Source organism: Mesorhizobium sp. M0106 (assembly GCF_040322715.1).
Classification (GTDB): Bacteria; Pseudomonadota; Alphaproteobacteria; order Rhizobiales; family Rhizobiaceae; genus Mesorhizobium.
In genome coordinates this window covers 1-55,182 of sequence record NZ_JAMYUA010000015.1, presented here as the reverse complement: position 1 = coordinate 55,182, position 55,182 = coordinate 1, and the positions used below count along the sequence as shown (strand labels likewise).

Here is a 55,182-nt window from a genome sequence, read left to right as displayed (position 1 = left end):
TCCAGCGCGCCATCAACAAGGCGTCGATGGGTGATGCCGAGACCTACGAAGCCGTGCGCTACGAGGGATACGGGCCAGGCGGTGTCGCGCTGATCGTCGAGGCGCTGACCGACAACCGCAACCGCTCGGCGTCGAATGTGCGCGCTGCCTTCACCAAAGCCGGCGGGGCGATGGGCGAGACCGGCTCGGTATCGTTCATGTGGGACCGCGTCGGCGAGATCTACTATCCGGCATCGGCCGGCAGCGCCGAGAAGGTGATGGACGCGGCGATCGAGGCCGGTGCCGACGACGTCCAGTCGGACGAGGAAGGCCACACGATCTACTGCGCTTTCGAGAATCTCGGCGAAGTGTCGAAGGCGCTGGAAGGCGCGCTTGGCGAGGCTGAATCGGTGAAGCCGATCTGGAAGCCTCAGACCAATATCGCGGTCGACGAGGAGCGGGCGCAATCGCTGATGAAGCTAGTTGCGACGCTCGAGGACGACGACGACGTGCAGAGCGTCTACGCCAATTTCGAGGTCGACGAGGAGACCTTGGCGAAGCTCAGCGCGGCATGATCCAAGACACGCTGCCCACCGTCCGCATCACCTATTGCACCCAGTGCCTGTGGCTGCTCAGGGCCGGCTGGATGGCGCAGGAGCTGCTGTCCACCTTCGGTACCGATCTCGGCGAGGTGACGCTGGTGCCCGGCACCGGCGGCATCTTCACCATTTCCTGCAATGACACGCTGGTCTGGGACCGCAAGCGTGACGGCGGTTTTCCCGACGCCGCAAAGCTCAAGCAGCTGGTTCGCGACGTCATCGATCCGGATCGCGATCTCGGCCATGCCGATCGCAAGGGCCATAAGCCAAAAGATCCTGCCTGAAGGCCTTTTACGCTTCCGTCCTGCATTCACCGCCATGCGAAGATGAGGCAGCCCAGCGCCACGATGGCGGAGATGGTGCGGACATGATTCCACATCACCCAGTCCTTGAGATAGGTGGCCCACACGGCGGCGCCGTTGGCGCTTGCCGGATCGACCGCAGCCAGGGCGTTGTTGAGCGGCACGTTGAACATCATCGTCACGATCGGATTGCCGACGACATAGATCAGGGCGCCGGCGAGAAGCCAGAACGAACCCGGTTGGCTCCAGCCGATAAGAGCGCCGGCGGCGAGGACAAGACAGACCAGCCCGGTGCCGAAAAGTGCGGTCATGAATGCCGGCGTGATCACGGTGATGTTGATCGAATTCATGGCGGCGATGCCGCCTGCGGCAGGCAAGCGGGCGAGCGCCGGCACGATAAAGTTGGAGAAGGCGAAGAAAACGCCGCCGACAACGCCTGAGCCAATGGCAGCGACGAAGGTGAGGGTGGGAAGCAGTTTCATGATCATGTCAGTTGCTCCGGTTTCGGGGTTCGAGCAATTTGATTGGCGTGGCGTTTAGAAAATGTGAGCGATCCTCATATTTGCAAAACGTGATAAACCCTCGTATTTTGTCAGTCAAGCCATTTTTCTGGAGACAGTCATGGAAGGCACCGCTGCACCGGGTTCCCGCAATGAGCAGACCGCATCGCCGCGCCGGGCGCCGAGCCAGCAGCGCAGCCGCGAGCGGGTCGAGCGGATGCTGGCCGCCGCCTCGGCGCTGATCGCCGAGCAAGGCAGCGACGCCATGCGCATGGGCGAGGTGGCCGAGAGGGCCGGCGTGTCGATCGGCTCGCTCTACCAGTTCTTCCCCGACAAGCGGGCGCTCATCTGGGCGCTGGCCGAACGCTACACCGCCGAAAGCCAGGCCTGCATTGCCGCGGCACTGGCGGAGGTCAGTGACGCCGACGGCCTGCGCCGGGCATTTTCGGAACTGGTGAATATCTACTACGGAATGTTCCTGGCGGAGCCGGTGATACGCGACATCTGGTCGGGCACGCAGGCCGACAAGGCGCTACGCGAACTCGAGCTTGCCGATAGCCGGGCCAACGCCGAATTCCTTACAGCCGTGCTGAAACGGCTGCGGCCATCCGCCGATCCGGAAGCGCTGGAAACGACGGCGTTTCTCATCTGGCAGATGGGCGAGGCCGCAATGCGGCTGGCGATCTCGGTCGGGCGGCAAGAGGGCGACCGGCTGGTTGCCGCCTACAAGCGGATGGCGCTGCGCGAGCTGGTCGGCGAATAGGGCCGTATTTTCGCAATAAAAAACCCGCCACGAAGGCGGGTTTCTCGATCTGCGAAACGCCAATGCGGCTTAGAGGCCGAAACCTTCGAAACGCTTCTTGAACTTCGACAGGCGGCCACCGCGGTCGAGCAGGGTCTGCTGGCCGCCAGTCCAGGCCGGATGGGTGGTGGGGTCGATATCGAGGTTCATCGTATCGCCTTCCTTGCCCCAGGTCGAACGGGTCATGTATTCGGTGCCGTCGGTCATGACGACCTTGATGGTGTGGTAGTCGGGATGAATATCGTTCTTCATGGGTCTGTTCCTGGCTTGCCGGGTGCTGCCGACGGGCTAAAGCCTGCGTCGATGCGCCCCTTTTTAAAACTCGAAGCCGCAGCTATTGAGGAGCCACGGCTTCTAAAACGGTCGGCGAGCCTATACATCAGCCGGAATTGAATCACAAGGCCGCGGCAAGCGCATATTGATGGCGCAAGCCTCATAGGGCCAAAGGAAACGGTCATGGCGAACATCAGCGGCGATGCAGACGAGCGCAGGCGCTCGCTGAGGCCGCTGCAGCGCCTGTTTCCCTACATTACGCATTACCGCAAAATGGTCATCGGCGCGATCGTCTCGCTGGCCGTCGCGGCGGCGACGACGCTGGCGCTGCCGCTGGCCGTGCGGCGGATGATCGACCACGGTTTTTCCGCTTCCGATTCCAGCTTCATTGCCGAATATTTCGCCATGCTGGTGGTGATGGCCGCCGTTCTGGCGGCGGCGTCGGCCAGCCGCTACTATTTCGTCATCACACTCGGCGAGCGCGTCGTTGCCGATATCCGCCGCGATGTCTTTGCCCACGTCACAACGCTGTCGCCATCCTTTTTCGACACGGCCCAGTCGGGCGAGATCGTCTCGCGGCTCGCCGCCGACACGACACAGGTCAAATCGGCCGTCGGTGCCACCGCCTCGGTGGCTTTGCGCAACGTCATCCTCGGCCTGGGCGCCGTGGCGATGATGGTCTTCACCAGCCCAAAACTGTCCGGCCTGGTCATCGCGGCCATTCCGCTGATCGTGCTGCCGCTGGTCGCCTTCGGCCGCTCGGTGCGGCGCAAGTCACGGCTGGCGCAGGATACTCTGGCCAATGCCACCGCCTACGCCAGCGAGCAGATCGGCGCGGTGCGCACCCTGCAGGCCTTCACCAACGAGAAGCTTGTGACCGGGTATTTTTCGTCCGCCGTGGAAGCAGCGTTCGAAGCGGCGCGGACCTCGATCTTTGCCCGCTCCTTTCTCACCTTCGTCGCCATCTTCATGATCTTTTCCTCGGTCGTGGCGGTGCTGTGGTTCGGTTCGCGCGACGTGCTCGACGGCACGCTGTCGCCGGGCACGCTCGGTCAATTCCTGCTCTATTCGGTGTTCGCCGCCGGCGCGCTCGGCGCCCTGTCGGAGGTCTGGGGCGAACTGTCCCAGGCAGCGGGCGCTGCCGAACGGCTGACCGAGATCCTGGCCGAGAAACCCGCGATCCAGGCGCCCGCCGATCCGAAGCCGCTGCCGGCAAAGGCGAGAGGCGCGATCAGCTTCGACGATGTCTCCTTCTCCTATCCGGCCCGGCCCGACCGCGCCGCCGTTCATGGCCTGAGCTTTCAGGTCAAACCCGGTGAGACGGTGGCGATCGTCGGGCCATCCGGCGCCGGCAAGAGCACGGTGTTTTCGCTGCTTCTGCGCTTCTACGATCCGGAGGCCGGCAGGATCGTCATCGACGGGGTCGATCTGCGCGAGGCCGATCCGGCGGCGATCCGCGCGCGCATCGCCATCGTGCCGCAGGACGTCACCATCTTTGCCGCAAGCGCGCGCGACAATATCGGCTTTGGCCGGCCTGGCGCCAGCCAGGCCGAGATCGAGGCGGCGGCGAAGGACGCGCTTGCCGACGAGTTCATCCTGAAACTCGAAAAGGGCTATGACAGCCAGGTCGGCGAGCGCGGCGTGACGCTGTCGGGCGGCCAGCGCCAGCGCGTGGCGATCGCCCGCGCCATTTTGCGCGATGCGCCCATCCTGCTGCTCGACGAGGCGACCTCGGCGCTAGATGCCGAAAGCGAGACGCTGGTGCAAACGGCGCTGGACCGGCTGATGAAGGGCCGCACCACGATCGTCATCGCCCATCGGCTGGCAACCGTGCTGAAGGCCGATCGCATCCTGGTCATGGATGGCGGCCGCATCGTCGAGGAAGGCACGCATCAGAGCCTGGTCGCCAAGGGCGGCATCTATGCGCGGCTGGCCAAGCTGCAGTTCGATACCGGGGCGAATGCTTTCAGGGGTGCGGCCGAGTAGCATTGCTCCATCCCGATGAAATCGGGATGAGGCTCCATCTTCTTGTTTGGCCATGATCTTTTCCGAAAACCGGCATCCACTTTTCGGGATCATGGTGCCCAGCGGCGGCCGAGATTCTTCAGCTACCGAAAGCTCGGCGTTTGCCGCGTCGATAGGCGATGAACAGGGGAACGCCGACAAGCAACGACAACAAAAGCATGCTGGCGACGGTCTGTCGCTGCTCCTTTGCCGGATCGCTGAGCTGCACATCGGCAGGCGGCTCTTCATAGGTAAAATCGTACTGCCAGCGAATTTGGTCTGCGAGGTCATCGACGGTTTTCAGATAATCGGCAATCGCCTTGGCCGGTACTTCAGTCGCCAGCGTCTGAAAGTTCCATTCAACTTGCAATTCGGTGGGCGTGTTGGACCAGGATGCCTTGAGAGACAGATAGGGCGTCACGACGTTTTTCATCGACTCGCCGGAAAACCTCGCCTTGAGGTTGCGCACGGTCACCTTGTGGCGGCGGTAGAACTGGGGGCCGAGGGAGACGGGCCCGGTTCGGTCGACGATTGTCGGGGTTGGAAGAGAGTTGTTGCCGAGATCGGCCGCGCGGATCGGGAAATTCTTTGCCAGATCGTTGGCCGCCAGCGCCTCCGCCGGCAAGCGATAACTTTCCTTCACGCTCACTATGTTGCCGTCGCGGCGATCCACGATTTCCGGCTTGGCGATGGTTTGGACGCCCGGATATTGCTTGTTGTAGTATTTCAGGTAGGCGTCCGACACCTCGCTCAGCGACCGGCTGGCGAAATTGCCGCGCATCCAATCGGCATCGGCGTCCTCATATGTCGAGAAGACCGTCAGCACGAGGGGATCGCCCGGTTTCCGCGGAAAGTCGAATTCCTCGGCGATCTGGATCGATGGGCTGCTAAGCACAGGGCTCGGCATCTTCTCCAACCCGCCGGTGCTGGAAAGCGGCAGCGCGAAGCCGTAGTCCGGCTGTGCGAGATTGTGCGCCCTGCCGCCCTGAAGATAGTTCGTGGCGTCCAGCCAATATGTCTTTGCTCCGATCCTTGCCTTGACGATGGCATGGTCGAAATCGCGGAGCGCCGGCAGATGCTGGTCCAGGGCCCGTCCCTCGTCGAGATCGGCCAAGGCGACCTCGGCAGCAATGCCAAGCCGCACAAGCGACGAAACCAGCAGCAGGGCCTTGTCCTTGCAGTCACCGAACCCGCTCAGGATAACCGTCGCGGGATCACGCGGAACGTAGGAACCGGCACCCATCGACAGGCTTACATAGCGGATCTGGTCCTGCACCAACCGCATTGCCTCGACCATCCGGTCTTCGGGCACCGGATGCCGCAGAGCGATGTCGTCGAGCTTTGCGGCAAAAGCCGGGGGAAAAACGGTCGCTGGCTTGTAATAGGGCGCAACGGCATCGACCACACTTTGCCAATTCGCGGTAGACGCGACATCGATGGAGCCCCAGCCTGGATAGGTCACGGGCAGGTTGTCCTCGACATTGACCGGTTTCGGGTTTGGAACTTCCCATAGATAGGTGGTGTCCGGCCCAGTCGGGGAGATTGACGGCTTAAGTCGGGTTCCCCTTGTCTTGATCTGGAGCGGCTGGCCCGAAGGCCAAATGATGCTTGTGCGGATAAGCGCTACCGGCTCTTCCCATTCGGTGGAGAAATTCTTGAAGAAAAGGTCCTTGCCGACCAGCGGCGTTATCTCATAGGTCGACCCGTAGTCGACGATGTCGCCGGCACGCACGTCATCGATGTTGACATGTGCTGTCAGCCAGCCGTCGAAGACGCCTTTCTCGGCGTCTCTTTCCCTGCGGAAGATGTCGAATTCGACGCCTTCCAGCCGGTCCAAAACGGCACCATAGCGGATGATGTGAAGATGGTTGAGCGTGACCTTGTGCCGGGACGGATCGAACTGCAGATCGATACTCGCGCCACGATCCAGGCCGGGACGGTCGACGATTTTATAGACGGTGCGCGAGTACTCGACATAACCGCCGGCGCGATGCTTGATCTGGTCGTCCGAGAGCAGCCATGAAACGCCATTCTTGATTTGATCCGATCGGGTGGGATCGGCAGCCGGAATATCAAGCTGCTTTACCCAGCTTTCTGCCGGACCCTTGAGAACCATGTCGTCGGACATGGCCGGAGAACTCAGGCCGATCAATAAGATGAAAAATACCAAGCGGAGCCAGAAAGACTTCATCCTATGAAAACTGTAACAGACAGACATCTACGCTCGCCCAACTTGGAAGAACTCCTTTTTCAGAGGCTTTCCCACCAAAGTAAAGGCCAGTTTCGCGGATTTCTGCAGTCACCGCGGCAAGAACCTGGAATAGACGAAGCGGCTCAGTTCCCGTACCGCTTCTTCAGATGGTCAGTGAAATGTGCGGCATCGAGCTTTTCGCCGGTAGCGCGTTCGAGCAGTTCCGGTGTCGACCAGCGCGAGCCTTGCGACCAGATCCTTTTGCGGCGCCAGTCGTTGATCGCCGCGAAATCTCCCTTGGCGAGGTCTTCGTCGGCTGAAGGATGATCCCTGGTCAGCGCCGCCCATTGCTGCGCCGCCATCATGGCGCCGAGCGTGTAGGAGGGGAAATAGCCGAAGGCGGCACCCGGCCAGTGGACGTCCTGCATCGGACCGTCAGCCGGATTGTCTGATGTCGACAGGCCGAGATAATCGCGCATCTTGGCATCCCAGGCTTCGGGCAGGTCGGCTGCTTCCAGCCGTCCCGAGACAAGCTCCTGCTCCAGCTCGTAGCGCAGGATGACGTGCAGCGGATAGGTGACCTCGTCGGCATCGACGCGGATCAGGCCGCGCTCGACCCGGTGCACATGCGGCAGGATGTCGTCGATCGCCCAGCGCTCGCCGAGGTGTCTTTCGACCACCGGCAGCGCCCAGCGCCAGAATTCTGGATTGCGGCCGATCTGCTTTTCGACGAACAGGCTCTGGCTTTCATGCACCGCCATGCCGCGCGCTCTGCCCAGAGGCCAGTGCGCCCACACCTTCGGCAGGTTCTGCTCGTACAGCGCATGGCCGGTCTCGTGCAGCACGCCCATCAGCGCCGACAGGAAATCCGAAGTCTTGTAGCGGGTGGTGATGCGCACGTCGCTCGGCACGCCGCCGCAGAAGGGATGGTGCGAAACCGACAGCGAGCCGTGGGTGAGGTCGAAGCCGACCGCCGCCATCATGGCGAGGCCAAGCTCGCGCTGCTTGTCCAAGGGGTATCTGCCGGAAAGCGGCTTCAGCGGATGTTTCGCCAGCCGCTCTTCCTGCACGGCCAGTGCCTCCGGCACGAAGCCTTTCAGGAAGGTCTTCAACTCGACAAACACAGGCGTGATGTCGGCGGCGCGATTGCCCGGGTCATATTGCTCCATCAGCGCGTCGTAAGGCTCGAGCCCGAGCACCTCGGCGCGAAGGGCCGCCTCCTCGCGGACCAGCGCCACGACGCCTTCGAGCGCCGGTAGGAAACCCGCCCAGTCGTTCTTGGCGCGCAGGTCGCGCCAGAGCTGCTCGGAGCGCATGCGCGCGGTCGTCTGGCGCTCGACGAACTCGACCGGCAGGCAGGTCAGGTTGGTGTATTGCCGGCGGAATTCCCCGACCGCGGCCTGCTGCTCTTCGTTCAGCGCCTCCTGCTCGGCCGCCGCGATCCAGTCGGCAATCTCCGGCGCAGTCGCCCGGGCATGGTGCATGCCGGCAAGCGCCGACATTGCCTCTGCGCGCTTCTCGCCGCCGCCGACCGCCATATGGGTCGCCTCGTCGGCGCCGAGGATGGCGAGGGCGTGTTCCAGCGCTTCGAGCTTGTGGCCGAGGTCGTCGAGTTTTTGAAAGGACATTGTGGGTTCCGCTGATTTGACGGCGGGAAAAGATACCAATGCAAAAGCGTTGGCAACCCCGAAGCCGTCCGCGATCGACGCATTGACTGCCGGCTGCAACGGCCGAAAAGCATCTTGTGAAAGCGGTGGCGTGCGTGATCAATGTCGTCCGGCGGCGGCAGACCGCGATGGGGGAGACGAAAAATGATCGCCAACGTGCTGGTCGGGCTGGTGGCCGTGATCCACCTCTGCATCGTCTACCTGGAGATGGTGCTGTAGGACACGCCGCGCGGCCATATGGTATTCAGGCTGACGCCGGAATTCGCCAGGGCCTCGAAAGTGCTTGCTGCCAATCAGGGGCTTTACAACGGCTTTCTCGCAGCCGGCCTGACCTGGGGGCTTTACCTCGGCGAAGCCGGTTTTCAGTAGTCTTCTTCTTGCTCTGCGTCGCCGTCGCCGGCCTTTACGGCGGCAACGGCGGGCCGCAAAATCCTGTTCATCGAGACAGTGCCGGCAGTGCTGGCGCTGATTGCACTGGCGTTGGCTAGCCGCATGATCCCCGAACCGAAAGCTGGAAAAGGATCATGCGCAAAATCCATTGCCACACTGCCGGGCACTGCGGCCGATTTCAGCCGCCTGGATAAGTTGGGCCGTAGCCGTTGGGATAGTATCCGCCATCGGCGCCGTTGCCGATGAGGAAGGCACTGCCGGTGTCAGCGCGCAGCTTTTGGCTGACATCGTCGAGCTGCGCCAGCAACTGCTGATATTGCGTGCTCGGCATGGTTCCATCGCGTGCGGCCCTCTGGGCGGCCCGATCGAGTTGAGCGACCTGCGTGCGCAAGTCACGTGCCTCGCCCGACTCGAGCTTGTTCGCCCGGATGGCGCCCTGGATACCCGTCTCCACACTCTGGATCTGATTGATCAAGGCCGTCGCACGCGGGCCGGCGTAAGCGCCAGCAAACGGAACGGCGAGGAGCAGTGTGGCGAGCGTAGCAGTCCTGAGATTCGTGGGAGCGAAGAAGCGCATGGTTGCGTCTCCTTTACTGGGGAAGGCGGTGGTTGGGAGGGTCCTGCCTTCCGGCCGCGGGGCCGTCAGGTTCCGTCGCGTCGCGATGAGCGGTTCCACCGCCGGCGGTTCTCGGCCCATGACCAAGGCTAAAAGGCCATGGCGGCAAAGTGTAATTAAAAAAAGGTAATTTTTTCAGCTCTTGCCGCTGCCGCACCAATGCCCTAAATGCCGCCGACTTGAGCCGGCTCGAGCCGGCTCGACCTGGCCCGACCTGGCGCATGATACAAGCCAAAGGCCTGCAGATCACCGCTCGGTCAGCTTCAACTCGATGCGGCGGTTCTTGTTGCGCGCCTCTTCGGTATCGGCGGGGTCGAGCGGCTGGAATTCGCCGAAGCCGGCCGCGACCAGCCGGTTGGCCGGCACGCCGTTCTCGATCAGGAACTTGACCACCGATGTCGAGCGCGCCGTCGACAATTCCCAATTGTCGCGGTAGCGGCCGGTGCCGGAGAGCGGCTTGTTGTCGGTGTGGCCATCGACGCGCAGCACCCAGTTGATCTCCGGCGGGATTTCCTTTTGCAATTCGATGATGGCATCGGCGAGCTTCTTCATCTCGACCTTGCCGGCATCGTTGATCACCTCGGAGCCGGTCGGGAAAAGCACTTCCGACTGGAAGACGAAGCGGTCGCCGACGATGCGGATGTTCTCGCGGTCGGCAAGAATTTCACGTAAGCGGCCGAAGAAATCGGAGCGGTAGCGGTTTAGCTCCTGCACGCGTTGCGCCAGTGCGACGTTGAGGCGGCGGCCGAGATCGGCGATCTTGGTGTTGGATTCGCGGTCGCGCGTTTCGGACACGTCGAGCGCTTGTTCGAGCGCTGCGATCTGCCTGCGCAGCGCCGAAATCTGCTGGTTGAGGATCTCGACCTGGCTCAGCGCCTGCTGGCTGATCTGGCGCTGGCTGTCGAGCTCGCCGGAAAGTGCCGTCGCGCGCTGGTTGGCGGCATCGCCGGCACCGGCGCCTTGCGCCAGCAATTGCTCGAGCCGGCTCTTCTCCGCCTCCGATGCAGACAGCGATGCCTGCAAATTGGCAAGGGTGTCCTCCTTGTCCTGCGTCGTCGAGCGTTCCAGCGCCAGAAGCTGGGTCAACTCGTTGATCTGCGAATTGAGGCGGTTGAGCACCGTGTCCTTGCCGGAGATCTCGCGGCCGAGCAGGAACTGCGCCAGCACGAAAACAGTCAGCAGGAACATGATCGCCAGCAGCAGCGTCGACAGCGCATCGACGAAGCCCGGCCAGTAATCGATGCGGCGGTCGGAGCGCCGGCCTCGTGCCAACGCCACGTCAATGCACTCCAGGCTTCTTCAAGGCGTCGGCGATCTTCTCCAGGGTGTTGCGCATCGCCTTCTGCTCGTCCGACTGGGCCTCGACCCAGTCGCGCATGATCTGCTGTTCCGAACGCATGTTCTTGACCAGGCCGGAAATGCCGTCGGCGAGATTGGCCATGGCGGTGGCGACGCGCGGATTGGAGCCGCCGCCATTCTCCTGCAGAGTGCGCAGCTTTTCCGACAACAGCCGGATTTCCTCGGAGGGTTCGGTCTTGGCCGCGTCGGCAACGACGATGTCGGAGGACAGGTCGGTGACCGAGGACAGCCAGTTTTCGAGTTCGGTATAGAAGCGCGTCTGGGCGCGGCCGGCCTGCAGGTCGAGGAAGCCGAGCACCAGCGAGCCGGAGAGGCCGAACAGCGAGGACGAGAAGGCGGTGCCCATGCCGGCCAACGGAGCGGAAAGCCCCTGCTTCAGGGATTCGAGCACGGCCGCGGCATCGCCGGTGCCGGGATCGAGCGACTCGATGGTTTCGCGGATCGAGCCGATCGTGTTGAGCAGGCCCCAGAAGGTGCCGAGCAGGCCGAGGAACACCAGCAGTCCGACAAGGTAGCGCGACGTGTCGCGGCTTTCGTCGAGCCGGGTGGCGATCGAATCCAGCATGGTGCGCATCGAACTGGTCGAGAAGGCAATCGTCGAGGAGCGGCCGATCATCGCCTTCATCGGCGCCAGCAGCACCGGTTCGGTGGTTTCGGAACCGGCGCGGAACGAGTTGACCCAGCGCACCTCGCGGAACAGCCGGCCGACCTGGACGAAGGCCAGCAGGATGCCGACCGCCAGCACGCCGATGATCAGGCCGTTGAGACCGGGATTGGTGACGAAGGCGGTCGAGATCTGGCGCGTCAGGATGGCGGCGATAAAGGCCACGATGAACAGAAAGATCACCATGGTCAGCAGAAACACCTGCGGGCTCGACAATTTGTGCGGATCGTAGATCAGAACGTCGGAGCGCCTGCCCATGCCGAAGGATCTGAGAAGAGTCATCCGTGCCCCGTTTCCGATGCCGTCGCCGCCGATCAATTTGTGTTTGCGACTCTAAACGGAATTGTGACGAAATTGAATGGCGCTTGGCAATATTGCCACTGTCCGCGACCGGAGGTCAAAGCCGGTTGATGACCAGGCAGTCGACCATGGCGGCCAGATGCAGGCCGGCGCCGGTGACGACAAAGCCATGCCACAGCGCATTGTGGAAGCGCAGGCCCTTCCAGGCGAAGAAGATCACGCCACAGGAGTAGACGATGCCGCCGGCAACGATGAGCGCGATCGATGTCGCCGGCAGCGTCCGCACGAGCGGCTCCACCAGAACGATACCGCTCCAGCCGATGGCTAGGTAGAAGACGATCGCCAGCCGGTCGAAACGGCCGGGAAGAAAGACCTTGATGGCGATGCCGACCGCCGCGGCGGTCCAGACCAGGACGATCATGGAAACGGCCAGCGGCGAGCCGCCGAGCTGGGCCAGGAAAGGCGTGTAGGTGGCAGCGATCAGCAGATAGATCGCGGCATGGTCGAAGCGCCGCAATATCCATTTTGCCGGCGACGACACCGGCCAGACATTGTAGGCCAGCGAAACCGACAGCACGGTGAGCAGCGAGACTACATAGAAGGCGGCGGCGACGTATTCGCCGGGGCCGGTTCGATAGGCGGCCAGTGCCAGCAGCGTCGAGCCGGCAGCGATCGCTAGCACGATGCCCACGGCGTGGACAATGCCGTCGGCGATGATCTCGGCGCGCGAGTAATGCCAGCGCCCCATAAAGGGAATATCGAGCTGGGAGAGTTCGCTCTGGGGTTGGGGCCGGCTGTTCGTCATCGATGATCCTGCGCCACCTTATCTGGGCGGCCGCGGGACAGTATTTCAAGCTTTGGTTGCGGTTTTGCGACTGCGGCGGTTCAGCGCGGCGTGCCTCTATCAGCCGGCTGAGAGTGGCCTTTTGATAGTCTTCAACAGCGCGCGCTGGATGAGTTCGTTGCCGGCGACCAGTGAACCGGCGTTCAGCACATCCTGTCCCCCGGCGAAATCGGAGACGAAACCGCCCGCCTCGCGGATCAGCAAAATGCCGGCGGCGACATCCCAGGCCGACAGGCCGGTTTCCCAGAACCCGTCCATGCGGCCGGCGGCGACGTAGGCGAGATCGAGCGAGGCGGAGCCGAGACGGCGGACGCCAGAGACCTCGGCCATGACATTGCGCAACTCGATGAGGAAATTGCCGTGCTGGCCACGCCCGAGATGCGGCATGCCGCAGCCGATCACCGCATCGACCAGCTTGGTGCGGCCGGCGACGCGCAGCCGGCGGTCGTTCATGAAAGCGCCGCCGCCGCGCTCGGCGGTATAGAGCTCATCCATCGCCGGATTGTAGACGACGCCGGCGACGATCTGGCCCTGGCGCTCCAGCGCGATCGAAACGGCAAAGAGCGGAATGCCGTGCAGGAAATTGGTGGTGCCGTCGAGCGGGTCGACGATCCAGCGGTGCTGGCCGTCGTCGCCCTCGATCACGCCGCGTTCCTCCATCAGGAAGGCGTAGCCGGGCCGCGCCTTGGAGAGTTCGGCAAAGACGATGTCTTCGGCCTTGCGGTCGGCCTGGCTGACATAGTCGCCCGGCCCCTTCATCGAGACCTGCAGGTTCTGCACTTCGCCGAAGTCACGCGACAGCGAGCGGCCGGCCTTCATTGCGGCCTGGACCATGACATTGAGGATCGCGGAACGCGCCATTGCTGTTCTTCCTGTCGCTGCGCCTATCTGCCTTGACGCATGATCTTATCCAAAAAGTCTGCAACTCTTTGGGATCACGCCTTAGTCGGCGCGGCGCACGTAAGTGATTTCGTTGGTATCGACGATGATGCGCTCGCCCGAGCCGATGAACGGCGGCACCAGCACGCGGATGCCGTTTTCGAGTATCGCCGGCTTGTAGGACGAGGCTGCCGTCTGGCCCCTCACCACCGGGTCGGCCTCGGTGATGGTCAGCGTCACCTGGTCGGGCAGCGAAATGCCGATCGGCCTTTCGTCATAGAGCTGGACCGTCACCATCATGCCGTCCTGCAGGAAGGCGGCGCGATCGCCGACGAACTCCTTTTGCAGTTCGAGCTGCTCGTAGCTTTCGGTGTCCATGAACACCAGCGCGTCGCCCTGCTCGTAGAGGAAGGAAAAATCCTTCAGATCGAGCCGGATCTGCTCGACCGTCTCGGCCGAGCGGAAGCGCTCGTTGAGCTTGGTGCCGTTGATCAGGTTCTTGAGTTCGACCTGGTTGTAGGCGCCGCCCTTGCCGGGCTTGACGGTGTTGGTCCTGACCGCCACCCAAAGGCCGCCATCATGCTCGATGACGTTGCCGGGACGGATTTCGTTGCCATTGATCTTGGCCATGGTGAGGTGATCCGGAAATGAGACGATCGCCGCAAAGGGCAATTTGGCGCCTCCAAGACCACAAATCGCCAGCAGAGGCAAGGAGCGCCTTCCGATGAAGCGGGAACGAAGCTGGCACGGCAGCGCGGCGTGGCGGCCTCAGTCCGCCCTGACAGTCGCGGTGACGGCCTCGGTCACCGCGTCGGCGACCTCTCTCAAAAGATGCAGGTGCGGCGAACGCAGCACGACAATTCGCAGCGACAGCTCGAGGCCGGGAGCGTCGACCAGGGCAATGCCCTGCGGCAGCTTTTCCCGCAGCAGCCGCCTGGGCAGCAGGCCAAGGCCTTGGCCTCGACGAACCCAGTCGATCTGCAGCGCGCTGTCCTGAATCTCGGCGCCGACCATCAACCTGTGGCCGCCCTCGGCCAGGGCAGCCGCCAGCCGCCGGCGCGCGTCGCAGGGTTCAGGGCTGAGGACCCAGGGCATGGTCTTGACGTCGGCTTGCCGACTGGTGTTTTCGGCAGCGATGATGCCGAGGGGCTCGGTTCCGACAACGCCGTCTCCAGGTTTGGAATTGCTGCCGTCCAGGATGAAGGCGAGGTCGAGCTGTCCGCGCTTGTGCTGGTCGGCCAGCTCAAGACTCCAGCCGCTCTTCAGACGCAGCGAGACCTTCGGAAACCGCGCCACGGCATCACCGATGGCGGCGGCCACGGCTTTGTCGCAAAGTCCATGCGCGAGGCCGAGCCGCAGCAGGCCCTCCGGCTCGTCGCCCTTGGCGAATGATCTCAGCGCGTCGACGGCGGCGAGAATGTCCTTGCCGCGTGCCAGCACTTCTACGCCGGCCGGGGTCAGTCGCGACGGCTTTAGCCGGCGGTCGAGCAATTCCGTGCCGAGCATCTCCTCCAGCCGCTGGATCTGGCGGGTGACGGCCGGCTGCGTCAACGGCAGGCGTTGCGCCACCTTCTGAATCGAACCCTCCTCGGCAAAGAGGGCCAGTGTTTTCAGTTCTTCAAGCACGACACACCCGAACATGTCATAGAAGCATAATTATGCTGAACATTATGAATTTGAAATCCGGTGGATGGCAAGCGATTTTCCTCTGGCAGGACCCAGCTGAAAAGGAACGACGATGAAAGCGATCGAATTGCAGAGCCCGGGCGGCCTCAAGAGCCTCAGAATGGTCGAGCGGCCGATGCCTGAACCGGGGCGCCAGGAGATGATTGTGAAGGTCAAGGCGACGGCGCTGAACTACCGCGATGCCGAGATCGTTCGCGGCAGCCATCACACGAAGTTTGCATTGCCGCTGGTGCCGCTGTCGGACGGCGTCGGCGAAGTCGTTGCCATCGGCGCCGAGGTCAGCCGGTTCAAGATCGGCGACCGGGTCTGCGGCACGTTCTGGCATCGCTGGGTCGGCGGCAGTTTCGCCATGGCCGAGCCATCCTATCAACGTGGCGGCCCGATCGACGGGCTGCTCAGCGAATTTGCCCGGCTCGACGAACAGGCGGCGGTGCTGGCGCCGGCCAATCTGAGCGACCTCGAGGCGGCGACGCTGCCATGCGCCGGCGTGACGGCATGGCATGCGCTGTTTACGGAGGGCAGCGTCAAACCCGGCGACACCGTGCTTTGCCTCGGCACCGGCGGCGTTTCGCTGTTTGCGGTGCAGTTCGCCGCCGCTGCCGGGGCGCGCGTCATCGTGACGTCGAGCAGCGACGAGAAGCTTGCGCGGGCAAAGCAACTTGGCGCGCAGGATGGCGTGAACTATCGCAGCGTCCCCGATTGGGCATCGGCCGTGCTGGGATTGACGGATGGCCGCGGCGCCGACCATATCATCGAGGTTGGCGGACCGCAGAGTTTTGCACAATCGCTGAGGGCAGCGGCGCGCGGCGCCCAGATCAACGTCATCGGCTATCTCGGCGGCAGTGACGGCGCCATCAACCCGCTCGACATCTTCCGCCGGCAGGTCAGGGCGCGAGGCATACCGGTGGGCTCACGCGAATCCTTTGAAGAGATGAACCGCGCTATCGCCGTCAACCGTTTGAAACCGGTGATCGACCGGGTCGTGCCATGGAGCCGGGCCGCCGAAGCCTTTCGGTACCTTGAACACGGCTCTCCCTTCGGCAAGGTCGTGCTCGATCATACCCAATGAGTCCGCCTGATGAGCCTGGTGCAATGAGTCGCGAGACCGCGGTCAGGGCAGGCGGTTGGCCCGTTGTAGCGCCTGCTGCGTCTGCTCGTCGGTCAGGCCCTGCAGGAAATCGTCCATCTCTTGGTCGATGAGCCCGGCGCGGCGGGCGACAACATACCAGGCACCGGCGAGGATCAGATCCGGGTCGGTGCCGATGCCGTTCATGTAGAGCTTGGCGAGACGGTTCTGGGCGGCGACATTGCCGCCCTCGGCGGCCTGCTTCATCCAGTTGAAGCCGGATTTCAGGTCGCGGGCCCCCCCGCGCCCCTCGATCATCCAGGTTGCGAGATCGATCTGTGCGGTGTCGTAGTTCTGCCGCGCGGCCTGTGCCAGCAGGCCGCGGGCGCGGACATCGTCGCGCGGCTTGCCGCCGGCGCCATTGGCGTAGACCTGTGCCATCGCATATTGTGCGTCGGCAAGCCCGGTCGCGGCAGCGCGCTCGTAATAGGATACGGCTTTGGCAATACCGGCATCGCCGGGCTCCTGTTCGACCATCAGCTGCGCAAAATTGAACTGCGCCAGGCGGTTGCCGGCCTCGGCGGCGGCCTGCATCAGCGCATAGGCCTCCTTCTCGTCCTTTTTGACGTAGCGGCCGTCGAGCAGCATCAGCGCATACTGGAATTGCGATTCCGGGACGCCCTGCTCGGCGGCAAGCGCATACCACTTCGCCGCCCCTGCCGCGTCGACCGGCACGCCGAGGCCGCGCGACAATATCTCGGCCACCAGCGTCTGTGCTGCCGGATCGCCGTTTTGAGCGCGGGAGAGCGCAAGGTTGTAGGCCGTCTTGTAGAGCCCGCGCTGAAAGGCGCCGTAGGCAGCATCGGACGGCTTTGCGCCGAAGCGGTCGGGGTTGATGGTGTCGGCCGACGGCAACGGCGTGGTGGTGGCGGGCTGCGGCAATTGTGCGGCGATCGGCTTGTCGGCAGGTTCGCTGGAATCCGGCCTGGGCTGCGGCAGCGGAACGGGTTCCGCCGCTATCGCCTGCGTCACGGCCGTTGCAAGAAAGGCGCTGAAAAGGATTTTCCGCGAGAGCACGTCAGTCCTCGAAGCGCGGCGCGGTTTCGTCGAGCAGCGCGTTGGCGGCGGCGACCGCCATCTTCGGATCGACGCCGTCGGCGAAAACGGCGCTGGACAGTGCCACGAATTCAGCGCCGGTGGCGGCGACCGCTTCCACCGAGGCAAGATCCGATCCGGCCATGACGATGCAGGGGATCTGGATGACGTCCGCCCACCATTGCCCGAGCGACAGGTTGCGGGGGTGCGGCTCAGGCTTGTTGTCGTAACCGAAACGGCCGAAGAAAATGTAATCAGGCCTGACCTCGCCGAGTTCCAGCGCATCGTCGCGGGTCTTGGCGCCGCCGGTGCCGACCATCATCCTGGCCTGGAAGTGTTCGATCGTTTCGGCGAGCTCGTCCTTGCCGACCTCGACATGAATGCCGTCGGCCTGGACGCGGCCGGCGATGCGGGTGTCGCCGGCAATGATGACGGCAATGCCGGCCGCTTGCGCCACCGGCACGATCTGTTCGGCAAAGGCTTGGAAAGAGGCCTCGTCCATACCGTTTTCCGGCAGGATAAGCGAGGCGACGTCACCGCCGTCGAAGGCCGCGGCGATGCGCTCGGCCGGCACGTTCGGCGGCGCGATCAGCACGATGCGGCAGCGGTTGGGCGGCGTTGCGTCATTCATTGGTGTTCGGTCCCGGTTATCGCCTATGCCGGGCGAAGATGGTTGCATTGCGGCATAGAGCAAAGTGCGGGAGTTGAACAGGCGGCAGGGGGATCACGATTGCCGTCAACGATTTTATGGGGCTCGGCGCATGGCTGCCGTTGGCCGAAATTCTCCCCGCCGGTCGCTTGCGGCCCCTACGCAGGCACCTTCGATTTCCACAGCGACCAGCCGAGATTCATGCCGGCGGCGGCGACCAGGATGGCGGCGGCGCCGACGATCTGCGCCGGATGCAGCCGGTGGCCGAAGGCGACGACGTCGACGAGGATGGCGACGACTGGGTAGATGAAGGACAGCGATCCCTGCAGATGCGTCGGCAGCTTCTGGATGGCGCCGTACATGAGGATGTACATCAGACCGGTATGGACGATGCCGAGTGTCGCCAGCATGACCCAGCTCCGCGCATCGACGGGAAGGTGGGTGAGATTGGCGAAGGGTGCCAGCATGAGAACGCCGACGCAGACCTGGATCAGGGCGATCAGGTGCGGCGGCGTGCCTTTGAGCTTCTTGGTGACGATAGCCGCAACGGCCCAGAAGAAAGCCGCGGCCAGCGCCATCGCAATGCCGGTAAAGTAATCCGTACCATGATCGCCTGCATCGGGCGCGGCCTGCACGATCAGCAGCATGCCGGCGAAGGCGATGCCGAGCCAGGTCAGCTTGGTCATCGTCAGCCGTTCGGAGAAGAAGAGCGCGCCAAAACCCACCAGCATGAAGGGCTGCGTGTTGTAAACGGCCGTGGCGATCGAGATCGACGCGCGGGAAAACGCGCTGAACAGCAACAGCCAGTTGATAACGATGGCAGCACCGCCGAGCGCCGCGATCGTGACGATGCGAAGCGACAGCCTGCCGCGCAGCAGCCCAAGCGCCGCGCAGATGATCAGTAGCGTTACCGCACCGAAAGCACAGCGCCAGAACACCACGTCCATGATGGGCTGGCCGGAAAGGACGACGAACCAGCCGATCGTGCCGAGGATCGCCATCGCCGCCGTCATTTCGATCGTGCCGCGTACCGTGCTGTCCATGGGTGCTCCTGAAACTCGTTGAGATTTTATAATCCCACAGCGGATCGGGTCTTTCCATGACTTCTAGCTGGTGATATGCAGAGCAAACCTAATTAAATTAGGTAAGAATCGGCTTTTTCTTGGAATTGTAAAATGCTGGACGAGCTCGATAGAAAGCTCCTCGATATCCTGGTCAAGGATTCACGGACCTCGCTGAAGGAACTGGCGCTGCAGGTCGGGTTGTCGTCACCAAGCGTTTCGGAGCGGCTTCGGCGGCTAGAGGATCGCGGCGTCATCCGCGCGTTCACCATCGACATCGATCCGCAGGCGCTCGGCTACGCCTTGCAGGCGATCGTTCGCATCCGGCCATTGCCGGGCAAGCTGCACATCGTCCAGAAGCTGATCGAGGAAATCCCGGAATTCGGCGAATGCGACAAGGTGACGGGCGATGACTGCTTCGTTGCCCGGCTGTTCGTCCGCTCGATCGGCGAGCTCGACGGGATTCTCGACCGCATCGCCGACAAGGCCGAAACCAGCACCGCCATCATCAAGGCGCAGCCGATCCGGAGACGCCCGCCGCCGCTCGACATGCCAAACATGTGACGGATTTCGGTCGCGTGGCCCACATATTTGCGGTCGCGGTCTGGCCATTTCTGGTTTATTCCAGAGATCACTTTCCCTCCAGCGTCCCTTCCCCATGTCAGGCCTGCTCGTCGATCCCTGGTTCTATGCCGCGGCCATTCCGGCCGTCATCCTCGTCGGCCTGTCGAAAGGCGGCTTCGGCGGCGCCGTCGGCTTTGTCGGCGTGCCGTTGATGGCGCTGACCATGCCGCCGGTTCAGGCTGCCGCAATTCTTCTGCCAATTCTGTGCCTGATGGACATTGTCTCGGTGTGGACGTGGTGGGGCATCTTCGACCGCAAGATGCTGGCCGACATGATGCCGGGCGCCGTGATCGGCATTGCCCTTGGCTGGCTGACGGCGGCACTTGTAACCGAAGAGATGGTGCGGCTGATCGTCGGCGCGGTTGCCCTGATCTTCGTGCTGCGCTGGCTCTATTTGCAGCTCCGCCACGGTGCCGGCCACGCGGCGGAGCCCAACCGCGTCGCCGCGGGCTTCTGGGGAACCGTTGCCGGGTTCACCAGCTTCGTCGCCCATGTCGGCGGCCCGCCTTTTCAGGTCTATGCGCTGCCCATCAGGCTCGATCCGAAGGTGCTGTCGGGCACCGCGGCGATCTTCTTCGCCGTCACCAATGCGCTGAAGCTCATCCCTTATTTCGCGCTCGGCCAGTTCGATACCACCAATTTGACTGCGTCGGCGGTGCTGATGCCGCTGGCGCCGCTGTCGACAATCGCCGGCGCCTGGCTGGTGCGGCGGATGCGGCCGGAGCTGTTCTATCCCTTCACCTATGCGACCGTGGCGGTCGTCGCGGTCAAGCTTCTGTGGGACGGCATCGCCGGCCTCCTGTAAGACGGCGGCCCCATTCGGCCGCCGCCGGTTCCTTACACCTCAGGCGGCACTCGGCAGCAGCTGCCGCGTCCTGCCAAGCGCGAGCGCGGCGCCGGTTGCCAGTACGAACGCCATGCAGCCCAGAATGGTGATGTCGTGCAGCGTCGGCTTCAGCACCATGTCCGCGATGATCACCAGCATCACCGAATAGTCGAAGCGCGCGGCGCTGAGGACGCGCTGGCCCTGGGCAAGCACTGCCGGCGTCACGCCCTCCTTGGCGATCATGCCTGCCATGCGGTCGGCAGTCGGCTTGAAGATGAACATGCCGATGCAGAAGGTCGTCGCATAACCGGCAAGGCCGATCAGCACCCACAGATCGGAAAAGCCGACCCAGAAGCCGCACATGATGAGGCCGAAAAGCAATGTCAGCATCGACATCGGCGCGAAGAACCGGTTGCCGAGCTCGCCGGTGGCGCGCATCGCCTGCAGCATGCCTTCGACGTTTCCAGCGCGGTCGGCGCGTACCGCGAGCAGCATCAGCGTGAAGCCGCCGCCGACCCAGAGGATCGCCGAGACGATATGCAGAAATTTAACGGCCGAGTACCAGTCCATTATTCGCTCCTTGAGAGATTTGATGATTTGCCGGAGCGCAAGGTTTGCTCCGCCTCGTTGCGAGGAGCGGGCGTTTACCGCGGCGCCTGTTTCGGAACGATGTCGCGCGGCGAGCGGATCTGTTTCGATATGTCGGTCACGATCTGGAGGAAACATGGCGCAAGCGCGTCGCCCCGACTTTCCAGCCGGTAGTGGGAACGGGTGCCGTGGCCAGTCAGCTGTGCTGTTACGGCACAGATGCTGGGCGCTTGATCGAAAAATATGCCCTGCGTTAAGGCTTCGTTAAGCTTTACAGGCGTTTACTATGTCCATCCAGTGATCTGGATTCTTACCGAGTGGTTGGAGCCACTTTGTTTGACGCCTCCCTGTTAAACTCCTGAGAGCCGCCTTATCCGCGGCTCTTTTTTTGTCCGCCGGCATGGGCGTCCTTCCGGCTAAATGCGGCCGTTAACCGTTTGTTAAACATGTGCTTGCCTTCGCTGGCAGCGAAGCGCATTTTCAAGCTTCAGTCGTTTAGGCTGCCGGATATGGCGGCCAAGAGCCGAATCGGCCGGCTGTCAGGCAAGTGCAGGGGCGTAGCGATGAACGAGCCTTCGAAGGCGAGCGCGAAAACCATCAAGCTGGCGGAGCGCCGGGTTTTCTCCCAATCCTTCAAGCCGCTCTATCAGGAAGGCATGGGCCTGGTCGAGCAGGCGGCCGAATATCTCGACGGCAAGGGCCGCGCCGAGGCCAAGAAGCTGTCGAGGCTGGCGGCGACGCTTTATGCGGCCGAATCGATGCGGCTGACCACCAGGCTGATGCAGGTCGCCTCGTGGCTGCTTTTGCAGCGGGCGGCGAATTCCGGCGAGATGACCCGCGATCAGGTGGCCTCAGAAAAATCCAAGGTGCGTCTCGACACTGCCTCGGCGCATGACGAGGCGCCCGGCTGGGCCGAGCTGCCGAAGGATTTCATCGACCTCGTCAACCGTTCGCTGCGGCTGCAGGCGCTGGTGCGCCGGATGGACGAGGAGATCTATGGCGGCCTTGCCGAGGTGCCGCCGTCGAGCCGTCGCCTCAATCCGGTCTCCGACCAGATCACGCTGCTCAACACGGCTTTCGCCCGCGGCTGAGAGACCGTTTCATAATTCTACTCCGGCGGCCATCTAGACTAACCGCGAAGGGATGGGCTCGCGATCATCAGGCGGGGAGAATCACGCAGCAGCAGGCGCGATCCGACCTCCACGATAGACCTGATCGCTGGGAGCAGCTCCTGTCCCAATGACGTCAGCTCATACTCCACGGTCGGCGGCGATGTCGGCATCACGTGGCGTGCGAGGACGCCACGCTCCTCGAGATCGCGCAACCTGGCGGTCAGCACCTTCGCCGAAATGGCTGGGATATCGCGGCGCAATTCGGAGAACCGGCGCGGGCCGTCGCTCAAGGACCAGAGCACCTCGGGTGTCCAGCACCCGCCAAGCAGCGCCATGCACCTCGACATGGGGCAGCCGGGAAGCGCCTTCACCTTCGTTCGCATCCTGAGGACCATCGCGCATCTTCCATGAGAGTTTCCAGTTGGTTACCGGAAAATGATGGTAACTACAAGATACGTGGTTTCCGAGGTAACGAGAGCCGCTATCTGAGGCTCTCAATCCATCCAACCACGAAATGGACAGAACGATGTACGCAATAACTGGAGCAACAGGACAGCTTGGCCGTCTCGTGATCGACGCACTGCTGAAGACAGTTCCGGCCAGCCGGATCGTTGCGGCGGTTCGTGATCCGGCAAAGGCCCGCGATCTTGTCCAACGCGGCGTAGTCGTGCGGGAGGCGGACTATAATCGTCCCGACACGCTCCCGATGGCGCTGGCCGGCATCGATAGACTGCTGCTGATTTCCTCGACCGAAGTCAGCGGCCGCTTGCCGCAGCATCGGTCAGTGATCAAGGCCGCCCAACGGGTGGGGGTTTCGCTGATCGCTTACACAAGCATGCTGCATGCGGACACGTCTCCCGCGAGGCTCGCGGTCGAACATCGGCAGACGGAGGAGGTCATCGCGGCCTCCGGCCTACCCGCCGTCATCCTGCGCAACGGCTGGTACACCGAGAACCATCTGATGGCGCTCCCGGCGGCTCTGGAGCACGGCGCCTTCATCGGCGCCGCAAATGAGGGGCGCTTCTCGTCCGCGGCGCGGCAGGATTATGCCGAGGCCGCGGCCGTGGTGCTGACGAGCGAGGATCAAGCAGGGAGGACTTACGAGCTCGCCGCGGACCAAGCCTTCACGCTCGCCGAGCTTGCGGCGAAGGTCTCGCGGCAATCGGGCAAGGCGATCGCCTACAACGATCTTGCCGGGGCGGCCTATGAGGGTGTGTTGACAGGCGCCGGGCTGCCCGCCGATCTCGCCGCTATCCTGGCCGATGCCGACATTGCAGCCTCACGCGGAGCGTTGTTCGATGACGGCGGCGCCATGAGCCGGCTGATCGGTCGACCGACAACGCCACTGGAGAGCGTCGTTGCGGCAGCATTGCGCGGTTGAAACCGAGACGGCTGTCACATCCGCCAAAGGATCAGAGGACCGTCTGTCGCTCGCGCCAACAGTTATTCAAACGACTAGAGTAGCGCAGCTTTCTGCGCTTCCGGTGCTCGCGTACTTATGTACGCTCCGCTCCGGTTCTCGAAAACCACGCTATCTGTCTCGCCAGAGCGAATTCTCAAACATTCTCTAAACCAGACTCGGTTGCTGTTTCTGGTTTGTTCACATTTCGCTGGCATCGCTGCTCGCCGGGGTTAAAGTTGACGGATGGGGGAAGCGATTCGCATCATCGGCATCGATCCAGGGCTGAGGCGCACCGGCTGGGGCATAGTCGAAAGCCTCGGCAATTCGCTGCGCTTCGTCGCTTCCGGCACGGTGCGGTCCGACGACAAGGCCGCGCTGGCGGTGCGTCTTTGCCAATTGCATGACGGGCTCGCCGAGATCCTGCATGCCGCGATGCCGCACGAGGCGGCGGTCGAGCAAACTTTCGTCAACAAGGACGCGGCGGCGACGCTGAAACTCGGCCAGGCACGCGGCATCGCCATGCTGGTGCCGGCGCGTGCCGGCCTTGTCGTTGCCGAATATGCGCCAAACGCCGTCAAAAAGGCGGTGATCGGCGTCGGCCATGGCGACAAGAAGCAGATCCACATGATGGTCAAGGTGCTGATGCCGAAGGCGACTTTCGACACCGACGACGCCGCCGATGCGCTGGCCATCGCCATCTGTCACGCGCATCACCGGCAGAGCATCGCCTACAGGATGGCGGCGCTGGCCGGATAAGTATGTTCTTGACTTGTTCTCCAGTGGGCAATAGGTAATACCAACGAGGTATTACCATGCGCGTTACCACCAAGGGCCAAGTGACCATCCCGAAGGAAATACGGGATCATCTCGGTATCGGCCCGGGCTCGGAGGTGGAGTTCGTCCCCACCGAGGACGGCGCTCGTGTCATAGCCGTCGACGAAAACATGTCGGAGGAGGAAGCCTCGCGCAGATTCAGCCAGATACTCGATCGTATGGCCGGTACGCTGGATCTGGGAGGCATGACGGCGGATGAATATGTGGAATGGCTGAGGGGCCCACGTGAAGATCTCGACATTGATTGACACAAATGTCTTGATCGACGTTTGGGGTCCTGCCGGACGGGAGACGAAATGGTCGGCATCCGCGATTACCGCATGCCGGCGCGACGGCGCACTCGTAATCAATGCAATCGTCTGGTCCGAGCTCGCGCCGTTGATTGCGACCGAACAGGCTCTTCGTCAAGCAGCCGACATGCTCAAGATGGATCGCGAATTTCTGCCGTGGGAAGCAGCCTTCCTCGCTGGTGTCACGCACTCGCGCTATCGCCGCGCCGGCGGCATTCGCGAACGAACGCTGCCGGATTTCTTCATTGGAGCCCATGCGGTTGTCGCTGGGCATCGCCTGCTGACGCGCAATGCTGCGCGCTATCGCGGCTATTTCCCGGACCTCGATATCATCTCTCCGGAAACCCACCCGGCATGATCGGCACGCTCAAATGATCGGCAAGCTAAAAGGCACGCTGGATGAGATCGACGAGGATTTCTGCATCGTCGACGTGCATGGCGTCGGCTATGTCGCCTACTGCTCGGCGCGCACGCTGGCGGCATTGCCGCGGCCGGGCGAGGCGGTCGTGCTGTTCATCGAGACCTATGTGCGCGAGGACATGCTGCGGCTCTATGGGTTCCAGTCGGTGCTGGAGCGCGAATGGTTCCGGCTGTTGATGAACAATGTGCAGGGCGTCGGCGCCAAGGTGGCGCTGGCCATCCTGTCGACGCTGGCGCCGACCGATCTCGCCAATGCGATTGCGTTGCGCGATATCGCCATGGTCAGCCGTGCGCCGGGCGTCGGCAAGAAGGTGGCGGAGCGCATCGTCGCCGAATTGAAGAACAAGGCGCCGGCCTATGCGGGCACTGCCTCCGGCACCATCGGCCTGAAGCAGGAGCTCGGCGAGGGCGTTGCCTCGGCGCCGATCACCGATGCCGTCTCGGCGCTGGTCAATCTCGGCTATTCGCGCGACACCGCCGCCAATGCGGTGGCGGCAGCGCTGAAGACGGCAGGCGAGGAGGCGGACGCATCGAAGCTGATCCGCTTCGGGCTGAAGGAGCTGGCACGGTGAGACGTTGCCCGACAAATAAATTCCGACTAGGAACAAGAGCATGGTCGGATATGCAAGCTTGACCTCCAGGGGGCAGCTTACGATTCCAAAGAAAGTCCGGAACGAGTTGTCGCTCAAGTCAGGCGATACTGTTGCGTGGACGGTCGTGGATGGTCTCCTGATAGGAAGGCCGCGCAATCTCGAATTTGCCGACCTCGCTGGATTTCTAGGCGATCCACCTGACGGGCCTGCTGCGCTGGAACAGATCGACGCGGTGGTAAGAGATGCAGTGGGCCGCCATGTTGTTGGCGAGGAGCACGGCGACGAACGAGAGGATGCCGGGTGACGTTGATCGGTATCGATACAAACTTTTTCTTTCGGGCGGTATGCGCATGAGCCTTTCGCCACGCCTCATTGGCCCCGACAAACGCGGCGAGGACGCCGAGCAGACCTTGCGGCCGCAGACGCTCGGCGACTTCGTCGGCCAGGCGGCGGTGCGGGCCAATCTCAAAGTGTTCATCGAAGCCGCCAAGGGCCGCAGCGAAGCGCTCGACCATGTGCTGTTCGTCGGCCCGCCCGGCCTCGGCAAAACGACGCTGGCGCAGATCATGGCGCGCGAGCTCGGCGTCAATTTCCGCTCGACCTCGGGTCCGGTCATCGCCAAGGCCGGTGATCTCGCGGCGCTGCTCACCAACCTCGAAGACCGCGACGTGCTGTTCATCGACGAGATCCACCGGCTCAACCCGGCGGTCGAGGAAATCCTCTATCCGGCGATGGAGGATTTCCAGCTCGACCTGATCATCGGCGAGGGGCCGGCGGCGCGCTCGGTCAAGATCGACCTTGCCCGCTTCACGCTTGTCGCCGCCACCACCCGGCTCGGCCTGTTGACCAACCCGCTGCGCGACCGGTTCGGCATTCCGGTGCGGCTCAATTTCTACTCGGTCGAGGAACTCGAGCAGATCGTGCGGCGCGGCGCCCGCATCCTTGCCATGCCGCTCGGCGACGACGGTGCTTTGGAGATCGCCCGGAGGGCGCGCGGCACGCCGCGCATCGCCGGCCGGCTGTTGCGCCGGGTGCGCGACTTCGCCAGCGTTGCCGGCGACGGCCATGTCGACCGCAAGATCGCCGACGAGGCGCTGACGCGGCTGGAGGTCGACGGGCTCGGCCTCGACGCGCTCGACCGCCGTTATCTGTCGATGATCGCCCGGAATTTCGGCGGCGGGCCGGTCGGCATCGAGACCATCGCGGCCGGGCTTTCCGAGCCACGCGATGCCATCGAGGACATCATCGAACCCTTTCTGATCCAGCAAGGCTTCATCATGCGTACGCCGCGCGGCCGCGTGCTGGCGGCCAATGCCTGGCGGCATCTCGGCCTCGACGCGCCAAAGGACCTGGCGCAGCAGCAGATCAGCCTGTTCCAGGAAGAACCCTAAGTTCCGCTGCTTATGGCTTCGGTGCTGGCAGTCCCCGGCCCAGACCTCCAGGTCTTGATCATCGCCGGTCTATGCGCAAAACAGGTGTTGCTTGAAACAGGGCCTGTCGGGCCAAAAGGACAGCGCAATGGACGATCACGGTGAATCGGCATTGTCCGCCGGACTTTCCGGCGCGCTGACGGAATTCGGCCATCGACTGATGGCGCGGGTCTATTATGCAGACACCGATTTTTCCGGCGTCGTCTACCACGCGCGCTATCTCGAATTCTTCGAGCGCGGCCGGTCCGACTATCTGCGGCTGGCCGGCGTCCACCACACCGAGCTTGCCGACGGCAAGCATGGCGAGAAAATAGTCTGGGTGGTGCGGCGCATGGAGATCGATTTCCGCGGTTCGGCCCGCATGGATGACATCCTGACCATCGATACGCGCACCGACGAGATTTCCGGCGCCCGCATCGTCATGGCGCAGCAATTGAAGCGCGGCAGCGAAGTGCTGGTCGAGGCGCGTGTCGAAGCGGCGATCGTCGGCGAGAACGGGCGGCCGCGGCGCTTTCCCAAGGACTGGATCGCAGCCTTCATGCCCAGAACGCGCAAATAAAGGTTCAGAGGCGGACGATCCCAGAGCTCCCGGTCCAGGCCAGAATCGCGAGGCGGTCTATCAGGGCGCGGCAATGCGCCGCGCTGTACGTCCTAACCCATCCTTAACCATAACGGTCCATGAAGGGATTGGTTAAGATTGGGAGAATCCAAGCGCCTTCCTTTCACCAATATTTGCCCCGAAAAGGCCGCCAACGGTGCATTTGGGGTTATTCCGCAAGCCTAACGCGAACGGACCACAAGGGATGCCCATGGGCCAGCCGCCAGCCACGCCCGGAAAATCTTTAAGGACGTAACATGGAAAACATCGCTCTCGCCGAACCGGGCGCGCATTTATCGATTTGGGCCTTGTTCATGCAGGCCGGTTGGGTGGTCAAGCTGGTCATGATCGGGCTGCTTGGTGCCTCGATCTGGACCTGGGCGATCATCGTCGACAAGCTCGTCGCCTATGCCCGCATGCGGCTGGCGCTCAACCGCTTCGAACAGGTGTTCTGGTCGGGGCAGTCGCTGGAAGAGCTTTACCGCACGCTCGCCGACCGCAAGACGACCGGCATGAGCGCGATCTTCGTCGCCGCCATGCGCGAATGGAAGAAGAGCTTCGAGAAAGGCGCGAAATCGCCACTCGGCCTGCAGACCCGCATCGACAAAGCGATGGATCTGGCGCTGACCCGCGAGATGGAAAAGCTGGAAGGGCGGCTCGGCTTCCTCGCCACCACCGGCTCGGCGGCGCCCTTCATCGGCCTGTTCGGCACGGTGATCGGCATCATGACCTCGTTCCAGGCGATCGCCGCCTCGAAGAACACCAGCCTGTCGGTGGTCGCGCCAGGCATCGCCGAAGCGCTGCTGGCGACCGCGATCGGCCTGCTAGCCGCCATCCCGGCCGTCATCGCCTATAACAAGCTGTCGTCCGACGCGAGCAAGATCGCGGTGCGCATGGAAGGGTTCGCGGATGAGTTCTCCGCCATACTCTCGCGCCAAATCGATGAAAAAGTGGCGCAGAAGGCCTGAGGAACGATCATGGGAATGTCCGTAAGCGCAGGTGGCGGAGGACGCGGCGGGCGCGGCCACAGGCGGCGCGGCCGCCACCACGCGTTGATCTCGGAGATCAACGTCACGCCGATGGTCGACGTGATGCTGGTGCTGCTGATCATCTTCATGGTCGCGGCACCGTTGCTGACGGTCGGCGTGCCGGTCGACCTGCCGGACACGCAGGCCAAAGCGATGAACGCCGATACGCAGCCTATAACCGTGTCCATCAACTCGGCCGGTCAGATCTACCTCCAGGAAACCGAGATCCCGATCGAGGAGCTGGTGGCAAAGCTGCAGTCGATCTCGAAGACCGGCTATGACGAGCGCATTTTCATCAGGGGTGACAAGTCCACCGACTATGGCACTGCCATGAAGGTGATGGCCCGCGTCTCGGCTGCTGGCTACAAGAATATCGGCCTGGTTTCACTGCAGGAACAGGATCAGTAGACGCAAGATGAGGACCGGCCTCACCACATCGGTGATCTTGCATACGGTGGCGATTGCCTTCGGGCTGTTCACGCTGTCGGCGCCGCCCGCGATGCCTGCGTCCGATGCGGAATCGGTGTCGGTCGAGATCGTGCCGATGGAAGCGACGGCACAGGTCCTGCAAGGCGACAAGAAGTCTGTGATGCATGACAAGCCGGCGCCGCTGCCGACACAGCGTCCCGACTTCGTTCCCGATGCCCAGAAAGTCGGCGATAACAGCGTCGATACCGACAAGCCGCCGACACCTGAGCCCAAGCCCCAGCCGGTCGACATGACGGCGGCTCCGCCACCCGCGCCGACGCCGGTCGAAAAGCCCAAGCCTGAGGACGTGCCGAAGCCGAAGGAAAAGCCGAAGCCTATTCCCGCTACGGAGGTGGCGCCGGTGCCGCAGCCGAAGGAAGAGGTCAAGCCCGAACCTGTCAAGCAGACCGAGCCCAAGCCGACGCCGGCCAAGGAGCCGACGCCCACGCCGCCGCAGGACAAGACTGCCGCGATCGATCCGCAGCCCGAGGTCAAGCCGGATGCCGTCGCCGAGGCGATTGCCAAGCAACCGCCGACCGAGGAGGCGCAGCTTCCGGACTCGGCGCCGGCGCCCGAGGCTCGGCCAAAGCCGCAGCCGGCCCAGGCTGAAAGCGCGAAGGCGCCGGAGCGCAAGGACACCGACAAGCCGGTCAAGGAAGCCTCGTCCAGGCCGAAATCGGACGACAAGCAATTCAATGCCGACGAGATTTCGGCGCTGCTCGACAAGCGGAAGCCGTCCGGCGGCGGCGCCAAGCGCTCGACCCAGCAGGCATCGCTCGGCGGCGAGAAGGACCAGGGCCAGAGGCTTTCGAAATCGGAGCAGGGGGCATTGGAGGCCCAGCTTGGTGGTTGCTGGACGCTTCCGGCAGGGCTCGAGGGTTCGGAGAATTTCGTCGTCGTGGTCCGGTTTAATCTGGACGCCTCCGGCAAGCTGGATGGCCGGCCGAGCGTTGAAAAGTCGAGCGGAAACCGCCCGTTTGACGAAAGTGCAGTGCGCGCGGTTCAGAAATGCGATGTGGCCGGCTTGCAGGTTCCGGCGGGCAAGCAAGACATCTGGTCCGACGTTCGGGTCACTTTTGACCCCAGGGAGATGCTCGGTCTTTAGGCCCGGCTCCCACAGAATCAGCGAAGAGAAGCGAGAAGACATGAAATCCATCCTCAAGCCGCTCCTGACGATCGCAGCGATGGCGCTGGGTATGACTGTTGCTGTCACCCTGCCGGCGCGGGCGCTCGTTGAGCTCAACGTCAATAAGGGCAATGTCGAGCCGTTGCCGATCGCCATCACGGACTTCCAGGGCGGCGATGCGCTCGGCGCCGAGATTTCCGGCATCGTCAGTGCCGACCTGAAACGCTCCGGCCTGTTCGCGCCGATCGACAAAAGCGCTTTCATTGAAAAGATCTCGAACCCGGATGCCACGCCGCGCTTCGAAGACTGGAAGGTGATCAATGCGCAGGCGCTGGTCACCGGCAGTGTCGGCAAGGAGGCTGACGGCCGCATTCGCGCCCAGTACCGGTTGTGGGACACGTTTGCCGGCCAGCAGATGTCGGGCGAGCAGTTCTTCGCCAACGACGCCAATACCAGGCGCGTCGCCCATATCATCGCCGACGCGATCTACGAGCGGCTGACCGGCGAGAAGGGCTATTTCGACACGCGCGTCGTCTTCATCGACGAATCCGGTGCCAAGAATGCGCGCAAGAAGCGGCTTGCCATCATGGACCAGGACGGCGCCAACGTCCGCTATCTCTCGAACGGTAAATCGATCGTGCTGACGCCGCGCTTTTCGCCGAACCGGCAGGAAATCACCTACATGTCCTATGAAAGCGGCCAGCCGCGGGTGTACCTGCTGCAGATCGAGACGGGGCAGCGCGAGCTGGTCGGCAATTTCCCCGGCATGACGTTTGCGCCGCGCTTTTCGCCGGACGGCCAGAAGGTAATCATGAGCCTGCTGCGCGATGACGGCAATTCCAACATCTTCGCCATGGATCTGAGAAGCCGCTCGACGACCAGGCTCACCAACTCGACCGCCATCGATACCTCACCCTCCTATTCGCCTGACGGCAGCAAGGTGGTGTTCACCTCGGATCGCGGCGGCCGCGCGCAGATCTATGTGATGGGCGCCGACGGCTCGGGCCAGACCCGCATCTCGTTTGGCGACGGCGTCTATTCGACGCCGGTGTGGTCGCCGCGCGGCGATCTCATCGCCTTCACCAAGCAGACCGGCGGCGAATTCCAGATCGGCGTCATGCGCACCGACGGTTCGGGTGAGCGCATCCTGTCCACCGGCTTTCAGCAGGAAGGGCCGACCTGGGCGCCCAACGGCCGGGTGCTGATGTTCTTCCGCGATTCCAATGGCGGACCAAAACTTGTTTCGGTCGATCTCACCGGCCGCAACGAACAGTCGATCCCGACGGCGAACTTCGCCTCGGATCCGGCCTGGTCGCCGCTGCTGGAGTGATGGAAGAAGAACTGAGGAATTGAAGAACTGAAGAACTGAGGAGATGGAGAAGCCGGGGCGCTACGTTGAGCGCGCGAGGGACCTGGAGGTCTACAAACGCGCCTACGCGGTTTCTCTTGAGGTGCATAGAGCCACGCTTGCTTTTCCGAAAATTGAGCAATACGCGCTAGCCGATCAATTGCGTCGCTCGAGTAAGGCAATCTGCGCCAATTTAGCTGAGGGATTTGCCAAGCAGAGCCATTCCAAAGCCGAATTCGCTCGCTTCGTTTCGATGGCGGTGGGGTCATGCAGCGAAGTGGAGACGTGGATATGTTACGCGTTCGATCTTGAATACATCACGCAGTCCCAACTCGACGCCTGGCGGCAATCTTATGCCCAAATCCATGGGATGCTCGTGAGCCTCAGAGAGAAGCTGACGTAATTCCTTTTCTTCAATTCCTCAGTTCTTCAGTTCCTCAATTCCCTCTTTTTCATGTTTTGGCCGCATTTCCGCCTACGGTCCGCGCTCATTGTCGCCCCTCGGCAGAACGGTTGCGGACGGCAGCCGAAAACCAAATTTTAACCGTGTTTCTTGAGCGTCGGTTAACCCAAACGTGGTTACTGGACGATCAATGAAATCACTCGAATTGCGAAGGAGAGGCGGCATGGGCCGTATCGCAGCACTTACCACAAACCCGGTCATGATCGCGCTGGTCGCTATGCTCGCGATCACCGGTTGCGCCTCGAAGAAGACGCCGAACAGCGCCGCCGATCTTGGCCTCAACGGCGCCGGCGCGGCAACGCCAGGGTCGGCCCAGGACTTTACCGTCAATATCGGCGACCGCATCTTCTTCGATACCGATTCGTCCTCGATCCGCGCCGATGCGCAGACGACGCTGTCGCGCCAGGCGCAGTGGCTGAACCAGTACAAGCAGTATGCCATCGTCATCGAAGGCCATGCCGACGAGCGCGGGACGCGCGAATACAATCTGGCGCTCGGCGCCCGCCGTGCTGCCGCCACACGCGACTTCCTGGTCGCCAAGGGTGTTTCGGCGCAGCGCCTGAAGACCATTTCCTACGGCAAGGAGCGTCCGGTCGCGGTTTGCGACGACATCTCCTGCTGGTCGCAGAACCGCCGCGCCGTAACCACGCTGGGCGGCGCCGGTTCTTGATCGGCATAAATGCAACACTTGGTGTGAAAGGCGGCCAAAAGGCCGCCTTTTTCATATCTGCTCGCTCCAAACAAAATTTGGCCGAAGTCTCACGTCCTGTTAAGAGCCGAGAGCGTCTGGCTAGTCCCCAGTTGACTGGTCTACTTCGAATGAGAGGCGCGCAACAATGGTTTCACGGCGAGAGGCACATGCATTTCAGATCGGTCTTGAGCGGCACGCTTGCGCTGCTGCTCGTATCAAGTATCGCGGCACTTGCTGACGGGGCAAACGGCACCGGGCCGTCATCGGAAAGCGGTTTTTCCTTCCACCTGCCGACGATCAAACTGCCCGGCATTTTCGGCGAAAAGAAAAAGCCGGATCAGGTTCAATTCGCGCAACAGGATGGCACCGGCACTCCGGCGCTGGAGGAACAGCTCCGGCAGATGAATGGCAAGATCGAGGAACTCAATTTCCAGGTCCTGCAGATGCAGGAGCAGATCCGCAAGCAGCAGGAAGACAACGAATTCCGCTTCCAGCAGTTGGAAGGCGGTCCGCAAGGCGCGCAGCAGCCGGCCGAGCAGAAGAAGTCCGAGGCGGCGCCTAGCAGCGACAGCCCCAACGGCGACAGTAACGTGGCGGAGGCGCCGGGGACGCCGGCTGCGGCCGATGCGGGCAAGGCGGCAGACGGCGACAAGAGCGTCGAGGACGTCATCGTCGAATCGCCCAACGGCGATCCCGGCAAGCTGATCCCCGGCGCGCCGCCCAAGACGTTCGGCACCATCACCGTCGACAAAAACGGCAATGTCGTCGAAGCCGACGGCAATGCGCAAGCGAATGCGCCGCAGCAGAATACGGCCCCAGCCAACGGCGCCAGCGCAGCCGGCAACAAGGCCGGTAAATCCGATGATACGGTGGTCGCGGCACTCCCGTCGACCAACGATCCGGAAGAGCTTTACCGCAATTCTTACCAGTTCATCCTGTCGGGCGACTACAGCACCGCCGAACAGGGCTTCCGCGACCATATCGCCCGTTTTCCCAAGGACGCCAAAGCGGCGGACGCGCATTACTGGCTTGGTGAATCGCTGCTCGGCCAGCAGAAATACCGCGATGCGGCCGAGACTTTCCTCGCTGCCAGCAAGGACTATCCCAAGGCCAAGAAAGCGCCAGACATGCTGCTGAAGCTCGGCGTTTCACTTGTCGGGCTGAAGCAGCGCGACGTGGCCTGTGCCACCTTCAGCGAGATCGGCAAGCGCTATCCCGATATTTCCGGCGCGCTCAAGGAGCGGGTCAAGCAGGAAAGGGCGCTCGCGGCGTGCTAGTTTTTCTGTTGCATGTCGTAGCCCCAAAACCGGGTCCACTTTTGGGCGACATGCATGATGCTCGACACCGAGCCTGACCTTTCGGATTTTTCGCGGATCGACTTTTCCAACGGCGCTGTTGCGGCCGTGTCCGGCGGCAGCGACTCGACCGCCCTTCTCCTCCTCCTCAAAGCCCATCTCGACCGTAACGCCCCGGCAACGAAATTGCTGGCGGTAACGATCGATCATCAATTGCGGCCGCAAGCGGCAGCGGAAGCGCAAGCCGTGGCCAGGCTGTGCGCGGCGCGCGGCATTGCCCATCGCGTCCTCGCCTGGTCGGGGCACAAACCCTCGACCGGCCTGCCTGCCGCCGCGCGCGAAGCCCGATACCGGCTGCTCGCCGAGGCCGCCGACGCGACAGGCATCGGCCTGATCCTGACCGGCCACACCGCCGACGACCAGGCCGAGACCGTGCTGATGCGGCAAGCACGTGACGACGGGCCAGGTGAGGAGAGGCCGCGCGACGAAGGGCGGGGCCTTGCCGGCATGGCGCCGGCAACCCTCTACGAGTGGCGGCACTGGATCGTGCGGCCGCTGCTCGGCATAAGGCGTGCTGACCTGCGCGAATTCCTGCGGCGTGAACAGGTTGCCTGGATCGAAGATCCGACCAATGCCGACACCGCTTTCGAGCGGCCGCGCGTCCGCGCAGCACTTGCCGAAGGCGATGGTACGCCTCGCGTGGCTGAAGCGATAGCGCTGGCCAGAAAGGCGGCGGTCGAGCGTGAGCAGCTGGGACATCGCGCGGCCATGCTGATCCGCAGCTTGGCCTCCAGGCCGGCCGCCGGCCTCGTCCGCCTCGATCGTGATTTTGCGACGGCCGCCGACAGCCGGGCGGCCATTTATGCGCTGCGCATCCTGCTGGCGGCGACCGGCGGCACCGCCTTCCTTCCCGACCAGGCCCGCAGCGAAGCCCTTTTCGGCCGGTTCCGCACCGGGCCGCTTTGTGCCACATTGTCGCGGACCGTGATCGATGCCCGGCGTACCGGCATCTTTCTGCACCGCGAATTGCGCGATCTGCCGCCCGCTGTTGCGGTTTCCGACAATGCCCTGTGGGACGGCCGCAGACGGATCACATTGGGCGACAGTCCAGGTGCATTGTTGATCGCGCCGCTGTTGGTAGCACCGCTCGGGGCGGCTCTTGCCGCAAAGCGGGCAATTGAAGGGCATGGCACGCCGGCAAGTCTTGTACGCGCAGCCCTGGCCGCCGAGCCGGCGCTCTGGCGGGACGGCGAATGCCTTGGTTTGCTCGGGGAAGGCCCGGGTTTGCCCGGGGAAGGCCCGATGCCGGCGGCTGTCGCCGCATATCCGGCAGTCGCGCCCTTCGCCCGTTTCCTGCCGTCCTTCGATCTGGCGCCGGCCGATGCCGTCGCCGCCTTGCTTGGCGCGGCGCCGGTTCCAGCCTCGCCATTCGGTGGCCACAGTGCCGGCCTACCACGGCCGAATGCTTAACCGAGACCTGCTGTTATGCTTGGCAAGGGGGAACGCTCTCCCTATGTTATGGCCAAGTTTCCTCTCACGACGCGTGTCCGCCCAGCGGCGCCAACGGGACAATTGATGAATCCGAATTATCGCAACCTCGCGCTCTGGGCGATCATAGCGGTCCTGCTCATCGCTCTCTTCAATCTTTTCCAGACGCCGCAGACGCGTGGAGCCTCGAGCGATGTTCCCTATTCGCAGTTCCTGCAGGAAGTCGCGGCGGGACGGATCAAGTCGGTGACCATCGCCGGCGCCCGTATCTCCGGCAACTACACTGACAGTTCCAACGGCTTCCAGACCTATTCGCCTGGGGATCCGTCGCTGGTTTCGCGGCTGCAGGACAAGAACGTCACCATCAATGCGCGTCCTGAATCCGACGGCTCCAATTCGCTGTTCGGCACCCTGATCTCCTGGCTGCCGATGATCCTCATCCTCGGCGTCTGGATATTCTTCATGCGCCAGATGCAGTCCGGTTCCGGCCGCGCCATGGGCTTCGGCAAGTCGAAGGCCAAGCTTTTGACCGAAGCACATGGCCGCGTCACCTTCCAGGACGTCGCCGGCGTCGACGAAGCCAAGGAAGATCTGGAAGAGATCGTCGAATTCCTGCGCGACCCGCAGAAATTCCAGCGGCTCGGCGGCAAGATCCCGCGCGGCGTGCTGCTCGTCGGTCCTCCCGGAACCGGCAAGACGCTGCTCGCCCGCTCGGTCGCGGGTGAAGCCAACGTGCCGTTCTTCACCATTTCGGGCTCGGACTTCGTCGAGATGTTCGTCGGCGTCGGCGCAAGCCGCGTCCGCGACATGTTCGACCAGGCCAAGAAGAACGCGCCTTGCATCATCTTCATCGACGAAATCGACGCGGTCGGCCGCCATCGCGGCGCCGGCCTCGGCGGCGGCAATGATGAACGCGAGCAGACGCTGAACCAGTTGCTGGTCGAGATGGATGGCTTCGAATCCAACGAAAGCATCATCCTGATCGCCGCCACCAACCGGCCAGACGTGCTCGATCCGGCGCTGCTGAGGCCGGGCCGCTTCGACCGCCAGGTGGTGGTGCCGAACCCCGACATCGTCGGCCGCGAGAAGATCCTGAAAGTGCATGTGCGCAACGTGCCGCTGGCGCCCAATGTCGACCTCAAGGTGATCGCGCGCGGCACGCCGGGCTTTTCCGGCGCCGACCTGATGAACCTGGTCAACGAGTCCGCCCTGATGGCGGCGCGGCGCAACAAGCGCCTCGTCACCATGGCCGAATTCGAGGACGCCAAGGACAAGATCATGATGGGCGCCGAGCGCCGCTCGTCGGCGATGACACAGGCCGAGAAGGAGCTGACCGCCTATCACGAGGCCGGTCATGCCATCCTGGCGCTCAACGTGCCGTCGGCCGATCCGCTGCACAAGGCGACCATCATTCCGCGCGGCAGGGCACTCGGCATGGTCATGCAGCTGCCGGAAGGCGACCGCTATTCGATGAGCTACAAATACATGATCTCGCGCCTCGCGATCATGATGGGCGGCCGTGTCGCCGAGGAGTTCAAGTTCGGCAAGGAGAACATCACCTCGGGCGCCTCCTCCGATATCGAGCAGGCGACCAAGCTGGCGCGTGCCATGGTGACGCGCTGGGGCTTCTCGGACAAGCTCGGCCATGTCGCCTATGGCGACAACCAGGAGGAGGTGTTCCTCGGCCATTCGGTGGCGCGCACGCAGAACATCTCGGAAGAGACGGCGCAGATCATCGACGCCGAAGTGCGCCGGCTGATCGACGAGGCCTATTCGACGGCAAGGTCCATCCTGACCAAGAAAAAGAAGGAATGGATCGCGCTGGCGCAGGGCCTTCTCGAATACGAGACGCTGTCCGGCGAGGAGATCAAGCAGCTGATCGCCGGCAATAAGCCCGCGCGCGACCTTGGCGACGATACGCCGCCGAGCCGCGGCTCGGCCGTGCCGAAGTCCGGCCGCCGCAAGAAAGGCCCCGAGCCCGAAGGCGGCATGGAACCCCAGCCATCAAGCTAGGCTCCGGCCCAGGACAGATCGACTTCGAAACGCCGCGGCTCTAACCGCGGCGTTTTCTCTTGGGGAATGCGACCCTTCCTGCATCGCTGGAAATTGGCGAAAGTGACGATGACGGCCAATCTCCCCCTCGTGGGGGAGATGTCCGGCAGGACAGAGAGGGGCGCGAAGGAATGGGGCCTTCTATCGTCCTCGTTGACGATTTCGGGAAGATCGACAAAGCGCGCCGGAGAATGAAGCTCGCATTTTTTTGCCGGCGGCGCCACATTTTGTTCTTGCTTTGTGCCGGCAGCTATGCTATTAATTTGGGTATAGTGCCAATTGGCGCTGACGACCCGCCCGCTGAGGCGGGTTTTCTGCTTCTGGCTGTGAAAGTTCCGGTGGTGCCGAGATCGATGTCGGCCGGACAGAGCGAAGAAACGCGATCTGACTGTTGGTTCGACCTCGGAAGGCCCTCTCACTTGTTCGGCAGCAACAAAAAAGCCCGCGAACCTTGGGGCTCGCGGGCTCATGTCGTCGGATGGTGGCGCCGGTCAGCTCTTCAGCTTGGCGTTGCAGAGGCTGTAGAAGCCGCCGCCCTTCTGGATCCACCTGAGGCCGCCCAGCGTGTTGGCGTCCTTGTTGGCGTAGTAGAGGTCGAGGCAGGTGTGCATGCGGCCCTTGGCCGGGGTCTCGGTTGCATACTTCTTGGAGATCGTCGTCGGGAATTTCACGCCCTGGGGGGCGGTGATGGTCGGCGGTTGCGGATCGCCGGTGTACTTGGCGTCGGGAGCCGGCAGGGTGTCGTCGTCGGCTGCGCCGGCGCCGCATTGGCTCTTGCGGAAGTCGTTCCACTTCATGCCATTCAGCGTGTTGCCGGCCTTGGCAGCCTGATATTTGGCGCTGCAATCCGCCATGCTGAGGCCTTTGCCGGTATCGGTCGCGGCGGCTGTCGTCGCCTTGGCAGGTGCCGCGGCAGGCTGTGCGGCTGCAGTTCCGCCGGCGGCGCATTCACTCTTGCGGAAGTCGTTCCATTTCATGCCGTTGAGCGTGCCGGCAGCCTTGGCGGCCTGGTATTTGGTGCTGCACTCCTTGGCCGTCAGCCCAGGCGCCGCGTCATCGCTGCTGGCCGCCGCTGCTTTGGTCGTGGCGGCGGGTTGTGCGGCTGCCGTCGCGCCGGCGGCGCACTGGGTCTTGCGGAAGTCGTTCCACTTCATGCCGTTGAGCGTGCCGGCAGCCTTGGCGGCCTGGTATTTGGTGCTGCACTCCTTCGCCGTCAGGCCCGGCGCCGCATCGTCGGCGGCGGCTGCCTTGGTCGTGTCGGCGGCCTTGGCCGTGGCTTTGGCTGGCGCGGGTTCGGTTGTAGCGGCGGTGGCATCGGTGCCGCATTGGGCCTTGCGGAACTGGTTCCAGTTCTGCCCGCCAAGCGTTCCCGCATCCTTAGCCGCGTTATACTTGGTGCTGCACTCGGCCATGGTCAGCGCGTTGGCAGGCGCCGCCAGGAATAAGGTCGCGACGGCAAGACCCGTCAAAGTGGCAAGTCGGTGGATGAGCATGCGTTTTCTCCCTACGGCGGTTCATGATATGTCCCAGTGCAGCAATAGCGCTCAACGGCTGGTTGCGCCAGATGCTAAGTAGCGTAGAGACAAATTTAGAAGTGCATTCTTTTCTTTAAGGTGATGAATTCGTTGCCGGGACTGTCTCCCGGCCAAGTTCGTCCGGGTTTATTGCACGGAGAGCGCGCATATGGCTGGTTCCCAGCGAGGACAATGCGTCGCATGACAGCCAGTCAAATAGGCGGGTGCGGCGGACCTGAGCCTACCACTGTCTGGAGCAGCACGATGCGGATTCGGGTTCAAGGCCACACTGCCACAGACCAAAGGATCCAGATGAGGTTTGAGTTGACGTTTCTGATGTTGCTGCCGCAACAAGGGCTCGGAACTTGAAAATCAACACACTAGCGTGACGCAAAACACACAAAACAATAATTTTCTAAGGATTGGTCGTCCATAATCATACAATGTGATGACGGGGCTTGGGCCATTTTATGGCATGAGATGCTCGGAAAGAACCATCGGGAAGCTGGCGAACATGGCAGGACATTATTTCGGTACGGACGGCATTCGTGGGCGAGCCAACAAGTTTCCAATGACGGCGGAGGTCGCCATGCGGGTCGGCATGGCCGCCGGCCTCTCGTTCCAGCGCGGCAGCCACCGCCACCGCGTCGTGCTCGGCAAGGATACCAGGCTTTCCGGCTACATGATCGAGAACGCGATGGTATCCGGCCTGTGCGCCGCCGGCATGGATGTCTTCCTGCTCGGCCCGATTCCGACGCCGGCTGTTGCCATGCTGGTGCGCTCGCTGCGCGCCGATATCGGCGTGATGATCTCTGCCTCGCACAACCCCTATTACGACAACGGCATCAAGCTGTTCGGTCCCGACGGCTACAAGCTGTCCGATGAGATCGAGGAGCGTATCGAGGGGATGCTCGACAAGGATATCGAACTGGCGCTCGCCGATTCCGATGGGCTCGGCCGCGCCAAACGCGTCGACGGCGTGCATGACCGCTATATCGAATTCGCCAAGCGCACGCTGCCGCGCTCGATGTCGCTGTCGGGCCTGCGCATCGTCGTCGATTGCGCCAATGGCGCCGCCTACAAGGTGGCGCCCGACGCGCTGTGGGAACTCGGCGCCGAGGTCGTTGCCATCAATGTCGAGCCCAACGGCTTCAACATCAACAAGGAATGCGGCTCGACTCATCCGGCCGGCCTGCAAAAGAAGGTGCACGAGGTGCGCGCCGATATCGGCATTGCGCTCGACGGCGATGCCGACCGCGTCGTTATCGTCGATGAAAACGGCGCGATCGTCGATGGCGACCAGATCATGGCACTGATCGCCGAATCCTGGCACCAGAGCGGACGGCTGGCCGGCGGCGGCGTCGTCTCGACGGTGATGTCCAATCTCGGCCTCGAACGCTTCCTCGGCGACATGAACCTGCAGTTGCATCGCACCAAGGTCGGTGACCGCTATGTCGTCGAGCACATGCGTGCCCATGGGCTCAATGTCGGCGGCGAACAGTCGGGCCACATCGTGCTGTCCGATTTCTCGACTACCGGCGACGGGCTCGTCTCGGCGCTCCAGGTGCTCGCCTGCATCAAGCGCCATAACCGGCCGGTCAGCGAACTGTCGAAGAAATTCGAGCCGGTGCCGCAGCTTTTGAAGAATGTGCATATTTCCGGCGGCAAGCCGCTGGAGGAGGCGCCGGTCAAGGCGGCGATCGAAGATGCGCGCAATCGCCTCGGCAAGGCCGGGCGCCTGGTCATCCGGCCATCCGGCACGGAGCCGCTCATCCGCGTCATGGCGGAGGGCGACGACCCGCAGCTTGTCGAGTCCGTGGTCAACGACATCGTCGAGGTCATTTCGGAAACGCGCAGCGCCGCCTGATCTCCCTCCAACATCGGTTCAAAAGCCCGCCTTGCCGGCGGGCATTTTATTGAGTCGCGGCCAGCTCCGCCTGCAGCAACGGCCGCCAGATTGCTCCACTTTTAGTGATTCGTGGTTAATCAATACGGTTAAACGCCTTTTAACCTTTCCGATTCATTATCCACAACTGAGATCAATCACATTTCGGGCGCGTTCGCCGTTCGAGGGTTCTCAGGGGTGATAAAGCATGTTCAACACAGCAAGAATGGCTCTCCTGGCCGCGCTGTTTGCCGGCGCCGGGCCGGCATTCGCCGCCGATTTCGTCGAGCCGCCCGTCGTCGAGGAGGCGCCGCCACCGATCGCCTACGAGCAGCCGGCCGACTTTGGCGGCTGGTATATCCGTGGCGACATCGACTATCACTGGTCGAAGTTTCGCGGCGCCGACTATATCACCTACGGACCGCCTCCCGGAACCGGCACTTTTGACAGCGGCAAGCTGAAGAGTGCTTTCTCGGCCGGTGCCGGCGTTGGCTATCAAATCGACCGGCACTTCCGCACCGACTTGACCGCGGACTGGATGAGCAAATCCACCTTCCGCGGCTCGACCAGCGGCATCTGCCTTGATGGAGATCCGTGTACTTCGGTCGACACCTCGTCCTATACCGCGCTGCTGCTGCTCGCCAACGCCTATGTCGATATCGGCACATGGCACGGTATCACGCCCTATGTCGGCGCCGGCATCGGCGGCGCCTGGGTTAAGTGGGATACACTCCACAACAGCGATGAAGACGGTGAATTCTTCCACCACGGCGGCAAGGGCTGGCGTTTTGCCTATGCTGCCATGGTTGGCGCATCCTACTGTTTGACCGATCGCGTCAAACTCGACGTCGGCTACCGCTACAGCCATATAAACGGTGGGAAGATGTTCGACTTCGGCAGCGGCGTCGGCCCCGGCTATGACAATGGCATCAATGTTCATGAGGTGCGCGGCGGCCTGCGCTACCAGTTCGGCAGATCGGACTGCGTTGAACCGGAACCTTATGTTCCGGAACCCGAGCCCGTCTACACCAAGTAGTCGCTTCGAAATCGAGGAATTCGTTGACCGCCCGGCTGATGCCGGGCGGTTTCGTTTGGCTGCCTAAACATGCTGCGGCGCTCTGTAACACCGTCCGGCTCGAGGAGCGAAGGCGGATCAAATCAATTGCTAACGCCTTGTTATCCTTAACCCGCACTTAACCACTATGGTTAACAATGCTGTCTGAAACGGCGCGCGATCGCGAATGCGCCAAGTTCGGGAGCCGAGGACCATGACATTCAAATCGCCTGTAGCACTGGCGCTTGCAGCAGTCGTCCTGGTGCCGCTGACGCCGGCGCTTGGCGCCGATTACGAACCGCCGGTCTATGTCGACCAGGCGCCCGACTATGTACCGGTCGAGGTTGGCTCGGGATGGTATCTGCGTGGCGATGTCTCCTATCTGGTGCAGAAGAGCTTCAAGGATGAGCATTTCGCCTTTACACCCGCGAGCTTCGACGAAAAGGAAGATCCCATCTTCGCCAGCATCGGCTTCGGCTACCATTTCAACGACTATTTGCGCGCCGATCTCAATGTCGGCTATCTTCCCGGCAACAAGATCGACGTCGGCTATAACGACGGAACGACCGTGGCATCGGCGACCCTGAAGAACTATGCCTTCTCAGGCATACTCAATGGCTATGTCGATCTTGGGACCTATGTCGGAATCACACCTTATCTCGGCGCTGGTGTCGGTATCCTGCAGAGCAAGCGTCGCCTCTCGGCGAGCTACTTCACCGACAACGCCGACCCCACCGACGATTTCGTCCTGCGTGACAACAAGACCCAATACTCCTTCGCCTACACGCTGAATGCCGGCCTTGCCTACCAAGTGTCCAAGAACGTCTCAGTCGATCTGGGCTATCAGTATTTTTCCGCGCCAGACGCCGAATATGTGACTGCCGAGAGTCTGACTTCTTTTCCGATCCGCAAAGGGATCAACAATCATCAAGTCAAAGTCGGACTACGCTACGATCTCTGGTAGGCTCGATCGAAGCCGAGGCGTTGACAATGGCGGGTCGCAGGCCCGCCGTTTGCGTTTCGCCCTCGGCAATATCCCGGCAGCGACAAAAACTTTCCCCTTGACGCCGAAAGCCTGAACGCATATCGCCATCCGTGGGCCACCCCTCCCCAACGAGGGGCCACTATCTGGAAGGATAGACCACGATGTCCACGCATACCAAGCCCGGATTCCGTCCGGCAAATCCCAATTTTTCCTCAGGTCCCTGTGCAAAACGCCCCGGCTGGTCGGTCGAGGCGCTCAAAAATGCCGCGCTCGGGCGCTCGCACCGTGCCAAGATCGGCAAGACCAAGCTCGAACAAGCGATCGAGCTGACGCGGGAAATCCTCCAGGTTCCGGCGGATTACCGCATCGGCATCGTGCCGGCCTCGGATACCGGCGCGGTCGAAATGGCGCTGTGGTCGCTGCTCGGCGAGCGCGGCGTCGACATGGTGGCCTGGGAGAGCTTCGGCTCCGGCTGGGTCACCGATGTGGTCAAGCAGCTGAGGCTCGCCGATGTGCGCAGGTTAGAGGCTGACTACGGCGCACTGCCCGACCTGACCAAAATCGACTTCGACCGCGACGTGGTCTTCACCTGGAACGGCACGACGTCGGGCGTGCGCGTGCCGAACGGCGACTTCATCCCGGCCACACGCAAGGGCCTGACCATCTGCGACGCTACTTCGGCGGCCTTTGCGCAACAGCTCGATTTTCAGAAACTCGACGTTGTCACCTTCTCCTGGCAGAAGGTGCTGGGCGGTGAGGGCGCGCACGGAATGCTGATCCTCAGCCCGCGCGCCGTGGAACGCCTGGAAAGCTACAAACCGGCCTGGCCGCTGCCGAAGATCTTCCGTCTCACCTCGGGGGGCAAGCTGATCGAAGGCATATTCAAGGGCGAGACCATCAACACGCCGTCGATGCTGTGCGTCGAGGACTATCTCGACGCGCTGCGTTGGGCGAAGTCGATCGGCGGCCTTGACGCGCTGGTCACCAGAGCGGATGCCAATGCCGCCGTTCTCGATCGCTTTGTCGGAAAATCTTCCTGGCTCGGCCATCTTGCCGTAGACCCGGCGACGCGTTCGAACACATCGGTCTGCCTTTCCTTCACCGACCGGCAAGTCGCTGCACTCGACGCCGATGGACAGGCTGCGTTCGCCAAGGCAATTGTCTCGGTGCTCGACAAGGAAGGCGTCGCCTACGACATCGGCGCCTACCGCGATGCACCGCCCGGCCTGCGCATCTGGTGCGGCGCGACAGTCGAGACCTCCGATCTCGAAGCGCTGCTGCCCTGGCTCGACTGGGCCTTTGCGGCGCAAAAGGCGTCGCTCAAAGCGGCGGCCTGACTCCCTCCCCCTCGAGGGGAGGGTGGCCCGAAGGGCCAGGTGGGGTCGCCTCCACCCGCTCAACGATCCGCCATCCAGAAAGAAAAAGATTTGGCCGCATCCGGCCGCAACGACCCCACCCCGGCGCTTCGCGCCGACCCTCCCCTCAAGGGGGAGGGACGCCAATCGCAAAGGACCAAGCCAATGCCCCGCGTTCTCGTCTCAGACAAACTTTCCACCACCGCCGTGCAGATCTTCAGGGATCGCGGCATCGAGGTCGACTATTTGCCGGATCTCGGCAAGGACAAGGAAAAACTGCTCGAAGTGATCGGCCAGTATGATGGGCTGGCCATCCGCTCGGCGACAAAGGTCACGGAGAAGCTGATCAATGCCGCGACCAGGCTGAAGGTCGTGGGCCGCGCCGGCATCGGCGTCGACAATGTCGACATCCCGGCGGCGAGCCGCAAGGGCATCATCGTGATGAACACGCCCTTCGGCAATTCGATCACCACCGCCGAGCATGCCGTCGCCATGATCTTCGCGCTGGCCCGCCAGATACCGGAGGCCAACGCCTCGACCCACGCCGGCAAATGGGAAAAGAACCGCTTCATGGGTGTCGAGATCACCGGCAAGACGCTGGGCATCATCGGCTGCGGCAATATCGGTTCGATCGTCGCTACGCGCGGCGTCGGCCTGAAGATGCATGTCATCGCCTTCGATCCATTCCTGTCGGACAGCCGCGCCGAGGAGCTCGGCGTCGAAAAGGTCGAGCTCGACGAGCTGTTCGCCCGCGCCGACTTCATCACGCTGCACACGCCGCTTACCGACAAGACGCGCAACATCATCGACGCCGCGGCGATCGCCAAGATGAAGACCGGCGTGCGTATCATCAACTGCGCCCGTGGCGGGCTGATCGTCGAGGCCGACCTGATCGCGGCGCTGAAGAGCGGCAAGGTGGCCGGCGCCGGCATCGACGTGTTCGAGGTCGAACCGGCGGACAACAACGCACTGTTCGGCATGGAGAATGTCGTGGCGACGCCGCATCTCGGCGCGTCGACCACCGAAGCGCAGGAGAATGTCGCCCTGCATGTCGCCGAGCAGATGTCCGACTATTTGATCAAGGGCGCCGTTTCCAACGCCATCAACATGCCGTCGATCACCGCCGAAGAGGCGCCGCGGCTGAAACCTTTCGTCAAGCTTGCCGAAGTGCTCGGCGCCTTTGTCGGACAGGTCACCGAGGATCCGATCAAGGAGGTCGAGATACTGTTCGACGGCTCGACCGCGACGATGAACACGCGCGCGCTGATCAGTGCCACCCTTGCCGGGCTGATCCGGCCGCAGGTCTCCGACGTCAACATGGTGTCGGCGCCGATCATGGTGAAGGAGCGCGGCATTATCGTCGCCGAGGTCAAGCGTGACAAGTCGGGCGTGTTCGACGGCTATATCAAGCTGACGGTCAAGACCGAGCACAGGACGCGCTCGATCGCCGGCACCTGTTTTTCGGACGGCAAGCCGCGCTTCATCCAGATCAAGGGCATCAATCTCGACGCAGAGGTCGGCCAGCACATGCTCTACACGACCAATGCCGACGCGCCCGGCATCATCGGCCTGCTCGGCACGGTGTGCGGCGAGAACGGCGTCAACATCGCCAACTTCCAGCTCGGCCGCAACCGGCCGGGCGGCGATGCCATCGCATTGCTCTATCTCGATGCGCCGTTCCCGGAAAACGTGTTGGCGCAGGTGCGCTCGCACAAATCGATCGACTCCGCCAAGCGGCTGCATTTCGATGTGGGGATAGCCTGAAATTCGGCCGCCCCGTGTGTGCAGCAGCACGCGGGGCGGCGGAACGTCGCGGCAAGCGACTTCATTCAGCAGCGGATGCCGCCATCTTCCGTCCGCTGTATTCGGCGAGGCTGATGCCACCGAGCACCAGCGCGAGAGCCAGCGCCTGATAGAGCTGGAATGTCTCACCGACAATCAGCACCGATAGCAGCGTACCGAAGATCGGCACCAGATTGATGAACAGGCCGGCCCGGTTGGCGCCGATCAGCTCGTTGCCCCTGATATAGAAGATCTGCGAGATGACCGAAGCACCGATGGCGGTATAGAACGCGACCGCCCAGCCGCGGGCATCGGGGACGATGACCTTGCCGGCGGCAATCTCCCACAGGAAGAAAGGCAGCGATGTGACGAGTGCGGCAACCGACAGCGCCAGCATCAGGCTCTGCCAGCGGATGACCGGCTTCAGCCGCAACCCCACCGAATAGAAGGAGTAGCAAAGCACGGCGACCAGCATGATCGCGTCGCCAAAGTTGAGATCCAGCTTGAGAAGCTGGCGCAGGTCGCCATGGCTCGCCGTCACCGCGACGCCAATGATGGTCAGCACGACGCCAGCCATCTGCACCCGGTTCACCCGCAGACGAAACAGCACGAAATTGGCGATGATGATCACGATCGGTATCGCCGCCTGCTCGATCGAGACGTTGATCGCCGTCGTGTAGTTGAGCGCCGTGTAGAAGATCGCATTGAAAAAGGCGAAGCCGCAAGCGCCGAGCCCGCCAAGCAGCAACCAGTGCCTGCGCACCACCGGCCAGTCTTGGCGTAGCGTTCCCCAGCCGATCGGCAGCAGGATCAGAACCGCCAGCAGCCAACGCAGGAAGACCAGCGTCATCGGCGAGATATGACCGACCGCCAGCTTTCCCGCCACGGAGTTGCCGCCCCACAGCAAGGTGGTGCACAGCAGGAACAGATAGGCGGCTCGATGCATCGTGAACTCCCGGCCAGGCAGAGGGAATTTGACGGTCGGTGTGGGCCTATTGCGACCGCCAGCCCAAGTAAATGATGTCAAAGACGAAAATTGTTGTGCCTCGGAGCGTTTTGGGCGGCAAAGAGTGGTCGCGCTCGCCGGGTCTTGACGCTATAGAGCGACGTGCGTGCAATTGGACGCTACAAAGTACGCGTCGGAAGGCTCGCGTCGTGCTTTTCCGAAAATCGATTCCGATTTTGGGGGCCGATGCGATAGAGGCCTATCGTTTCGAATTGTTTCAAGCTGCTCGTGCGGCGTCTCAAGGGAAAAGAAATATGGCCAATGTGGTGGTCGTCGGCTCGCAATGGGGCGATGAGGGCAAAGGCAAGATCGTAGACTGGCTGTCGGAGCGCGCCGATGTTGTCGTGCGCTTCCAGGGCGGCCACAATGCCGGCCACACGCTGGTCGTCGACGGCAAGGTCTACAAGCTGTCGCTGCTGCCGTCCGGCGTGGTGCGGCAAGGCAAGCTTTCCATCATCGGCAATGGCGTCGTCTTCGATCCGCACGCTTTCGTCGCGGAGGTTGCGAAATTGAAGGCGCAGGGCATCGAGGTGACGCCAGACCGCCTGAAAATAGCCGAAAACACCGCGCTTATCCTGTCCTTGCACCGGGAGCTGGACGGATTTCGCGAGGACGCCGCTTCCAATTCCGGAACGAAGATCGGCACGACCCGTCGCGGCATCGGTCCCGCCTATGAAGACAAGGTGGGCCGGCGCGCGGTCAGGGTGATGGATTTGGCGGATTTGGAAACGCTGCCCTTGAAGGTCGACAGGCTGCTGACGCACCACAATGCGCTGCGGCGCGGGCTCGGCCATGCCGAGGTCACGCATGAGGCGATCATGAGCGAGCTGATCTCGGTGGCCGACGAGATCCTGCCCTATATGGACCGCGTCTGGAAAATCCTCGACGACAAGCGCCGCGCCGGCGAGCGCATCCTGTTCGAGGGCGCGCAAGGCACGTTGCTCGACATCGACCACGGCACCTATCCGTTCGTCACCTCGTCCAATACGGTTGCCGGTCAGGCCGCCGCCGGGTCGGGTGTCGGGCCGGGCGCCATCGGCTATGTGCTCGGCATCACCAAGGCCTATACGACGCGCGTCGGCGAAGGCCCGTTTCCAACCGAACAGAAGAACGAGATCGGCGAGTTCCTGGGCACGCGCGGCCATGAATTCGGCGTCGTCACCGGCCGCAAGCGGCGCTGCGGCTGGTTCGATGCCGTGCTGGTCCGCCAGGCCGTCGCCGTCAACGGCATCAAGGGCATTGCGCTGACCAAGCTCGATGTGCTCGATGGGCTGGACGAGATCAAGGTCTGTACCGGCTACCGACTCGACGGCGAGGCGATCGATTACCTGCCGGCCAGCCAGGGTGCGCAGGCCCGCGTCGAACCGGTCTACGAGACGCTGGAGGGGTGGAAAGGCACCACTGCCGGCGCGCGCAGCTGGAACGACCTGCCGGCCCAGGCGGTGAAGTACGTCCGCTACATCGAAGAGCTGATCGGCGCGCCGGTCGCACTCCTTTCCACCAGCCCTGAACGGGACGACACGATACTTGTGACCGATCCGTTTCAAGACTAGTTTCTCAGCCTTCCGGGCATTGCGGCTGATTTGCGGGGGCCGGCCCAGAAACAAATGCAGGTCGACTGACGTATGGTAGATTTTGTTCCTATTCTGAAAAAGGCGCTCGATAAACTCGGTGAGCCGTCGGCGGAAGTGCGCGCCAGGGTCTATGACAGGGCCCGTTCGTCAATCGCGAAACAACTGGCAGAGAAGGCCACGATGACGCCTTCCGATGTCGACCGGCAGATGCGTGCACTGGAAGACGCCATCGCCAAAGTCGAGCGGGACTATGCCAAGCCTGCGCCGCCACCCGACCCGCTGGCGGAACTGGAGGACATCTTCTCCTCCATCGACCGCAACAAGAACCAGTCCAGCCATATCCGACAGCCAGCAAAGACGGAGCCGGCATGGCAGCCGGCCAAGACCGAGCCGGCAAAGACCGGGCCAGCCTGGCAGCCCACGCCCGCCAAGCCGGCGCCGAACTGGCAAAAGCCGCAGCCCGTCGCTCTTTCTCAGGAGCGCGCTGGTCCGCCGCCGTCCGATATGGATCTTCCGACGGCTGACGGCCAAGACGGCGTTTTTCGGGGCGACGACTTTTCCAACGACGGCGGCCCCGCGGAGGACACGTTCCAGCGGCTCCATCCTGCCGAGCGCAGGCGCAGCTATGGCGGTCTGATCGCCGCCGCCATTGCCTTGCTTGTCATTGCCGGTGGTGGGTATGGCATCTGGCTGAACAAGGATGCGTTCGGCAGCATGCTCGGCCTCGACTCGACCAAAGCCGTCGCCACCGAACCGCTGGTAAAACCAGCCCCGGCCAAGCCGGAGGCCGATGCGGCCGTACCGGCCGCCGCGCCTCCGACGGAGGCCGGCGAGGGCGCGAAGTTCACGCAGCGCCTGACGCCCGAGGGCCACGAAGTCGATCCCGGCCCCGCGGCCGGGCAGGCGGGCATCGGCGAAGGCGAATCCGTCGCCGCACTGACCACGCCGCCATCGGCCGCACAGGCGCCGACCACCCCGGCACCCGCCGCGCCGGCACCGGCCGCACCCGCCGACAAGCAAGCCACGGCCAATGCTCCAGCAGTCGATGGGTCCGCTGCACCAACTCCCGCGACGCCGCCCGCCAACGGGGCAGCAGCGCCGGCCGATGCTGCAGCGGCCGCCCCGCCGCCCGCACCGGCAGCGGCACCAACGGCAGTTCCGCCGCAAGCCACGTTGGCCGTCGGCCAGAAGGCGATCTTCTACGAGGAGCGCACCAGCACCGCTCAAGGCTCGGCCGAGCCCGGCAACATCGTCTGGTCGCTAGTGCAGGAATCGCCCGGCGGCGACTTGCCGCCCGAGCCGGCGATCCGCGCCGAGGCGACCATTCCAGGCAAGGATATCCAGTTGCGCATGACGATCCGTCGCAACACCGACCAGACGCTGCCGGCCAGCCATATCATCGAGATGATCTTCCTGACGCCTGACGGCTTCGAGGGCGGCGGCGTCGACAACATCCTGCGTGTCGCCATGAAGGGCTCCGAGCAGGATGCCGGAAGCCCGCTGATCGGCATCCCGGCCAAGATCGCCGACGGTTTCTTCCTGGTTGCGCTCAACGATACCAAGGCGGATGAAGACGCCAATCTGACCTTGCTCAGAGGCCAGGACTGGATCGACGTGCCGGTCGTCTACAAGACCGGGCGGCGGGCGCTGCTCACCATGGAAAAGGGCATTCCAGGCGAGAAGGTGTTCGACGAGGCGCTGAAGGCCTGGCAGACTAAGACGGCGGGGTGAAGACGGTCCGCCACCCCGAAGCTCCCCAGCAGTTCAGAAGCCCTGGAACAGCATATCGAGCGCGGCCACGATCTCGTCGTGATGCCTCGTCAGATTCAGTCGGCTCTCGCCCAGTTCCGTCGCCGCAACCGTGGCGATCAAATGGGTGGCCATGACCAATTTCCGACCATTGATCTCGAAAATCGGGTGGAGCTTTCGCATTGGTGATGGCGCCATCGCAGCCGGCAGAAGCGGGACGACCACCCGGGTCTTGAAATGGTCTAGCAGATCGGCCTGGACGTCGAGGAGATAGCCGCCTTCGATGCTACCCGCGAAGACGTCGTAGCGCGCCATCAGAATTGCCGATGTTCTGCCAGCGGAATACCGTGTTTTTCGACATATTCGTTCCACGCATCTATCGTCGCGCGGTTCTCAAGCTTCCACAGCCGCGTCTTTTCGGCGGCCACGGCCTCGGCGATGCCGGCTTCAGCGGCGCGCGAGACATTCACATCGAGCCCCTTGGCTTCCTTCATGAGCTTTGAGTCGATCGACAGATTTGCCGGCTGGCGAACCGCATTCACAGCAATTTTGCGCATGATCACCTCCACAGTATGCGCATAACATATGCGCATTCCTCTCTAGTCGCAATGACAAGGTGCTTGAACTCGCGAATTACCCCTCCATCTCCTCGCGCAGCATTTCCAGTTCCAGCCATTCCTCCTCGAGCGCTGCCAGTGTGACGCGCTCCTTGTCGAGCGCGGCAATCGTCTTCTGGAACGAGGCCGGGTCACGCTCGTAATAGGCCGGATCGGCGATGTTGTTCTCCAGCCGCGAGATCGAGGCCGACACCGCCTCGATCTTCTTGGGCAGCGATTCCAGCGCGAATTTCTGCTTGAACGACAGTTTCTTGGCCGAGCCCTTCGGTGCGGCCGCTTCGTTCCTGCTTGCCGCCGTCGCTTCACCGGCTTCTGCTTTTGGCCGCGCCCTGCGGTCGTCCAGCCTGGTGCCGCCGCGCTGCGCCAGCATGTCGGAATAGCCGCCGGCATATTCGATCCAGCGGCCGTCACCATCCGGCGCGATAATGCTGGTCACGGTGCGGTCGAGGAAATCGCGATCGTGGCTGACCAGGATCACCGTGCCGGCAAAGCCGGCGACCAGTTCCTGCAGCAGCTCCAGCGTCTCCATGTCAAGATCGTTGGTCGGCTCGTCGAGCACAAGCAGGTTTGCCGGCCGCGCCAAAACGCGGGCGAGGATCAGCCGTGCCCGCTCGCCGCCTGAAAGCTCGCGCACCGGCGTGCGCGCCTGTTCCGGCTTGAACAGGAAGTCTTTCATGTAAGAGACGACGTGGCGCTGCTCGCCATTGATGACGAGGTTCTCGCCGCGCCCGTCGGTGAGATACTGCGCCAATGTCTCCTGCGGGTCGACGGTTTCGCGCTTCTGGTCGAGCGTGGCGATCTCCAGATTTGTGCCGAGCCGCACCGTGCCCGCGTCCGGCTTCAATTCGCCGGTCAGCATCTTCAACAGCGTCGTCTTGCCGGCGCCGTTCGGCCCGACCAGACCGACGCGATCGCCGCGCTGGATGCGGGTCGAGAATCCCTTGACCACGGTCAGATCGCCAAAGCTCTTCTCGATGTTCTTGGCTTCGATCACCAGCTTGCCGGATTCGGCGGCGTCGCTGGCTGTCATCGTCGCCGCACCCTCGGCGCCGCGATGACCACGAAAGCGCTGGCGCATGGTCTGCAACTCACCGAGCCGGCGCATGTTGCGCTTGCGCCGCGCTGTCACCCCATAGCGCAGCCAGTGCTCCTCGCGGACGATCTGGCGACCGAGCTTGTGCTGCTCGCGCTCTTCCTCCTCCAGCACCGTGTCGCGCCATTCCTCGAAATAGCCAAAGCCCTTGTCGAGACGGCGGGTCTGGCCGCGGTCGAGCCAGATTGTGGCGCGTGACACGCGCTCGAGAAAACGGCGGTCATGCGAGATGACGACCAGTGCCGAGGAGGTGCGGGCAAGCTCCTCCTCCAGCCATTCGATGACCGAAAGGTCAAGATGATTGGTCGGCTCATCGAGGAGGAGAATGTCGGGCTCCGGCGCCATGACGCGGGCGAGGGCGGCGCGCCGCGCCTCGCCGCCGGAGAGGTCGTTCGGCCGTTCCTCGCCGGATAGGCCGAGATGCTCCATCAGGTAGGTGGCGCGGTAGGGATCGTCGGCCGGCCCGAGCCCCGCCTCGACATAGGCGCGGACAGTCGCAAAGCCGTCCATGTCGGGCATTTGCGGCAAGTAGCGCACGGTCGCCGATGGCTGGCGGAAGACTTCGCCGTCCTGCGGTTCGATCAGCCCGGCGGCGATCTTGAGGAGCGTCGACTTGCCAGAGCCGTTGCGGCCGACCAGGGCGATCTTGTCGCCAACTGAGGCTGTCAGGGCGGCACCGTCTAGCAGCGGCGTGCCGCCAAAGGTCAGCTTTATCCCGTCGAGATTGAGAAGCGGCGGCGCCATGTCAGCTTTCTGGGCTCAGCTTTCCGGAAGAGGATAGGGATGCGCGAGCAGCAGCGCGCGGCCGCTGGCCAGCGCGATTTCCAACCGGCCCCTGACCTCGTTGGAAATGGTCAGCGACGAGCCGAACGCAACCTCGACATGGTCGAGCGGCCATTTGGCGCCGGTGACTGTCAGGCCGGCGAGATCCGAAAAGCCGAGCACCGAAAACAGCGTGCCGTCGGCATAGTCGAAGTCAGTCTTTCCCGGCAGCAAGGGAATGCCTTCCTGTGCGCCGCTGGTCAAAAGCACTTCCGTCCCGCCTTCCGCCAGCCGGACGCTCAGCGCCAGATGCAGGAAGATGTGGTCGGTACGTTTGCCGCCGAAGGCGCCTGCGAGCACAAGGCTGGTCGCACCACGTTCGAGTGCGGCGGCGATAGCGAGTTCACCGTCGGTCTTGTCTTTTTCGGCGGGAAACACCTGCCGTGGCACGGCGGCCAGATCCTCCGGCAACTCGGCAGGCACCGAATCGAAATCGCCGACCCAGAGTTCCGGCCTCAGGCCCAGCATGCGGGCATGGCCGATGCCGGCATCGGCGGCGATGACACGCGAGCCTTCGACCTGGCGGTCGAGCAGCGGCGTGCGGATGAGATCGCCGCCAAGCAGGATGGTGAATGTGCTCATATCTCGTGGCCCTTACCAGCCCTGCCCCGGAAACGGAAGATGAAACGGCAGACGAAACGGAAGGCTGGGCTTTGGATGCCCGGCAAACTTCCGCTTGCGCAGCACTTCCGCCGGGCCTATGTGTCGCAACGCTCTAACGGGGTGCCGGACGCGATTTTCGCGGACCGGCTGAGAGGCAAGACTGCCAACCCGCTGAACCTGATCCGGTTTGTACCGGCGGAGGGATTAGACGTTTCGGACAGCCCGACGCCTCAATTCCTTTCAACGCGAACGAAGGAGGCGCCGATGCGCAGTTTTTTCCACTCTCTTGTCTCAATTGTCCTGCTTGCGGCATCCGCGCTCGCCTTGCCAGGGCAGGCATCGGCACAGGATAGGCTGACGGTCTATACCTATGAAAGCTTCACCGCCGATTGGGGTCCGGGACCGGCGGTGAAGAAGGCCTTCGAGGCCGAATGCAGTTGCGTCGTCGAATTCGTCTCGGTCGCCGACGGCGTGGCGCTGCTCAACCGTGTGAAGCTGGAAGGCGCCGCGACCAAGGCCGATATCGTACTTGGCCTCGATACCAACTTAACCGCCGACGCCAAGGCAACCGGCCTGTTTTCGCCGCACGGCGCCGTATCGGGCGTCAGTGTGCCGGGCGGCTGGAGCGACGATATTTTCGTGCCGTTCGACTATGGCTATTTCGCCGTCGTCTACGATACCGAAAAACTGAAGAGCCCGCCGAAGAGCCTCAGGGAATTGGTCGAGGGCGATGCCGGAGAGAAGATCGTCATCCAGGATCCGCGCACCTCGACGCCGGGCCTTGGCCTGCTGCTGTGGGTCAAGTCGGTCTATGGCGACAAGGCGCCGGAAGCCTGGGCCACACTCAAGGCGAAGGTGCTGACGGTAACGCCGGGCTGGAGCGAGGCCTACGGCCTGTTCACCAAGGGCGAGGCGCCGATGGTGCTGTCCTACACCACCTCGCCGGCCTACCACATGGTCGCCGAAAACACCGAGCGCTACCAGGCGGCGTCCTTCGAGGAGGGCGAATATCTGCAGATCGAGGTTGCGGGGATCACCACCAAGGGTGCGAAGAACCCGCTGGCGGAAAAGTTCATTGCCTTCATGACCGGACCGAAATTCCAGGATGTCATTCCCGAAACCAACTGGATGTTCCCGGCCGGCAAAACCGACAAGCCGCTCAACCCGGCGTTCGACAAGCTGGTCAAGCCGACCAAGACCTTGCTGTTCAGCCCGGAAGACGTCGCGGCCAACCGCAAGGCCTGGGTCGATGAGTGGCTTGCGGCGATGAGCAAGTAGGGCTCAAGCCTCGTCGGATGTTTGCGCCAAGCCACCCCCCTCTGGCCTGCCGGCCATCTCCCCCTCAAGGGGGGAGGTCGGCAGCTTTGTCGCCTCTCCTCGTCCTGCCACTTGTGAGATTGGCGAAGGCGGCTGAGTGCGCAATCCCCCCCCCTCAAGGGCAGGGCTATCGCATATGAGTGATGGCATTGATGAGATAGTCGTCGTTCCAGGCGCATTTCTTGATGCGATGGCTGATGGGAACTTTGGCAGCATCGGCGGCC

General features: G+C 63.0%; 55 protein-coding genes, 1 pseudogene and 1 riboswitch (1 of these 57 only partly in view). Of the genes and pseudogenes, 34 read left to right on the top strand and 22 right to left on the bottom strand.

What is annotated here, in order from left to right; all coding sequences use genetic code 11:
• A protein-coding gene (locus NKJ55_RS16640) for a YebC/PmpR family DNA-binding transcriptional regulator (protein ID WP_023678028.1) crosses the window boundary here: on the top strand, positions 1–554 show its 3' portion. Its footprint begins 196 nt before the window's first position; 554 of the gene's 750 nt are visible here — the last part of the coding sequence; its start codon lies beyond the left edge, outside the window; the stop codon is at positions 552–554.
• On the top strand, positions 551–862 hold the full coding sequence (locus NKJ55_RS16635) for an Rdx family protein (RefSeq protein WP_352450848.1): 312 nt from the start codon (positions 551–553) through the stop codon (positions 860–862). The genes NKJ55_RS16640 and NKJ55_RS16635 overlap by 4 nt, the downstream gene beginning before the upstream one ends.
• A 26-nt stretch (positions 863–888) precedes the next feature.
• On the opposite strand, the gene NKJ55_RS16630 is transcribed toward NKJ55_RS16635, so the two are convergent.
• Positions 889–1,368 carry an anthrone oxygenase family protein gene (locus NKJ55_RS16630; protein ID WP_352450847.1) on the bottom strand — a complete coding sequence of 160 codons (480 nt, stop codon included), beginning with the start codon at positions 1,366–1,368 and terminating at the stop codon, positions 889–891.
• Between the two features lie 133 nt (positions 1,369–1,501).
• Here NKJ55_RS16630 and NKJ55_RS16625 point away from each other — a divergent pair, with 133 nt between their 5' ends.
• Positions 1,502–2,143: a TetR family transcriptional regulator gene (locus tag NKJ55_RS16625; RefSeq protein WP_352450846.1), complete on the top strand. Its 642-nt coding sequence runs from the start codon at positions 1,502–1,504 to the stop codon at positions 2,141–2,143.
• Between the two features lie 69 nt (positions 2,144–2,212).
• Here NKJ55_RS16625 and rpmE read toward each other — a convergent pair whose 3' ends face one another.
• Positions 2,213–2,434 carry a 50S ribosomal protein L31 gene (gene rpmE / locus NKJ55_RS16620; RefSeq protein ID WP_352450845.1) on the bottom strand — a complete coding sequence of 74 codons (222 nt, stop codon included), beginning with the start codon at positions 2,432–2,434 and terminating at the stop codon, positions 2,213–2,215.
• A gap of 204 nt (positions 2,435–2,638) precedes the next feature.
• Between rpmE and NKJ55_RS16615 the strand changes: the two genes are divergently transcribed.
• Positions 2,639–4,441 (top strand): ABC transporter transmembrane domain-containing protein, encoded by a 1,803-nt coding sequence (locus NKJ55_RS16615; RefSeq protein ID WP_352450844.1) that lies wholly within the window; start codon positions 2,639–2,641, stop codon positions 4,439–4,441.
• 118 nt (positions 4,442–4,559) lie between these two features.
• Here NKJ55_RS16615 and NKJ55_RS16610 read toward each other — a convergent pair whose 3' ends face one another.
• A complete protein-coding gene (locus NKJ55_RS16610; protein ID WP_352450843.1) occupies positions 4,560–6,587 on the bottom strand; it encodes a DUF3857 domain-containing protein in 2,028 nt (675 codons plus the stop codon).
• Positions 6,588–6,793: 206 nt separating this feature from the next.
• Entirely contained in the window at positions 6,794–8,278 is a 1,485-nt protein-coding gene (locus NKJ55_RS16605) for a carboxypeptidase M32 (protein ID WP_352450842.1), read from the bottom strand.
• Positions 8,279–8,461: 183 nt separating this feature from the next.
• Between NKJ55_RS16605 and NKJ55_RS16600 the strand changes: the two are divergent.
• Positions 8,462–8,800, top strand: a pseudogene (locus NKJ55_RS16600) (DUF1304 domain-containing protein); the annotation flags it as partial.
• 85 nt (positions 8,801–8,885) lie between these two features.
• Here NKJ55_RS16600 and NKJ55_RS16595 read toward each other — a convergent pair.
• The 7 genes from NKJ55_RS16595 to NKJ55_RS16565 form a co-directional block, all read right to left on the bottom strand.
• Entirely contained in the window at positions 8,886–9,284 is a 399-nt protein-coding gene (locus tag NKJ55_RS16595; protein ID WP_352450841.1) for a hypothetical protein, read from the bottom strand.
• A gap of 285 nt (positions 9,285–9,569) precedes the next feature.
• Complete coding sequence (locus NKJ55_RS16590) at positions 9,570–10,601, bottom strand: peptidoglycan -binding protein (protein WP_023678020.1); 1,032 nt, start codon at positions 10,599–10,601, stop codon at positions 9,570–9,572.
• A 1-nt stretch (position 10,602) separates the two neighbouring features.
• Complete coding sequence (locus NKJ55_RS16585; protein ID WP_023678019.1) at positions 10,603–11,628, bottom strand: MotA/TolQ/ExbB proton channel family protein; 1,026 nt, start codon at positions 11,626–11,628, stop codon at positions 10,603–10,605.
• A 115-nt stretch (positions 11,629–11,743) separates the two neighbouring features.
• The gene (gene trhA / locus NKJ55_RS16580; protein WP_023678018.1) at positions 11,744–12,451 is read right to left on the bottom strand and encodes a PAQR family membrane homeostasis protein TrhA; all 708 of its coding nucleotides are present in this window, start codon (positions 12,449–12,451) and stop codon (positions 11,744–11,746) included.
• Between the two features lie 99 nt (positions 12,452–12,550).
• Complete coding sequence (locus NKJ55_RS16575; RefSeq protein WP_023678017.1) at positions 12,551–13,351, bottom strand: inositol monophosphatase family protein; 801 nt, start codon at positions 13,349–13,351, stop codon at positions 12,551–12,553.
• Between the two features lie 81 nt (positions 13,352–13,432).
• The gene (gene efp, locus NKJ55_RS16570) at positions 13,433–13,999 is read right to left on the bottom strand and encodes an elongation factor P (protein WP_023678016.1); all 567 of its coding nucleotides are present in this window, start codon (positions 13,997–13,999) and stop codon (positions 13,433–13,435) included.
• Positions 14,000–14,137: 138 nt separating this feature from the next.
• The gene (locus tag NKJ55_RS16565) at positions 14,138–14,995 is read right to left on the bottom strand and encodes a LysR family transcriptional regulator (protein ID WP_352450840.1); all 858 of its coding nucleotides are present in this window, start codon (positions 14,993–14,995) and stop codon (positions 14,138–14,140) included.
• 112 nt (positions 14,996–15,107) lie between these two features.
• Here NKJ55_RS16565 and NKJ55_RS16560 point away from each other — a divergent pair, with 112 nt between their 5' ends.
• Complete coding sequence (locus tag NKJ55_RS16560; protein WP_352450839.1) at positions 15,108–16,124, top strand: zinc-dependent alcohol dehydrogenase family protein; 1,017 nt, start codon at positions 15,108–15,110, stop codon at positions 16,122–16,124.
• Between the two features lie 42 nt (positions 16,125–16,166).
• Here the strand turns inward: NKJ55_RS16560 and NKJ55_RS16555 are convergent, their stop codons facing one another.
• From NKJ55_RS16555 to NKJ55_RS16545, 3 genes are all read right to left on the bottom strand, one after another.
• Entirely contained in the window at positions 16,167–17,198 is a 1,032-nt protein-coding gene (locus NKJ55_RS16555) for a tetratricopeptide repeat protein (RefSeq protein ID WP_352450838.1), read from the bottom strand.
• 1 nt (position 17,199) lies between these two features.
• Positions 17,200–17,847: a thiamine phosphate synthase gene (locus NKJ55_RS16550; RefSeq protein ID WP_352450837.1), complete on the bottom strand. Its 648-nt coding sequence runs from the start codon at positions 17,845–17,847 to the stop codon at positions 17,200–17,202.
• Between the two features lie 176 nt (positions 17,848–18,023).
• Positions 18,024–18,908, bottom strand: a complete 885-nt coding sequence (locus NKJ55_RS16545) for a DMT family transporter (protein WP_352450836.1) — start codon at positions 18,906–18,908, stop codon at positions 18,024–18,026.
• Between the two features lie 132 nt (positions 18,909–19,040).
• On the opposite strand from NKJ55_RS16545, the gene NKJ55_RS16540 reads away from it, so the two are divergent.
• Positions 19,041–19,490: an Lrp/AsnC family transcriptional regulator gene (locus tag NKJ55_RS16540; RefSeq protein ID WP_023678010.1), complete on the top strand. Its 450-nt coding sequence runs from the start codon at positions 19,041–19,043 to the stop codon at positions 19,488–19,490.
• A gap of 94 nt (positions 19,491–19,584) precedes the next feature.
• Positions 19,585–20,355, top strand: coding sequence for a sulfite exporter TauE/SafE family protein (locus NKJ55_RS16535; RefSeq protein ID WP_352450835.1), 771 nt, complete (start codon positions 19,585–19,587; stop codon positions 20,353–20,355).
• A 39-nt stretch (positions 20,356–20,394) separates the two neighbouring features.
• Here the strand turns inward: NKJ55_RS16535 and NKJ55_RS16530 are convergent, their stop codons facing one another.
• Positions 20,395–20,946, bottom strand: a complete 552-nt coding sequence (locus tag NKJ55_RS16530) for a DUF2269 family protein (RefSeq protein ID WP_352450834.1) — start codon at positions 20,944–20,946, stop codon at positions 20,395–20,397.
• A 581-nt stretch (positions 20,947–21,527) separates the two neighbouring features.
• Here NKJ55_RS16530 and rcdA point away from each other — a divergent pair.
• Positions 21,528–22,055 (top strand): protease adaptor protein RcdA, encoded by a 528-nt coding sequence (gene rcdA, locus NKJ55_RS16525; RefSeq protein ID WP_352450833.1) that lies wholly within the window; start codon positions 21,528–21,530, stop codon positions 22,053–22,055.
• 38 nt (positions 22,056–22,093) lie between these two features.
• Here rcdA and NKJ55_RS16520 read toward each other — a convergent pair whose 3' ends face one another.
• The gene (locus NKJ55_RS16520) at positions 22,094–22,411 is read right to left on the bottom strand and encodes a winged helix-turn-helix transcriptional regulator (RefSeq protein WP_352450832.1); all 318 of its coding nucleotides are present in this window, start codon (positions 22,409–22,411) and stop codon (positions 22,094–22,096) included.
• A gap of 191 nt (positions 22,412–22,602) precedes the next feature.
• Between NKJ55_RS16520 and NKJ55_RS16515 the strand changes: the two genes are divergently transcribed.
• The 17 genes from NKJ55_RS16515 (at position 22,603) to ftsH (ending at position 37,563) form a co-directional block, all read left to right on the top strand.
• A complete protein-coding gene (locus NKJ55_RS16515) occupies positions 22,603–23,457 on the top strand; it encodes an SDR family oxidoreductase (RefSeq protein ID WP_352450831.1) in 855 nt (284 codons plus the stop codon).
• A gap of 264 nt (positions 23,458–23,721) precedes the next feature.
• Positions 23,722–24,234, top strand: coding sequence for a crossover junction endodeoxyribonuclease RuvC (ruvC, locus tag NKJ55_RS16510; protein WP_352450830.1), 513 nt, complete (start codon positions 23,722–23,724; stop codon positions 24,232–24,234).
• A 56-nt stretch (positions 24,235–24,290) separates the two neighbouring features.
• Entirely contained in the window at positions 24,291–24,560 is a 270-nt protein-coding gene (locus NKJ55_RS16505; RefSeq protein ID WP_352450829.1) for an AbrB/MazE/SpoVT family DNA-binding domain-containing protein, read from the top strand.
• Positions 24,538–24,960 carry a type II toxin-antitoxin system VapC family toxin gene (locus tag NKJ55_RS16500; protein ID WP_023678002.1) on the top strand — a complete coding sequence of 141 codons (423 nt, stop codon included), beginning with the start codon at positions 24,538–24,540 and terminating at the stop codon, positions 24,958–24,960. Before NKJ55_RS16505 ends, NKJ55_RS16500 begins: the two co-directional genes overlap by 23 nt.
• A gap of 13 nt (positions 24,961–24,973) precedes the next feature.
• Positions 24,974–25,594: a Holliday junction branch migration protein RuvA gene (ruvA, locus tag NKJ55_RS16495; RefSeq protein WP_352450828.1), complete on the top strand. Its 621-nt coding sequence runs from the start codon at positions 24,974–24,976 to the stop codon at positions 25,592–25,594.
• 40 nt (positions 25,595–25,634) lie between these two features.
• The gene (locus tag NKJ55_RS16490; RefSeq protein ID WP_352450827.1) at positions 25,635–25,919 is read left to right on the top strand and encodes an AbrB/MazE/SpoVT family DNA-binding domain-containing protein; all 285 of its coding nucleotides are present in this window, start codon (positions 25,635–25,637) and stop codon (positions 25,917–25,919) included.
• Positions 25,920–25,965: 46 nt separating this feature from the next.
• A complete protein-coding gene (gene ruvB, locus NKJ55_RS16485) occupies positions 25,966–27,006 on the top strand; it encodes a Holliday junction branch migration DNA helicase RuvB (protein WP_352450826.1) in 1,041 nt (346 codons plus the stop codon).
• Positions 27,007–27,133: 127 nt separating this feature from the next.
• Complete coding sequence (gene ybgC / locus NKJ55_RS16480) at positions 27,134–27,604, top strand: tol-pal system-associated acyl-CoA thioesterase (RefSeq protein ID WP_023677998.1); 471 nt, start codon at positions 27,134–27,136, stop codon at positions 27,602–27,604.
• Between the two features lie 296 nt (positions 27,605–27,900).
• Complete coding sequence (tolQ, locus tag NKJ55_RS16475; RefSeq protein ID WP_023677997.1) at positions 27,901–28,611, top strand: protein TolQ; 711 nt, start codon at positions 27,901–27,903, stop codon at positions 28,609–28,611.
• Positions 28,612–28,620: 9 nt separating this feature from the next.
• Positions 28,621–29,079 (top strand): protein TolR, encoded by a 459-nt coding sequence (tolR, locus tag NKJ55_RS16470; protein WP_352450825.1) that lies wholly within the window; start codon positions 28,621–28,623, stop codon positions 29,077–29,079.
• A 7-nt stretch (positions 29,080–29,086) separates the two neighbouring features.
• Complete coding sequence (gene tolA, locus NKJ55_RS16465; RefSeq protein ID WP_352450824.1) at positions 29,087–30,244, top strand: cell envelope integrity protein TolA; 1,158 nt, start codon at positions 29,087–29,089, stop codon at positions 30,242–30,244.
• A 79-nt stretch (positions 30,245–30,323) separates the two neighbouring features.
• Complete coding sequence (gene tolB, locus NKJ55_RS16460) at positions 30,324–31,595, top strand: Tol-Pal system beta propeller repeat protein TolB (protein ID WP_245274748.1); 1,272 nt, start codon at positions 30,324–30,326, stop codon at positions 31,593–31,595.
• A 43-nt stretch (positions 31,596–31,638) separates the two neighbouring features.
• Entirely contained in the window at positions 31,639–32,016 is a 378-nt protein-coding gene (locus NKJ55_RS16455; RefSeq protein WP_352450823.1) for a four helix bundle protein, read from the top strand.
• A gap of 223 nt (positions 32,017–32,239) precedes the next feature.
• Positions 32,240–32,746: a peptidoglycan-associated lipoprotein Pal gene (gene pal, locus NKJ55_RS16450; protein ID WP_023677992.1), complete on the top strand. Its 507-nt coding sequence runs from the start codon at positions 32,240–32,242 to the stop codon at positions 32,744–32,746.
• A gap of 188 nt (positions 32,747–32,934) precedes the next feature.
• Positions 32,935–34,044 carry a tol-pal system protein YbgF gene (gene ybgF, locus NKJ55_RS16445; protein ID WP_352450822.1) on the top strand — a complete coding sequence of 370 codons (1,110 nt, stop codon included), beginning with the start codon at positions 32,935–32,937 and terminating at the stop codon, positions 34,042–34,044.
• A gap of 57 nt (positions 34,045–34,101) precedes the next feature.
• Positions 34,102–35,532: a tRNA lysidine(34) synthetase TilS gene (tilS, locus tag NKJ55_RS16440; protein WP_352450908.1), complete on the top strand. Its 1,431-nt coding sequence runs from the start codon at positions 34,102–34,104 to the stop codon at positions 35,530–35,532.
• A 105-nt stretch (positions 35,533–35,637) separates the two neighbouring features.
• A complete protein-coding gene (gene ftsH, locus NKJ55_RS16435; protein ID WP_023677989.1) occupies positions 35,638–37,563 on the top strand; it encodes an ATP-dependent zinc metalloprotease FtsH in 1,926 nt (641 codons plus the stop codon).
• Positions 37,564–38,093: 530 nt separating this feature from the next.
• On the opposite strand, the gene NKJ55_RS16430 is transcribed toward ftsH, so the two are convergent.
• The gene (locus tag NKJ55_RS16430; protein WP_502901040.1) at positions 38,094–38,756 is read right to left on the bottom strand and encodes a hypothetical protein; all 663 of its coding nucleotides are present in this window, start codon (positions 38,754–38,756) and stop codon (positions 38,094–38,096) included.
• An 874-nt stretch (positions 38,757–39,630) separates the two neighbouring features.
• On the opposite strand from NKJ55_RS16430, the gene glmM reads away from it, so the two are divergent.
• The 5 genes from glmM to serA all read left to right on the top strand — a co-directional run bounded on the left by glmM (position 39,631) and on the right by serA (position 46,159).
• Complete coding sequence (glmM, locus tag NKJ55_RS16425; RefSeq protein ID WP_031213285.1) at positions 39,631–40,983, top strand: phosphoglucosamine mutase; 1,353 nt, start codon at positions 39,631–39,633, stop codon at positions 40,981–40,983.
• Positions 40,984–41,209: 226 nt separating this feature from the next.
• Positions 41,210–42,037, top strand: coding sequence for an outer membrane protein (locus NKJ55_RS16420; RefSeq protein ID WP_352450820.1), 828 nt, complete (start codon positions 41,210–41,212; stop codon positions 42,035–42,037).
• A 232-nt stretch (positions 42,038–42,269) separates the two neighbouring features.
• Positions 42,270–43,019, top strand: coding sequence for an outer membrane protein (locus NKJ55_RS16415; protein WP_352450819.1), 750 nt, complete (start codon positions 42,270–42,272; stop codon positions 43,017–43,019).
• Positions 43,020–43,201: 182 nt separating this feature from the next.
• A complete protein-coding gene (locus NKJ55_RS16410; protein ID WP_352450818.1) occupies positions 43,202–44,377 on the top strand; it encodes a phosphoserine transaminase in 1,176 nt (391 codons plus the stop codon).
• Between the two features lie 183 nt (positions 44,378–44,560).
• A complete protein-coding gene (serA, locus tag NKJ55_RS16405; RefSeq protein WP_352450817.1) occupies positions 44,561–46,159 on the top strand; it encodes a phosphoglycerate dehydrogenase in 1,599 nt (532 codons plus the stop codon).
• A 61-nt stretch (positions 46,160–46,220) separates the two neighbouring features.
• Here serA and NKJ55_RS16400 read toward each other — a convergent pair whose 3' ends face one another.
• Entirely contained in the window at positions 46,221–47,123 is a 903-nt protein-coding gene (locus NKJ55_RS16400; protein ID WP_352450816.1) for a DMT family transporter, read from the bottom strand.
• Positions 47,124–47,437: 314 nt separating this feature from the next.
• Between NKJ55_RS16400 and NKJ55_RS16395 the strand changes: the two genes are divergently transcribed.
• Positions 47,438–48,736: an adenylosuccinate synthase gene (locus NKJ55_RS16395; protein WP_352450815.1), complete on the top strand. Its 1,299-nt coding sequence runs from the start codon at positions 47,438–47,440 to the stop codon at positions 48,734–48,736.
• Positions 48,737–48,808: 72 nt separating this feature from the next.
• On the top strand, positions 48,809–50,488 hold the full coding sequence (locus NKJ55_RS16390; RefSeq protein WP_352450814.1) for a hypothetical protein: 1,680 nt from the start codon (positions 48,809–48,811) through the stop codon (positions 50,486–50,488).
• Between the two features lie 33 nt (positions 50,489–50,521).
• Here NKJ55_RS16390 and NKJ55_RS16385 read toward each other — a convergent pair whose 3' ends face one another.
• The 4 genes from NKJ55_RS16385 to NKJ55_RS16370 all read right to left on the bottom strand — a co-directional run bounded on the left by NKJ55_RS16385 (position 50,522) and on the right by NKJ55_RS16370 (position 53,620).
• Entirely contained in the window at positions 50,522–50,821 is a 300-nt protein-coding gene (locus NKJ55_RS16385) for a CcdB family protein (protein WP_352450813.1), read from the bottom strand.
• Entirely contained in the window at positions 50,821–51,063 is a 243-nt protein-coding gene (locus NKJ55_RS16380; RefSeq protein ID WP_254816484.1) for a type II toxin-antitoxin system CcdA family antitoxin, read from the bottom strand. Before NKJ55_RS16380 ends, NKJ55_RS16385 begins: the two co-directional genes overlap by 1 nt.
• Positions 51,064–51,139: 76 nt before the next feature.
• Positions 51,140–52,960 (bottom strand): ABC-F family ATP-binding cassette domain-containing protein, encoded by a 1,821-nt coding sequence (locus tag NKJ55_RS16375; RefSeq protein ID WP_352450812.1) that lies wholly within the window; start codon positions 52,958–52,960, stop codon positions 51,140–51,142.
• A 15-nt stretch (positions 52,961–52,975) separates the two neighbouring features.
• Complete coding sequence (locus NKJ55_RS16370; protein ID WP_352450811.1) at positions 52,976–53,620, bottom strand: thiamine diphosphokinase; 645 nt, start codon at positions 53,618–53,620, stop codon at positions 52,976–52,978.
• Positions 53,621–53,747: 127 nt separating this feature from the next.
• Positions 53,748–53,862: riboswitch (TPP riboswitch) on the top strand.
• 43 nt (positions 53,863–53,905) lie between these two features.
• Between NKJ55_RS16370 and thiB the strand changes: the two genes are divergently transcribed.
• Positions 53,906–54,919: a thiamine ABC transporter substrate binding subunit gene (thiB, locus tag NKJ55_RS16365; RefSeq protein WP_352450810.1), complete on the top strand. Its 1,014-nt coding sequence runs from the start codon at positions 53,906–53,908 to the stop codon at positions 54,917–54,919.
• Positions 54,920–55,182 lie beyond the last annotated feature (263 nt).

Excerpts from the sequence above, each read along its gene's own strand:
- NKJ55_RS16610 (WP_352450843.1), bottom strand. The coding sequence starts at position 6,587 with ATGTCCGACGACATGGTTCTCAAGGGTCCGGCAGAAAGCTGGGTAAAG.
- NKJ55_RS16410 (WP_352450818.1), top strand. The coding sequence starts at position 43,202 with ATGTCCACGCATACCAAGCCCGGATTCCGTCCGGCAAATCCCAATTTT.
- NKJ55_RS16575 (WP_023678017.1), bottom strand. The coding sequence starts at position 13,351 with ATGGCGCGTTCCGCGATCCTCAATGTCATGGTCCAGGCCGCAATGAAG.
- ybgF (WP_352450822.1), top strand. The coding sequence starts at position 32,935 with ATGCATTTCAGATCGGTCTTGAGCGGCACGCTTGCGCTGCTGCTCGTA.
- tolQ (WP_023677997.1), top strand. The coding sequence starts at position 27,901 with ATGGAAAACATCGCTCTCGCCGAACCGGGCGCGCATTTATCGATTTGG.
- NKJ55_RS16415 (WP_352450819.1), top strand. The coding sequence starts at position 42,270 with ATGACATTCAAATCGCCTGTAGCACTGGCGCTTGCAGCAGTCGTCCTG.
- NKJ55_RS16585 (WP_023678019.1), bottom strand. The coding sequence starts at position 11,628 with ATGACTCTTCTCAGATCCTTCGGCATGGGCAGGCGCTCCGACGTTCTG.
- ruvA (WP_352450828.1), top strand. The coding sequence starts at position 24,974 with ATGATCGGCAAGCTAAAAGGCACGCTGGATGAGATCGACGAGGATTTC.
- ruvB (WP_352450826.1), top strand. The coding sequence starts at position 25,966 with ATGAGCCTTTCGCCACGCCTCATTGGCCCCGACAAACGCGGCGAGGAC.
- serA (WP_352450817.1), top strand. The coding sequence starts at position 44,561 with ATGCCCCGCGTTCTCGTCTCAGACAAACTTTCCACCACCGCCGTGCAG.
- tolR (WP_352450825.1), top strand. The coding sequence starts at position 28,621 with ATGGGAATGTCCGTAAGCGCAGGTGGCGGAGGACGCGGCGGGCGCGGC.
- NKJ55_RS16605 (WP_352450842.1), bottom strand. The coding sequence starts at position 8,278 with ATGTCCTTTCAAAAACTCGACGACCTCGGCCACAAGCTCGAAGCGCTG.
- thiB (WP_352450810.1), top strand. The coding sequence starts at position 53,906 with ATGCGCAGTTTTTTCCACTCTCTTGTCTCAATTGTCCTGCTTGCGGCA.
- ruvC (WP_352450830.1), top strand. The coding sequence starts at position 23,722 with ATGGGGGAAGCGATTCGCATCATCGGCATCGATCCAGGGCTGAGGCGC.
- rcdA (WP_352450833.1), top strand. The coding sequence starts at position 21,528 with ATGAACGAGCCTTCGAAGGCGAGCGCGAAAACCATCAAGCTGGCGGAG.
- NKJ55_RS16595 (WP_352450841.1), bottom strand. The coding sequence starts at position 9,284 with ATGCGCTTCTTCGCTCCCACGAATCTCAGGACTGCTACGCTCGCCACA.
- NKJ55_RS16390 (WP_352450814.1), top strand. The coding sequence starts at position 48,809 with ATGGTAGATTTTGTTCCTATTCTGAAAAAGGCGCTCGATAAACTCGGT.
- NKJ55_RS16550 (WP_352450837.1), bottom strand. The coding sequence starts at position 17,847 with ATGAATGACGCAACGCCGCCCAACCGCTGCCGCATCGTGCTGATCGCG.
- NKJ55_RS16540 (WP_023678010.1), top strand. The coding sequence starts at position 19,041 with ATGCTGGACGAGCTCGATAGAAAGCTCCTCGATATCCTGGTCAAGGAT.
- NKJ55_RS16385 (WP_352450813.1), bottom strand. The coding sequence starts at position 50,821 with ATGGCGCGCTACGACGTCTTCGCGGGTAGCATCGAAGGCGGCTATCTC.
- NKJ55_RS16400 (WP_352450816.1), bottom strand. The coding sequence starts at position 47,123 with ATGCATCGAGCCGCCTATCTGTTCCTGCTGTGCACCACCTTGCTGTGG.
- ftsH (WP_023677989.1), top strand. The coding sequence starts at position 35,638 with ATGAATCCGAATTATCGCAACCTCGCGCTCTGGGCGATCATAGCGGTC.
- NKJ55_RS16520 (WP_352450832.1), bottom strand. The coding sequence starts at position 22,411 with ATGGCGCTGCTTGGCGGGTGCTGGACACCCGAGGTGCTCTGGTCCTTG.
- NKJ55_RS16395 (WP_352450815.1), top strand. The coding sequence starts at position 47,438 with ATGGCCAATGTGGTGGTCGTCGGCTCGCAATGGGGCGATGAGGGCAAA.
- ybgC (WP_023677998.1), top strand. The coding sequence starts at position 27,134 with ATGGACGATCACGGTGAATCGGCATTGTCCGCCGGACTTTCCGGCGCG.
- rpmE (WP_352450845.1), bottom strand. The coding sequence starts at position 2,434 with ATGAAGAACGATATTCATCCCGACTACCACACCATCAAGGTCGTCATG.
- NKJ55_RS16560 (WP_352450839.1), top strand. The coding sequence starts at position 15,108 with ATGAAAGCGATCGAATTGCAGAGCCCGGGCGGCCTCAAGAGCCTCAGA.
- NKJ55_RS16490 (WP_352450827.1), top strand. The coding sequence starts at position 25,635 with ATGGTCGGATATGCAAGCTTGACCTCCAGGGGGCAGCTTACGATTCCA.
- glmM (WP_031213285.1), top strand. The coding sequence starts at position 39,631 with ATGGCAGGACATTATTTCGGTACGGACGGCATTCGTGGGCGAGCCAAC.
- NKJ55_RS16515 (WP_352450831.1), top strand. The coding sequence starts at position 22,603 with ATGTACGCAATAACTGGAGCAACAGGACAGCTTGGCCGTCTCGTGATC.
- NKJ55_RS16615 (WP_352450844.1), top strand. The coding sequence starts at position 2,639 with ATGGCGAACATCAGCGGCGATGCAGACGAGCGCAGGCGCTCGCTGAGG.
- NKJ55_RS16635 (WP_352450848.1), top strand. The coding sequence starts at position 551 with ATGATCCAAGACACGCTGCCCACCGTCCGCATCACCTATTGCACCCAG.
- NKJ55_RS16375 (WP_352450812.1), bottom strand. The coding sequence starts at position 52,960 with ATGGCGCCGCCGCTTCTCAATCTCGACGGGATAAAGCTGACCTTTGGC.
- NKJ55_RS16625 (WP_352450846.1), top strand. The coding sequence starts at position 1,502 with ATGGAAGGCACCGCTGCACCGGGTTCCCGCAATGAGCAGACCGCATCG.
- trhA (WP_023678018.1), bottom strand. The coding sequence starts at position 12,451 with ATGACGAACAGCCGGCCCCAACCCCAGAGCGAACTCTCCCAGCTCGAT.
- NKJ55_RS16630 (WP_352450847.1), bottom strand. The coding sequence starts at position 1,368 with ATGATCATGAAACTGCTTCCCACCCTCACCTTCGTCGCTGCCATTGGC.
- NKJ55_RS16420 (WP_352450820.1), top strand. The coding sequence starts at position 41,210 with ATGTTCAACACAGCAAGAATGGCTCTCCTGGCCGCGCTGTTTGCCGGC.
- efp (WP_023678016.1), bottom strand. The coding sequence starts at position 13,999 with ATGGCCAAGATCAATGGCAACGAAATCCGTCCCGGCAACGTCATCGAG.
- NKJ55_RS16430 (WP_502901040.1), bottom strand. The coding sequence starts at position 38,756 with ATGAAGTGGAACGACTTCCGCAAGACCCAGTGCGCCGCCGGCGCGACG.
- NKJ55_RS16505 (WP_352450829.1), top strand. The coding sequence starts at position 24,291 with ATGCGCGTTACCACCAAGGGCCAAGTGACCATCCCGAAGGAAATACGG.
- NKJ55_RS16380 (WP_254816484.1), bottom strand. The coding sequence starts at position 51,063 with ATGCGCAAAATTGCTGTGAATGCGGTTCGCCAGCCGGCAAATCTGTCG.
- tolA (WP_352450824.1), top strand. The coding sequence starts at position 29,087 with ATGAGGACCGGCCTCACCACATCGGTGATCTTGCATACGGTGGCGATT.
- tolB (WP_245274748.1), top strand. The coding sequence starts at position 30,324 with ATGGCGCTGGGTATGACTGTTGCTGTCACCCTGCCGGCGCGGGCGCTC.
- NKJ55_RS16545 (WP_352450836.1), bottom strand. The coding sequence starts at position 18,908 with ATGGACAGCACGGTACGCGGCACGATCGAAATGACGGCGGCGATGGCG.
- pal (WP_023677992.1), top strand. The coding sequence starts at position 32,240 with ATGGGCCGTATCGCAGCACTTACCACAAACCCGGTCATGATCGCGCTG.
- NKJ55_RS16535 (WP_352450835.1), top strand. The coding sequence starts at position 19,585 with ATGTCAGGCCTGCTCGTCGATCCCTGGTTCTATGCCGCGGCCATTCCG.
- tilS (WP_352450908.1), top strand. The coding sequence starts at position 34,102 with ATGCTCGACACCGAGCCTGACCTTTCGGATTTTTCGCGGATCGACTTT.
- NKJ55_RS16530 (WP_352450834.1), bottom strand. The coding sequence starts at position 20,946 with ATGGACTGGTACTCGGCCGTTAAATTTCTGCATATCGTCTCGGCGATC.
- NKJ55_RS16370 (WP_352450811.1), bottom strand. The coding sequence starts at position 53,620 with ATGAGCACATTCACCATCCTGCTTGGCGGCGATCTCATCCGCACGCCG.
- NKJ55_RS16455 (WP_352450823.1), top strand. The coding sequence starts at position 31,639 with ATGGAGAAGCCGGGGCGCTACGTTGAGCGCGCGAGGGACCTGGAGGTC.